This window comes from Methanohalophilus sp. DAL1, from assembly GCF_001683555.1.
In the GTDB taxonomy this organism is placed as follows: domain Archaea; phylum Halobacteriota; class Methanosarcinia; order Methanosarcinales; family Methanosarcinaceae; genus Methanohalophilus; species Methanohalophilus euhalobius.
Map to the genome: position 1 here is coordinate 1 of NZ_MAFX01000004.1, position 51,865 is coordinate 51,865.

Below are 51,865 nucleotides of genomic sequence, written 5' to 3' on the forward strand. Positions count from 1 at the left end.
GAATACGCTATCAATGTGTACTGCAATTAAGGGTACATCTTCCACACCCCCAAGGTCCTTTTCATAAACATAGGTATCACCGGAGGAAAGGATTGCATCATCTACCTCATCTCCATCTTTGGTCAGGCTCATCCATACGCTGTTCCCGTTTACGTCCACCTGCTGGATATTGAGGTTGTAACCTTCCTCAAGAGCCAGAGATGACCCGGAGTAGATGGATTCGTCATCATCTATATCCAGAAGAACCTTTGCTAAGATGCCGTCTGACATCAGGCTGAGGTCGCTATCTACAATAGATGCAGATGTATTTTTATAACCAGCAAAATATCGCTCTGCCATGAAGCCTATGATCTGGTAATTGTCCCAGCCAGTGTACTCAAATTCCTTGGATATAGGCTCGGTACTATACACAAGGTCATTTTCCTTTATCTCACGACCATCGACATCAATCTCAATTGTCATTGACTCGGAAGTGTCGCCTGTGTCAAGGTCATAGTAGAAACCGGAGAAACTGCGGCCATCCCAGGTGTAAGTGGTGGATTGGTCTGCTTCTTCATCCCAGATACGGTTGCCCCATTCGTAAGTGGCGGAATTAACTTCCCATATCCAAGTCTTTTGAACAGTTCCATTAACATTACTACCTTTAACAGTTACATTATAGGTACCCGGTATAGCAGAATCGTTCACATAGCTAGATTCAGAAACACCTGATTGTGTTTTTTCTTCAGTACCATTGATGTACCATACAACATCACAGTTCTGATTTGTGGAGATGTTGAATTCAATGGAATCTACTTCGCTGGAAACAGGATCAGAATCGGGATTTGATTCATCTATATTTAGAGATTCATTACTTACGGCCCAATCCCATGAGAAATCATCTGAACCATTATCATTGTTGACTTGAACAGTCAGATTGAATACACCTTCTTGTGCTGAAGAATTTTCATAAAATGAGGTGTCTACATCGGTCTTATTTTTCACTTCAGAGCCATTCAGCAACCAAGAAACATTTGCAAATTGACTTATTTCAATAGAAAATGTAGCAGAATCTCCGGTATTATTAGTCACACTTGTACCAGAAGGGATTGGATTTTTAATTTGGGGTTCAGGAGGTTCAGAAACTTCCCAATTCCATGAGAACTCATCTGAACCGTTAGCATTTTCTGCAATTGCTTTTACTGTATAGTTGCCAACAGGTGCAGAAGAATTTGTATATGAAGCAGATGTGACACTTTCATTGGTTGTAAGATTGACATCATCAATTTGCCAAGTCACGTTCACATTCTGATCAATTTCAATAGAAAATGTTTTAGGAACACCAGTATAGCTGGAAGTTGGAGAAGTAGGGTCGTTAGAGGTTATTTGGGGTTCTGGAGGTTCTGGATAATATACTTCCCAAATCCACTCATAAGAAGATGTTTCTCCATTTGCCACACTTTCTGCCATAACCGTTACATTGTAAATGCCTACTTCTGCAGAACTGTTAGAATAAGTGTCACTAGTAACATTTGTTGCAGAATCAACTGAAGAGCCATTAATGTACCAGCTGACATTTGAACTTTCATTCAGGTTGACAGCAAATTCTTGGGAAATGCCGTACTCACTTTCTGCACTATTACCAGACGGGTCTTCGTCTATCATAGGTGCACCAAGGGCAACCCCTGATAGTATCCCTATGCACATCAATCCTATCAATAAAATCTTAAATCCGGTTTTCATACCATAATCTCCTTTGTATAATCATATCCGATCTGATGTTCCTATATGTAAATAGCCTTTTCGAGTAATAGCAAAGTTTGTCTTATCTTTGCCGATTAAGTTAATATCCGCATCAATGTCAACAGTTTCTCCTACAACAGTTAAATATGATTCGGTCTGTAATGCCTTGAAACTCTTCCTTGGAATCGTTACCAATAACTCGAAATCCCCGCCTGAATACAGCGCCAGTTCCAGGGCTTCTTGCTTGCTTGAAGCAATTTCAAACACACGCCTGTCTACTGGCAGCAATTCTTTCCTCAGGACAAACCCCACCTCGTTGACCGAAGCAAGATCATACAGCGACAGTGCCAGCCCGTCACTGGTATCCATGGCAGAGGTCACAGCACCGCTTTTTGCAAGCATCCTGCCCTCGGCAATCCGGGGTACGGGTTCCAGAAGGGGTTTCATGAAATCGCTGTCAATATCCATATTTTTCAGATAGGCTTTCAGGGCTGCCCCGGCTGCCCCAAGGGTGCCGGTAACACAAACCAGATCTCCCGGTTTTGCCCCTTTACGGGTGAGAAGTTCTTCTTTGGAAACCCTGCCCAGAGCAGTTCCCGTGATGGTAAGTTCCTCATGGGAATCCACATCTCCTCCGATTACCGAAGTTTCGCAGAATTCTGCACAATCCCGCATTCCCCGGGCAATTTCCCTGGAGTCTTCCAGAGACATGTTTGGGGGATAGCCCACCGCTGCAAGCAAACCCAGAGGCTGGCCGCCCATTGCAGCAATATCACTGAAATTCACCGCAGCAGCCATCCAGCCGATCTGCCAGGGAGTCATTGTATCGGGAAAATCGGTCCTCTGGTGCAACATGTCCGTAGTAACTACAAGGTACTCCCCGCCAAATTCAAGGACCGCACAGTCATCATCCCCGGCAGGCACCTTTAATTCATCTTTTCCCCTGCCAAAAACTGAAGCCAGCTGTGCGATAAATGCGCGTTCATCAATATCCTTTATCATTGATACCATCGAAACCTCCGGAAATATCCAGTGCCTGCTTTCGCATGATAGCAGCAATACGCATGTTGCGGTTTACGAAATCAGAAGGCATCGGAAAAAGCCAGAAAGCACACCTGCAGATCAAGTACCGCCAGGACAGGCAATGATTCAGCAGATACGCTTCTCACAACTATATCTTATAAAGGTACTGCCGACACATATAAAGAGGTTACTTAAACTGCAGACTGATCTGAAGTTATTTTTTCAGTGCCATTTTTGCCTGTACGTATACAGACATTATTCAGGAAAGAAGTTGCAGCATAACCCAGAGATAAAAGTTCATCCCGGCTCAGGGGAGACAGATCCCTCAGGTTCCTGTCCATTGAATGTTCCGTTTCACCCTGCTGGATAAAATAGGCAACATCTCTGCCAGCACATTTAGCAATAGAAGAAGCAATCGATTCAATATCCCCGGGACTATCCATAAAACCCGGCAGCACTGTTGTCCTTAATTCCTGCAAGAGTCCATTTTCCATAGCCAATTTTATGGAACGTTGCACATTATTCACAGCATCTGCCGGTGAAATTGTCACAGAAGGATAGGAACCATAACCAATCATCCTGCCATAATCCTCGGCATTTTCAAGAGAGGCTTTGACATCGATGAAAACACCATCAACCAATTCCTTTTCGAGAAGGTCTTCTAAAACATCAGCGTATACACCATTGGTATGTATCCCGACCAGAAGTCCCATATCCCGGGCCATTTGAGCGATTCCGGAAACTGCCTGCTCCTGTTGCAGGGGTTCTCCACCGGAAATTACTACAGAACTCACAAAGGGACGGGAAGTTTCCATTAACTGTTTTATCTGGGAACTTTCGACCAGCTCATAACCATTCAAAATAGAATAATTCTGGCAGTAGGGACACCTGAAAGGACAATCCCTTAAAAAGAAAACTACGGAAGCCTTGCCCGGCCAATCGAGGGTAGAAAGGGGGACATAGTCCCCGAAATTTACCTCGAAATCTTCAACGCATGTCTGCTGAGCCATATCTCATCCTGTCCGCAAGTTCTTGTTTCTTGGCAGCATTCCATCCGCCTACAGACTGGATATAACCGGTAACCCTGGAAAGGTGCTCCACATTATCTGAATCACAATTCTCACAACTGTCCTGCAATCCGGACATCATATGGAAATCATTCATACAGACAGTCATATCCTTTGTAAAAGCAAAGTAACCGGTCTGGGTGTTGCGTGCAAGATGCATGGTAAAGTCTTTCAGTCCCTTTGCATCGGGAGAGCCTTCACCAAGCCAGATGTGCATGATATTACCCCCATCAACAATAGGGAAGAATACATGCTCCACATTGATCCGCTCCATCAGGGACAGGTCTGCGCCCGGTGGTGCATGTGTACCATTGGTGTAATACACAGGCAGGTCATGTGTCTCCCTTAGACTGGAAAGTGAGGATCCCACATCTCCCTTGAGAACCGAAGCAGCCATTTCCCTGTACTCATCATGAAGCAGGTCTGAAACAGCGAATCTCTGACAGGTAGTTTCAGCAGGCGTCCGTGCAAGAGCTATCTCAATTCCGTGTTCCTCTGAAATCTTGCGGGCATGCATTTCCATTTCTGTCATTGCCCTGACTGCAATCTTGAAAGCCTCTTTTGACTCATGCATCTGGGAGCCTGTATGGTACTGGACCATCTCATTGATACCCACCACACCGATGGTAAACACAAGACTATCCATATCAACAGCAACAGCACCTTTCTTACCGGTAACCGGATCCTTGGGTTGTTGTGTGGCAAAAGGCATCCTGCCGGATTCAATGATCGGGGTCATCCATTTGAGTTTGGTCTGGAATACCTCAATTGCCCTGTCCATCAAACCCTTAAGTCTTGAGAATAGTTCCTCATCATTACCCTGTGCCTTGTAGGCAGCCCTTGGGCAGTTCAGGGAAACAACCTGCCAGGAACCCATGGAAAAGTGTTTTCCGTCCGTGAAGTTGAGCTTTTCATCAAATTCATCATCATCTTCTGCATTTGCCGAAAACTGATAGGCACAGCACTGGTAACAGGAGATTCCTTCACCTGCACCCCTGTAAGGAGGAAGCTGGTTATCAAAGTAAGGAGTGCCAAACTTGGCGGTCAGTTCGAATGTCAGGTTATAAAGATCATCATAGGTCGCAAGTTCTGGATGGGCACGATTGAACATCTCATCCTCTTCCATGAAATCAGGCTCAATGGAAATCTCCGGTTTGGGGAAATTAAAGGGTTTACCCCAGTAATCACCTTCAAGCATGACATTCATAAGTGCCTGGAAGCCAAGGCGGACCTCTCTTTCATACTCACCATAAACCCTTACGTCACTACCATCCGAACCATCCCAGACACGTCCACGATAGACTACAGGTTTATCTCTCCAGAGTTTTGGGACCCCGGGAGAAAGCTGTACGGAGGAAAAAACAAGCTGTCCTCCCCGGGCTACCATCATCTGAGTCATCTCATAAACGAACATCTGCATCAGCTGTTCGATCTCCTTGTAGGACTTACCCTCTAAAAAGGGCGCAAGGAACGTAAGGAAATTATAGAATCCCTGACCTCCGGCAAAATTCGTCTGGGCACTACCCAGGGCTTTTACCGCATGAAGAACTGCAACTTCAGCTTTCATTGCAGGACCGGCAACACTGGCCTTGGCACCGGAACCATCCGGCATGAGTCCATAATAGAAGAAATATCTCAAATCCCAGTCCTGACAGAAAGCCCGGGTTCCCATGTATTCCAGATCATGGATATGCAGATCACCATTCAGGTGAAGATCGGAAAGTTTGGGTGGCAGAAGTAGAAGATACTGTTCCTTGGAGATTTTGTCGGCCTTTTTCTTGTGGGAGGTTTCCGCATTCTCCTGGAGATTGGCATTTTCCTTGGCTTCAAAGCCGGTACCCATATCGATCTCGCAGGCATCATAAACAGGAGTACCTACCCTGGTGGAAATATTACGCCATTCCACATCATTGCGCTCAATCAGGACCATATTAACAACTTCCCTGATTAGCGGGCCGGAGAGGAATCTGAGATTCATACTACGAATTCTTTTTTCCGTTTCCTTTGCTATACCAAGGGCCTCATCCCGGGTGATAGCCGGGATCCCATGGAAACGTTCACTGAGAGAGGTTTCTTTTAGCAGCTGGTTTACAACGATATTGCGATCCCATTCAACCATGTGTCCGTCAGTGGTCCTGACTTTAGGCATTATTGAAACAAAACTACCGTCAAGAGTCTGCTGTCTTGGAGATGATTCGGAAGTAGTTTCAACAATATTGGACGAAGGGATGGTGTCCTCAGGGACACCGCTTATATCGGTATTTTTTACTTTCTTTTCAATTTCTTCTGCCATAGAATCCATATTAAGCCCCCATTTAATTTAGCAAATCCTGAAGGACATCCATATCCACATCACTGCCTTTGAATATACTGTCAGATGTAAGGAAATCATCCCCTATCTGCAATACAGGTGCTTCACTTGTAAAGACACCATTTATGCGCAGTTCGGTAAGTGCTTCCGCAGAAGTCATATCTGCTTCTTCAAACTGTACATTATTCTCTTTTAGCGTCGCTTTCAGACGGGCACATTTCGGGCAGACATCGGTGGTATAGATAATAATTTCAGACATGATACTCCATCCTTGTAACAATAAACACCATCAGGAGAGCCAAAGAAGATAGAAAGGAATCAACAATCATGAATCCGGTTTTGATTTCCCCTAAACGACTGGCTTCCCACAGTGAGTAGATACGAAATAGGATTCATTCATTTATAATGCTTTTTCAGCCTATGTCTGGATACACTAAAATGTGCCTGGTAACAAATGTGATATACAATAAAATAATCTAAATGTTCTGAATTTATTGCATTATCCGATCTGGTAACAAACAAATAAGAACGTTTCCAAAAGATGTATAACCTAAACACCGATAATAGCAGTAACTTGAACCAATTGAGGTGTACAATATAACCGACTTACTTACATCAGGGTGCAAGCCCATAGATGAACTGCTTGGAGGTGGGTTCGAAGCAGGAATTGTGACCCAGATATATGGAGAATCCGGAAGCGGAAAGACAAACCTCTGCCTCCAGCTTGCGGTCCATTGTGTAAAGAATGAGAAAAAAGCAATTCTTGTTGATACTGAGGCAATCTCCCCGGAACGATTCAGTCAGATAGCAGGTGAAAATGCCAGGGAAATCGCCCAGAACATAATCATCTACGAACCCCACAGTTTCGAGGAACAGTATTCTGCAATCCACGAGATAGAAAAAATAAGTGCCCAGAACATCGGACTTATAATTGTTGACTCAGCAACTGCTTATTACCGGTTTGGCCTTGAAGATGAAGAGAAAAGCATCCGCACCCGCAGAGAACTTGCCAATCAGATTGGCTATCTGCACGGCCTGGCCCGCAAGAGAGGAATTGTGGTCGTTATCACAAACCAGGTCTATTCAGACATAGGAACGGGCAAACTGAAACCTGTGGGTGGCAGTACGGTCGAACACATGTCAAAAACCATAATTCAGCTTGAGCGCACAGGTGAGAACAAAAGAAAAGCCAACCTGCTCAAACATCGCTCCCGTCCGGAAGGATTGAGCAGGGAATTCACAATAACCCAGGAAGGACTGAAGTAAAATAAGAAGATTTACTCCAGATACGGAGACTGGGCAAGCACCGACATCCCATTATCCGAAATATTAAGCACACGCACCTCATTAATCGTGCTTGAACCTCTCATTTTCATAACAAAGATGGTACGCTGGAGATTATTACCCACCCTGACACGTTCCAGTTTGATTACAGAATCCGCACCATATTCCACCATCTCATCAAGACCAAACATCTTGCCAACTGAAATCACAGAAGTTACATCGCGGCTGCGCAGGACACCAAACACATCATCTATGAGGGTTCTCAGTTTGTAATTTGAATCTATGGCAAGGAATAGGGCTTCAATTGAATCAATGAATACCCTCTGAGGCTGCACATCATCTATTTTGCTTTCAATTAGTTTTTTGAAACTCTTAATAAGCTCTGAGGGTGCGATTTCCACACTTTTCTGGAGACGAAGCCCCGGCTCGGTGATATCCACAAAAGAAAGTAAGCCATCATCCTCAAGTTTCTTAAAATCCCAGTCAAAGGATGCTTTCATTTCCCGAACAATGGATTTGGATTCTTCCGATGTGATTATACACATCACCTTCTCCCCGTTCTTTGCCCCTTCATAAATGAACTGAGACCCAAAAATTGTTTTACCGGTTCCTGATTTCCCGGAAACAACATTTGCAGTACCTTTAAAGTACCCACCTTTGAGCATCTCATCCAGTCCCTTAATACCAGTACTAACTCTTTCAGGAATTGTCGTCTCCTCCATTTGAAACACCTTGTGAACCACACCACACTTACGCATGATGCTTCCTGCTTCATACCTTTTCCCAACGAAAAACAAGTCCGCAGGCTCTACCCGTAGTTCCTACGGTGCTTTAAATATATTAAGCTTACTTGGTTATCGTAAACTTATGCATTACATTATGTAATTAATATTTTTATACTTTTGGTACGCATTCATCCCCGTAGCTTACGCAAAGGGGTATTCTGGGCTCTGTAGAAAACCCTTTCCTCTAATTTCCACTAATACATTATTATTATTATTATTATTATTATTATAAGAAAAGGTCCCCAATGTAATTCTGGATAGACAAAATACATTGGGGATGAATGTATTTTGTTCCAGATTTCCAATATGGAACTCTCATTAAATCTGTGATTTAATGGTATACCGTCGTAATATTACAGAAATATAGACAGGACATATTCTATTTCAGTAATTATTCAAATGAGGATTTCTACAGAGCCGGATTCCTGATATAAAAATTCATGTATCTTCCCTGGAATTTAACAAAAACCGCTTTCATCAGACGTATCCGGTTCTGCAACAACTTCAAGCAACACTTCACTGAAAAGTAATTTTTCCAGTGTGCGCGTAACATAACTGCGTTGTTGATGTTTACTTATATCCTCTCCAAGACGCAGATCTGAATCAACCTGTACCCTCCACAGTGCCAACCGGAAATTTTCAGGATCCTTTATGTCCATAGTATAGAACTTTTCAAGGAAAAAAGGAAGAATAAAAGGATTGTCCAAAACTTCACACAACAAGAGATGTTCTTCAGCGAAAGAATTTGTGACCTCCAGTTTCTGCGTACCCACAATAAGCCCTAATATATCCAGAGAATAATCCTTGCCCTTAATATTGACACAATTTGTCATAGAGAACCCCGAATTATTTATTCTGCCTTTTTTCCAGAATATCAGTGCAACGCTGCAGGTCCTCTGCAGTATTGACATTCAGGGCTACTTCAGGATCTTCCAGAAGATAATTATAATACTCCTGCTCCTCCCGGATTTTGCTTCCGTCAAGGATATTTATCCCAGTGGGGACTATGAGATTTCCACTCCAGTTGAAAACGGTATCCGGACGCAAACCTATCTTTTTACACAGGGAAAGGGGTATAAATACCGACATTGAAGGTTTTCCACACCTGTAATATTCCTCCACAATGGAATCGATAAGACCGGCTGTTATCAGGGGCAGGTCGGACATGATTACCATCAGGGGCTCTGCAACTTTAGCCTGCTCCACAGCATAAACCATATCTCCAACATAATTATCACCGGCAGTATCAATGGTTTTAACATTACCTCCATAACAATTTTGTACAACTCTTTCTGTGTGAGGGGTAAAAGGAGACACTGTCACATAAACATCACCAATACTCTCAGATTCCTCCAGGGCATCCACAACATAACATATCATGGGCTTACCCAGAAGATCTACACAGGGTTTCTCATCCATACCCAGACGTAAACCCTGTCCACCAGCCATTATAAAAGCATCCATGAAAGACCTCCGTAACCTGCATTGATGGCAAATAGCGCCATAGTAATGGCAATCAAAGAAGTAAGCCTGGCAATTTCATTGGCGGTTCCAATACAATCCCCGTTAACACCACCAAAATGCCTGTTGGAAACATTGAGAACCCCGAAAGCCCCCAATATGGCTGCCACAAAACCTATCAGACCAATTAAACCCAACCCGAGAACAGATACAATACCACCCATTATCAGGCCAGCCAGATATTTACCAACATCTGTTTTGTCGATCACCATGGAACCCAGGCCTTCATGGATCGATTTGCCAAAAGCTGCTATTGTAAGCATACCCTGTTTGGCACCGATCTCCGCCACAAGCAGGGACAGGGGCAAAAGTGCCCACTGAGGCAGCGATGATATGGCACCTGTCATGTATATCTGCTGCTGAAGAGAGGAAATACTGGCATAGAGCAAAATCAGGCCTATGACACAATATGCCACCCCCCCTATACCCAGTGACATATCCTTAAGGGCCTTGATCTTCTTTTCAAGGGAACCGTGAGCCGTACACCCGTCACCAAAATCAGACAGCCCGTCCAGATGATTGAGACCTGTTAGATAGTAAATAAAAACAATAACCAGGGCTGCGGAAATATTGGCGGGGAATACATACTCCACAATTCCTGTAAACATGCCAATCAAAAGACCCAGTATAATACCCGTAAAGACAAACAGGTAACTTCGTTTAACCAGTTCATCAAGGCCTTCCATGGTTATTCCCACGGGAATTGTCGATAAGAAACCAAAACCCGTCCTGGCTGCGAGTAGAAATCCGCTCATCCGGCTATCACACCACCGCCATGTTTTTCGTCATCATCTTTATTTTTAGAAGTGTCAATCTCTGCCATTCCCCTGGTATACATATTGGCAGAAACTCCTCCGATAAGTCCACCGATGACATCATCCATGAAAGGACCGAGTTCTGCAAGTATACCCGGTTTTTGTTTGTCGAACCTGACAAACTCAAACATTCCCTTGTCCCCACTGATATATTTGGAAATGCTCATACCCAGTACCTCATCAGCTATCAGGAAGGTCAGATCCCTTTCATAGGAATCACGACTTATGTTAGGCAGTGTCCCATTGCGACCCTCTCTTTCAAGCAGGATACCGGAATAGATCAGCATGCAAAGGTTGGGATCAGAAATCGCAAGACGAAGTTCCCTTATAAAAAGGGCTTCTGCCTTTTCACGAGTCTCGATTCCCGGATGAGGTGTGTAAAGTCCCATTGAGGCTTCCACAAGTGCCTCTTCAGTAATACCCTCTTCCTTCAGGATATCCATAATATCATAAATATAACCGGTATCAGCTTCTTCGGGCTGTTCTCCTTTTGTATTCCTGGATTCTACATCAGACAGTTTCATAGTATCACTTTGACCAGATTACATAAATTTCCATAAAAAGTTTGTAAAAACATAATTACAAGTGAAAAGCACGCTATAGATATAAGAGCGGCTCCTTCTACAAGCCGGTTTGCCCTTTTAATAGATTCCGCACCCGGGGATGCAAGTCCCTCTCCCAGTACATAAACTCCCGGTTTTTCCAGTTTGACACCTACAGCCCCTGCCACTGCTGCCATTGGATATCCTGAATTTGGAGAATCCGGAACCTTGCAATCTTTATTTGAACAGTAGTATGCGCCCGAAGGATCAAAAGACATATTTTTTGGCAGGATGTTCAGGAAAAATGCAGCTACCCAGATGAAAAACAGGGAGATCCGGGCAGGAATCCAATTAAGTACATCATCCAGTTTTGCCGAGAAGAACCCAACTTCCCTGTGTGCCTCATCCCGGTAGCCAACCATGGAATCAAGGGTACTTACAGCTTTAAAGGCATAAGCTGCTATCAGACCGAAGGGACCTGCTACAGAATAATAGAGCAGGGGAGAGAGAACAGAATCTACGTAATTCTCGGACACGGTTTCTATGGCAGCAGAAGATACATGGGAGTCACTAAGTTTGGAGGTGTCCCTGCTTACATACATAGAAAGTTGTTTTCTGGCTTCCTCCAGGGCCCCAACTTCCAGAGATGATGCAACTTCTTCTCCGGCAAATAACAATCTGCGAATTGAAAAAGTGCTTTTGAGGAAATAGGCTTCAATAACTATACCCACAAGTTCAGGAACCAGGGATTGATTCGACACTAAAAGTACAATATAGGCAATAAGGGATGCAAAAAGAATGCATGAAATACCCATGAAAACACCATAGGTTTTTCTTCCCGATGAAGGAATGTGCTTTTTAAAAATGCCAATCAGTGTCCCGATCCAGACCACCGGGTGCAGGCGAGCCGGAGGTTCCCCAACTGCAAGATCAATTAACACAGCAAATAAAAGCACATAAATCATATGCATATAACCGGCAAAAATAAAATCCATCATAATAGGGGCTCCATTACCTCATCCCAGCCCTTTTTGAGTTTGTCTTCCATCTCTCCTTCACCTTTGAGGACATCAAGCAGTTTCTGGACAGTTGGTTTTTGGTGAACCAAGCCACATTTTTCACAACTCCACACCTTACCTCCGCTTGAGCGACAGACCCACCTGCCTCCTGTGCGCTCATCCCCACAGGGATAAAAGGGACAGAAGCAGAAAGTGCAATCCTGCCCTTTGAAATGGCAGGGATAATAGGGACATGCCCTGTTCGCACCAAGAGGCTTTACAGGTTCTTCGTCCAGTATCTGGTTAAGATTCTCCATGGCACTATCCCGGGCACTGTCAACTACAACTGTCCCTATAGCCTCCACAAGCCTATCAGTATCCTCTTTTGGCCTCACCGAAACCCTGATAAAATTACAGTCCATGGAATAAAAGTCGGAACAATCCCTTACAAGAAGACCCTTTTCAGCGAGTCTGTGAGTCAATTCAACCGAATCCAGGCTTGCAGCACTTATATCCACAAGGACAAAGGATGTATTACTTTCATGCGTTTTGAACCTGCGCACCTTGCCCAGGCGCTCCATAAGGTAGCGGCGGTTTTCCCGGACAAATTGCCTTGAGGCAGTTAGATAATCATTCACAATATCAGAAGGCATATTCAATAAGGATATAGCGACTGCTTCATCCATTGGCCCTATATTGCAGCAATTGCGTACCCTATTCAGAATCATTGCAAACTTCTCATTAGTAATACTAAAAGCAATTCCTGCTCCGGGAAGCGAAAAGGTATCTTTCAGAGAGCGTATCACTAAAAGATTGTTAAAAGAAGGAACTTCATCTGCCAAAGTTGCAGATACGTCCGTTAGGTCTAACAGACTTTCATCAACCACCAGCAGGGTAGAATGGTCATTACAGCGTTGCAGAAGAGAAATTAAATCAGTTTTTGAATAAAGCTGGCCTGAAAGATTATCCGGGTTAGTGAGCATGATTATTTTTGCTTTGGTAAGCAAAGCTGAAGATATGTTTTTTAAGTCGTCCTCAAAAACATAGTTCACTTCCCCACCACTGATTATACAATGTTTTTCATCGGCCGGATTCTGAGACCTGTTCAGAAGAACGGTATCGCCGGTTTCAATTACCGAGGAAAATACCATGCGTATTACATCTTCAACTCCCAGAGCAGGAACAATATTATCAGCAGCAATATTATTTCCAAAATATTCGGCAGCACTTGACCTTAATTCTGAATATTCATTATCGGGGAATTGGGAATACATGGATTCCACACGGGAAAAAATATCCTCCAGGCAGAGTTTGCAATCCGGATAATCAATGGGACTGCCCAGAGGATTGGATGTTGAACTAAAATCAATTATAGCTGTTTCACTAATACCTTTTTCCAGAGCAATTCTGTGCCCATCTTCTAAAGGTTTCCTGATTGATTCAATTTCTTTTTTCCATAATCCCTTATCAGACACGTTAATCGAAATAAACTAATGAATAGAACCTATATTAAATTAATCAAATTGAGTTTCCTATGCTTCAGAATAATTAGTCCTGAAACATCATGAAAAATAAAAAAGATTAATCTACCCTTGATCATTTTCTGGCAAAGGTTAGATAACCGGTGTGGCCCACCCTTGATGGTGCGGGTCTTGTGCCTCTTTCGGATACAGATAACTCTCTTTCCAGACATTCAAGAGTATTTAAACTGTAAAATCCTGCCTTCACTGCTTCCAGGTATACGGCTTTTGCCTGTTCAATGAAAGGTGAATAAACAACAAGGAAACCTCCGGCAAGCAGGTTGGAGCAGGCATACCTGACAGATTCTGCCGAATCTTTAATATCAAGTACTATAACATCGAAAAAATCACTGCCCTGCTTCATCACATCCACAATATCCCCGCAGCGAACTTCCACATTGGAAAGGCCGGCCATGGACAAATTGGCCCGGGCATTCTTCACAAAATCCTCACGTATCTCATAGCTGATCACTTCCTTTGCTACAGAACCCAGATAAATTGCAAGCACACCGCTGCCCGTACCGGCTTCGAGAATCCTGTCAGAAGAATTGATACCTGCATGGGAAATAATCTGGCCCACATCCTTGGGCATGATAGGTGCCCCCGTGCGTTTTGCAAGTCTGAACATATCCGGAGCCCGGGGCCTGATGACAGAGAATTGCTGACCCATATGGGACACAATGGTGCCGCCGGGTTTTATATCCAGCAAGTCGGCCGTTTCAACAATACCAAATTCACAGTGGAACTGTTTGCCCGAAACTGTGGTCAGATATTCCCGGAATTTGTCTTTATGACGGGTGCGCAAAAGCACCGTTTCATTTTCTTTCATACATGCACCTCAGGGTTGTTGATAACGGCGGGCAGGAATCGTTACAATATCCCGGGGTATAGAGTGTTTATCCTGCCGGAGAATTTTTGTAAGCTCTCTGAATTCAGGGCCGTAGGCTTCTGAAAGTTGTTTCCCATATTTAACTCCGTGCATCGTCAGGACATACTCATAGCGCTGGTGGAACCTGTTATTCTTTTCATAATAACGCAGGTCTTCATCCACAATACCCATTGCCACGAGCAGCTGGATGTTCTCAAAAACCCTGTTGCTGTAAGGAAAACCATAGTCCCAATGGAATTCATAATCAAAGAGGTTACGAAGGCTGACATCTTCACTGAACCGCTGGACCATGCGATATATCCAGGTTATATTACGTAAACGGGGAATTGAGACAAAGCCATCTTCCTCTTTCCAGAAGATGGAATTAACGGTATAGAACAACAATATCAGCCCCTCTATCGGTAGGTAATTTTCCTGACGTATAAATCTCAGCAACTGAGGAGACAGGGTGTCAACAGTATGGCCTACAACATCCTTGAGCTGTGCAGCTTCTGGGCATCCTACACCATCAATCGGAGAAAAAACAACCAGTGACAGTTGCCTGGAAATCGCCCTGACCAGACCGTTTGCAAGGGCAGATTCATCGTAAAAGAAACTATCCTCACCGTTCACAACAACCCTTGTACTGCGAGGCACACCGCTGGCAACACTCAAATCTGCAAAAACGTCCCCAATTCTCTTTTCAAGCTGCTCCTCGAACATCTTCTTGGCCACACCATGCCGGGCTATTGTAGACAGGGCCATGCGGGTTGCCGGGTTGAGGGTTTTCTGGTTAAATCGCACAATAGGGTCACAGATATTTCCCGCAAGGACTGAACTGATAAGATGTTGTGCCTGATCGTTGCCATATGTTTTTATGAAATAAAGCAAGTCAGCATCATTATATTCAGTGAAAAACAAACCCACCTGTTTATTCACAGATTCTGCATCTTTCTTTTCCCCGAATATAGCCAGAGCATTTTCAAGAGATCGCAATAACATAATCCTGGCAGACTGGGTATGAGGATGATGCACTATAGCATTATAGTGATGTGCACGAGCTATGAGCATTGATTCAGCAACCGTCAATGTCATATCTTCATCATAACTGCAACCATCCTTTTTGCCCAGTACGATATTGCCATTGCGGATGCTCAGGTTCTGTATTATCTGGTCCACGTCTATTAAACCCAGGGATATACCGGTGTGATACGAATCACGAAGCAAAAAATCGATCCGGTCCGCATCTATGTCACCGGATATTAACTGTCCCAGATAGGGCTTTTCCAGAAAAGAGGATTTACCTGTTGCCATGAGGGCGATTTGATCGAAAAAATCAACAGAATCCTGACCCAGCTCTTCCTCAACTATTCTCGCAATATTACCGTTGTTTGCAAAACAATTTCTTATGACATATTCACTGAAAGCTTCGTGGTTTTCCCTAATTATACCACCATATTGTGGCTTAATATCAGGATTGCGTTTTAGGACATCTTCCACGGCATGAGAATATGCAGAGTGACCTACATCGTGCAAAAGACCTGCAACCTCTACTTTCATTTTATCCTCTTGCGGCAGAGACAGGGCATCGGCCATCAGGGATGCCATATGCATGGTACCCAGACTATGTTCAAACCTGCTGTGCTTCGCACCCGGATAAACGATATCAACAAGACCGAGCTGCTGTATGGAACGTAACCTCTGCACCTGAGGAGTTTCCACCAGTTCCTTTTGGAGAGGAGTCAACAGGATAGTTTTATGCACAGGATCATGAATCGCCCTTGAACTGACCATGGATGTGTATTTAGGTGGAAGATATATATAAAGGTGTAAAATATCTCAACCAGACTTAATTAATTATCACCAGAGAGAAAATAATGAGAACAATTCAATGGAATGCTGAGAATTCTACCGTGAGAATGATCGATCAAACCCTGTTGCCTGTCGAATACAGGGAGATCGAATGTGAAAATCTGGCCCAGCTGTGTGAAGCAATCAAATCATTGCGGGTCAGGGGAGCACCCGCATTGGCAGCAGCAGGTGCCTATGGTATTGCCCTTGCCAGCAAACTCAGCAGTGCAAATGACATGGAAAGCCTCCTGAAAGATCTCAAAAATGCCGCACGGATCATCCTGGCAACCCGACCCACAGCTATAAACCTGGGATGGGGAGTAAACCGGGTGGTCAAAGCAGTCTCTGAAGCCTACGACACTGAAGGCATACGGAACATAGCTCTCAACGAAGCACAGGCCATTGCAGATGAAGATGTGCAGATCAACAAAACTCTCGGCAAACATGGTGCTTCCCTGCTGGAAGATGGGGATACCGTAATGACCCACTGTAATGCCGGCAGACTGGCCTGTGTGGACTGGGGCACAGCCCTGGGAGTGGTACGCTCCGCTGTGGAACAGGGAAAAGACATCAATGTGATCGCATGTGAGACCCGGCCTTTGAACCAGGGAGGCCGGCTTACGACCTGGGAGTTGATGCAGGACAATATCCCGGTCAAACTAATCTCGGACTCCATGAGTGGTTATGTAATGCGCCACGAGCTTGTGGACAAAGTAGTCGTCGGGGCAGACCGTATTACAGAAGATGCTGTATTCAACAAGATCGGGACCTACAACCATGCGATAGTGGCCATGGAACACGAAATTCCTTTTTATGTAGCAGCTCCTGCCTCAACATTTGATTTCAAGGGATGGGAAGGTAGTGTGAAGATAGAAGAGCGAGATCCTGATGAATTGCGCTACATGCAGGGAGTACAGATAGCACCTGAAGATGTACCGGTAATCAATCCTGCTTTTGACAGCACACCGATGGAATATATTGAGGCGATAATTACAGAAAAAGGAATCTTCAGGCCACCGTTTTTGATAGATGAAGTAAGAACATGAGGGCGCAAGCTTTTAAAGTATAAAATACAATCAGGGTACAAGTAAACAAAAGGAAAGAGCTGGAAGAATATGGGAAAAAAGAAACAGAGTAACAACGGATTGATGTCTTCTGCCGGCCTTATGAGATATTATGAAGAGGACAAAAGGGCAATCCACCTGGACCCCAAAGCAGTTATGGTCTTTGGATTGCTTTGTGGATTTGCTGTTATTCTATTAAGCGCCAGTTATGGCACCTGGCCATAAAATGTAATCCATTATAAAGAAAAAGGGCATTCAGCCCTGTCTATCTTTTTTAATCGTTTTAGAGATCTGCCTTGCCGTGGTAGTTCTGGGTTCGTTCTTATCCACAAGGATGCGTCCACTTTTCTCCCACCAGGAACGCGGATAAGCTTTATCTTTTTGAACCTCTGGATTAAGATCCAGAGACGCAGCTGCCTTTTCCATTTCTTCCAGACTCGGCTCCTTTACTGAACTTTTGCGAGATATAATCCTTCCTTCATTCCTGCTTTTGGAACGATCTATGGAAGCCGGCCAGATTACAAGCCTGCCTTCATCTTTCATTAGCATGATCCATAGATTGGAATTCATTAAATATAATTCTTGGTGATAGACCACCTCAGATAAACCTAAAATAGTAAAGTGGCATCTAGTATAGCAAGTAGGAGAGTTTACAAATGGGCCTGTTCGGAACCAACGGAGTACGTGGAATAGCTAATGAATTCATCACACCTAAATTTGCAATCGACCTTTCCAGAAGTATGGGAACCCATCTTGGAGAAGGTAAAACCGTAGCTATCGGAAGAGATACGCGCATCTCAGGAGAGATGCTAAAAGCAGCTGCAATATCCGGTTTACTTTCAGCGGGCATAAGAGTAATCGACATTGGAACCTGCCCAACCCCGTCTGTCCAGTATTATGTGCGCGACCATGCAGATGCCGGGATTGTTATTACTGCATCCCACAACCCGCGGGAATACAATGGCATAAAACTTATAGACGCAGATGGCACCGAGTTTTCCAGGGAAGGGGAGAAAAAGATCGAAAATATCTACAATACCGGCGAATTCCACACTGCTAACTGGAACCTGACAGGCGAACTGAACAGGGATTATAATGCCAATGATTACTACATCAATGGAATAATTTCATCGGTCAATTCCACAGAGATCAGAGCAAAACGGTTCCGGGTGGCCATAGATACAGGATGTGGTGCAGGTTCTCTTACACTACCCCTCTTGTTGCGTAAACTGGGATGCGAGGTCATTACTATCAACGCCCAACCGGATGGTACTTTCCCCTGGAGAAATCCCGAGCCAACCCCCGATGTACTTGGAGAACTCAGGGATATTGTCAAAAACTACGATGCTGACCTGGGAGTTGCCCAGGACGGTGATGCAGACAGAGCAGTCTTCTTTGATGAAAATGGTACATTTATTGATGAAGAAATACTGCTTTCCATGATGGCAAAATATGTGATATCGGGTAAAAAAGGCCCACTCGTAACACCGGTAAGTTCATCCCGGCGCATGCTGGACATTGCAGAAAAAACAGGCGTGGAACTTCACTGGACAGCCGTAGGATCCATTAATGTAGCACGCAGAATGATGGAAATAGACGCTGTTTTTGGCGGAGAGGGGAATGGAGGGCTTATTTTCCCCGAACACCAGTATTGCAGGGATGGAGCCATGGCATGTGCCAAATTACTTGACATAATGGCAACGGGAGTAAAACCATCAGAGATGGCCGGAAATGTTCCGGAATACCACAATGCCAAAACAAAGGTGAAATGTGGTGATCTGAAAAAGACACTTGAAAATGTAACCAGTCGTGTACAGGGAGAAGGAATTGAGATTGATACCACTGATGGTTTCAAGATATGGTATGAAGACGGGTGGCTACTGATACGCCCTTCAGGCACCGAACCAATTGTCAGGATATTTGCCGAAGCCAAAACTGAGCAAAAGGCAAACGAACTGCTGGAAAGAGGGAATAAAATAGTACTGGATTCAATTCAGGAGTGAACATCAGGGTTTGCCGCAGGATTCCCCGCAAATAATACCTGTGGCAATGAGATGTGCAACCCTCAGGGGTTCAGGTATATTGCTATGGGTAGCACTTAACTGGACTATCCGGGTAGCGGAAATTTCATCAATGCCTGCACACTGGATATAAACCGGAGTATGGGAGTGAGAAGTTATCACCCGGGATATCCTGCCTGCTTTTTTTATTATCGCAAACCTTTCATCCGGGTATTCCAGATGATAGAGAGCATTTTTTATATTCTCAAAATCAGGCATCGAGCGCATCAGCACAATCACTCCCATTCCTGTAGATTCATTTAAGCGCACAATGTCAATCGGATTGAAACCCCCGTATGTGACTCCATCCAGCATTATCACACGTGCCTGATTCCTGTGTTTACTGGCTGATATCATCCTTATTAGTGAATCGGTAGCATCCATACCATCCCTGGTAATGTAGGTGGATAACACTCCATCAAGCCACATTCCCCCTCTGAAAAAAGTCCCTACCACAAGTATACGGTCACTTATCAGAGCTGAATCATCTATACCCAGAATCCTTATTTCCGGTTTTATATGAAAAAGAGAAAAGGGTATACCCCCTTTAAACAAACATAGAGCCTGGATGCTCATTATCTTGAGGTTGTCGGGGCTTTAGGACTTTATCGATGGCATCCATAAAGTCAGCCATTGTCACACTATCACGATCATTGCGCACAGCAAACATACCGGCCTCGGTAGTCAGTGCATGCAGATCCGCACCACTTGTATTTTCTGTAAGGGCGGCAAGTTTGTCAAAGTCCACATCCCGGGCAAGGGTAAGCTCTCTGGAATGAATTTTGAGGATCAAACTACGTGATTCTTTATCCGGCATCGGAACCTCGACCATCCTATCAAAGCGACCCGGACGGATTATGGCAGGATCCAGGATATCCACCCTGTTGGTGGCTGCAATTATGCGAATATCACCCCGGTTCTCAAATCCATCCATCTCCGCAAGAAGTTGCATGAGGGTGCGCTGCACTTCCCTGTCAGCACCGTTGGTATCACTCAGCCGGGCTGCTGCAATGGCATCGAGCTCATCTATGAAAATAATGCTGGGAGCCTTCTTTCTTGCCATATCGAAAACTTCTCTGACCAGCCGGGAACCTTCACCAATGTACTTTTGCACAAGTTCCGAGCCCACAACACGGATAAAAGTTGCGTCAGTACGATGGGCTACCGCTTTTGCCATCATCGTTTTACCGGTACCCGGGGGCCCGTGCAGGAGCACACCTTTAGGAGGTTCCACACCCACACGTTCAAAAGATTCGGGTTTAATGAGCGGTAGTTCGACACATTCGATAATATCCTGGATCTGATTATCCAATCCACCGATATCTTCATAACTTATATCCTGGGATTCCAGGACTTCCATTGCTGAAACTTCCGGTTCTTCTGTCGAGGGAAGAACATCCACTATGGAAAGGGTCTGCTGATTCAGGGCAACCCTGACACCGGCAACCAATTTGGATTCATCTATGTACTGGGAAACTCCCACCATGAACTGGGGGCCCGAACTGCTGCGTATCAATACTTTATTGGAATCAATGACATCAATGATATTTGCCACGATCAAAGGAACAGTCTTAAGCCTGTTAATCTCAGAGCGAAGTTTGCGAACTTCTCGCTCATACTTCACTTTCTGGGATTCAACATTCTTTTTTTCAGATTCAATCTGGTCGCACTGCTCTTTAAGTTTGCTGTTGCGGGATTCAAGTTGTTTCATCCTGTCCAGAAGGTACTTTGAAAAATCTTCGTCTCCTTCAGAACCCATATAATCATATTCTACATCGGACATATTTTTAAATCCGTAATTTCCCTGATTTACCGTATCATCGCTGGTTTCGTTCATATAGCTCCGAATAATATTTAAGTCCATAGGTATATAGCACTTTCGAAAAGAGGCATGGCAGCTTCCATGCAAGAGATGATTTTTTATGCAGTGTGAAATATGTGGTGCAGAGATAAAAGGGGAGCCTTTTAAGATAAATGTCGAGGGAAGCGAACTCAACGCCTGCAACCGATGTTCACAATACGGAACATCAGTAAGCACCCGGAAACCGGTATCCAGAAAAAACGCTCCTGTGCGGCAGGGGATTAAAAACAGTTCAAAACCCAAAAAGAACCCGGTAACTGCTCCTACAGAAGAACTCATAGACGAATACGAACAAACCATAAGAGAGGCCAGGGAAGCAAAGGGCCTTACCCAGGAAGAACTTGCTTCCAAGATAAAGGAAAAAGCATCCCTGATCAAAAAGATCGAAAAGGGAGACATCGTACCTGAAGATTCGGTACGTACAAAGCTTGAACATACCCTTGATATCGAACTCACCGAGAAAGTGGGAGAAGACGACTGGGATACAAATACCCTGAACAGGGGCACTACTCTTGGCGATATAGTAACCATCAAGAAAAAATGAAGTGATATGATGCACCTCGAAGACAAGAAAGTCGGCATAATAGGGACCGGCAAGATGGGGCAAAGCCTCCTTAGAGGCATAGTTCGTGCAGGAAAAGCAAAACCTGCAAATATCTATGCCAGCGATGTTTATGAACCTGCACTGCAGGCACTTAAAGGGGAACTTGGAATAAACGTATCAACAGATAACTTTGATACGGTGGATAATTCTGAAATCATCATCCTTGCGGTCAAACCCCAGATACTGCGCAATGTACTGAGAGGTTTTGCAGACCATATCAACGAAAACAAACTCATAATTTCAATTGCAGCAGGAGTTCCTGCAGCCACTATTGAAGAGGAATTGCATGAAGATACAAGAGTAATTCGGGTGATGCCAAACATTGCCGCAACCGTCGGTGAAGCGGCCTCTGCAGTCAGTACGGGGAAAAATGCATCCGCAGAAGATGCTGAAGTTGCAATGGAAATATTTTCAAGCATGGGTTCTGCCGCTCTTGTACCTGAACATCTCATGGATGCGGTTACAGGAGTTTCTGGCAGCGGACCCGCATATATATTCCCGGTAATCGAGGCTATGGCAGATGGCGGTGTGCTTGAAGGACTTGACAGGGAAAGTGCAATGAAACTGGCAGCCCAGACAGTACTGGGCGCAGCAAAGATGGTCCTTGAAACAAAAAAACATCCGGCAGAACTCAAGGACATGGTGACTTCTCCTGCAGGGACAACCATCCACGGTGTTCATGCACTTGAGAAAAACGGAGTAAGGGCGGCTTTCACAGATGCAGTGATGGCTTCTGCAAAACGCTCCCGCGAAATGGGGAAATAATTCCCCTACCTTTCCTGAAACAATACAAAAATTGATATAGTTTTATGATTTAATTAATTACAAAGCCTTCAATGGGGGGTTTGTATGAAATCCTTTGCGGTAATCAGGGGAGAAGACAAAAACAAAGTCAGGATTGCGCTGCATGATTTGCAGCAATACGGGAGCATGAAATTCAGTTCCTGTCCAAAACGTATCGAACCAAACTATGCAGACACTCTTCTTGTGAGGGTCGTGGGAGTACCCTTGCGTTCAAATTGTAAGTTTGCAGCACTTGTGGGACTGGAAAATAATGCCGGCTCTGCGATAAACAAACTGAGAAAAATACATCCACCAGCCCATATTGTAATAATAAGTCCCAGACATGATGCTTATGAAGAATTAATGGATAACTCTGAAATCTATCCTGAATTTGAAATAAACAATTAATATTTTTTAGAAACGTTGAATAATAAGTTTTTCTGCGAAAATTAAAGAAAATGGGGCCGGGACCGAGAATCGAACTCAGATCGTAGCCTCCACAGGGCTACAGGATAACCGCTACCCTACCCCGGCATGTTGAGAATTGCCCTACGCGAGGGCATCCTATACATGTATTTCTCTTAAATAAACTTTTCTCCATATCAGTCTTTCAGACGCGAAATTGCAAGCTGTGCCGCCTTTTCACCTGAGAGAAGCATCCCTCCAAAAACAGGACCCATCCGGGGAGAACCTGCAACGGCATTGGCAGCCATACCTGTAACTATCAGACCGGGATAAACTTCCCGGGTATTTTCCATTACAAGACGCTCACCGCTATCAGCCCACATTGGTTTTTCACCCACTACCTCCTTGCCGTCAAAAGCCCCGGGAATCTTGCGCTGCACAGTATTGCATACAGTAGCCTCATGACCGGTTCCGTCAAGTACCAGGCGAGAACGTATTGTGAGAGGGTCAACATGAAGCCGGCCTATTTCAACTGCTGTCCAGTTAATAACAAGTCCGCATACCTCATCATTATCCCGTATCATAACATCTTCAAAACTTACCAGATTGAATATTTCAACTCCGGCAGAAACCGCTGCGCTTATGAGTTTACCCACAGTACCAACCGAGTTTGCCACATAGTAGCCTTCTTCATATTCATGATATGGTACATCAAAATCATCAAGGATCCTGCGCGCTTCTTCCTGGACCACAATACGCGGGAACATCATGCCACCGCCCCACATACCTCCTCCCACAGAGAGTTTCTTCTCAAAAAGTACAGTCTTTAATCCTGCTTCTGCAAGATAACGTGCAGCAACAAGGTTTGCCGGACCTCCGCCTACCAGGGCCACGTCAACATCAGTATAGTCCAGAAAAACATTGGTAAATTCTTCAACTATCGCTCGGGTAATAATTCTCTCATCAAGTTCCATGAATCCTGCCTCAAATGCTGCTAATTTTTCTCATTTTATAAGCCACATCGATATTAAAACTATTGGAGAAAGGAAAAACAAAATACATGAAATGTATTGAATATCTCTGGCAAAACTGCCAGGCACATATTAAAAAGAAATTAGATATAGGAAATATACTGTGATGAATGCAGGAATGGAACCCTTGCACAAAGCCTTAATCCAAGATTGAAATCCCGCAATAGTTATTATCAATTGTCGACATAAGATGAGACGGTTTGTTGGAATTCATGTATATCGATTGGTTTGGATATATATCCTGCACATCCCGCATTAATGAATTTCGTATCATCGCCCCTCATTGCATGTGCTGTCAATGCAACTACAGGTGTATCTTTTGCATTTTCAATCTCTTTGAATTTTTCCAGAACTTCAAGCCCATCCATTTTGGGCAGCTGCATATCAAGTAAGATGAGATCAAAAGTATTTTTCTCTGCAACTTCAAGGGCCTGTGAACCGTCTTCTGCCTGCATTACCTCATATCCATAAGACTCAAGCAAATCCACTGTAAGTTCCATGTTCATTGGGTTGTCTTCAACTACCAGAATTGTGGCCATTCTTTAAACCTCCAAATATGATTTGATAATTATCGGTATAAGTTCTTTCCCGGAAAATACCTGACTGTTTTGGTCACAGCTTAAATTGCAAGGCTGTCTTATAGTATATTTTCACATATATATAGTAATAGCATACAACTTAGAATTAGGACCATTTATGCAAAAACAGGCATGTGAATGACCAAAATTAATTCATATAACCCACAAATAAAATTAATCATTGCTAGCAGAACCACCATGGTTTCTCCTGGAATCAAGATGTTTTATTATTTCAATCAGATGAGTGCGAGTAAAAGCGCCTTTCTGGAGAATTGAAACTACATTACCTTCAAAAACACCTTTATTTTCCATATCCCTGGCAGTATGGATAATTATAGGGATATCTGCAGTATTACTGTTTCCTCTCAAAGCTGCCATAACGTCAAATCCACTTGTAACTGGCATCATCAGGTCCAGGATAATAAGGTCTGGAGAATAGGAAAATGCTTTATCTTTATCGATAGCTTCCTGACCCCCATAGGCAGGTATCACATTATACCCCTCAATATCAAGGGAAGATTTGAGCATTTCTACTGCTGATGGATCATCGTCCACAACAAGTATTGAGGACGGAGAACCAGAGGAACTTCCCCAAACATCCCATCCATTCATTCCCGGCATCATGATATCAAGCAATATCGCGAAAGGTTTTACAACATCCACATAGCGGGATTCAAGATATCCACGAGAAAGGGGCAATACCCTGTAGCCGGCATTGACAACAGTTGAAACCAGCAAATTACGTGACGAATAGTCATCCTCAATCACCATTACAATAGGTTCATTATTGCTGGAATTCAGAGGTTTTTCCAAAAGAGGAAAAGGATCAATATCAGTGTTTTCAGGAGCCTGTGGGTTAGAATCAATAACATATTCGCCTTCCCTGGTTTCTTCAGGATTACCTTCACAGGAAACCTGACTTAAAGGAATCGTAAAGGTAAAGGTGCTGCCTTCTCCCTTTTTGCTTGTCACCCATACATCCCCGCCATGCATATTCACAAATTTTTTTACAAGAGACAAACCAAGACCTGTCCCTTCATAATTGCGTGAAGAAGATGTATCTTCCTGGGTAAAGGCATCGAATAAAGTATCCTGGGCCTTTTCAGAGATTCCTACCCCGGTATCTGATACCGAAACATGTAATACATCGTTTTCCACATGGGAAAGTAAACACACCTCCCCTTCTTCGGGTGTAAATTTTATTGCATTGCTGAGGAGATTGTAAAGTATCTGCTTGAATTTGCCCTTATCGGCACATATCTCTTCAGAGTAATTATGTTCAACTGAAAGAGAAAGAGATTTCTTATTTCCAAGAGGCATAACTAGTTCCATCACTTCTTTGGAAGCCTCAGTTAAAGAGAAAGCCTCACATTCAAGCTCCATCTTACCGGCTTCCACTTTTGACAGGTCAAGGATATCATTAATCAGATTTAGCAGGTGTTTCCCGCTTTTGGCAATATTGGACACATATTTCTTCTGTGGATCATTGAGATCCCCCCTTACTTCTTCCAGCAGGATATCTGAAAATCCAATCACCGAATTCAAAGGTGTTCTCAATTCATGACTCATATTTGCCAGAAATTCACTCTTGGACCGATTTGCCTGTTCTGCAGCTATTTTTGCATTGTTAAGAGCTTCCTCTATATGTTTTCGCTCTGTTATATTATAGATTACACCCACGATTACAAGATCCCCATTGGATTTTTCAAGCGGGAGAAGGGTTTCTTCGACCCGGTAGCCTTCTATAGTGAATTCAAAATTGCGAGTTTCCCCATCCAGAGCAGCATATAAATGAGGACGAAGGGTTTCAACCATATCTGCAGGCAATACATTTTCAGGCAACTTACCTACGAAATCATTTTTATCAAACTTGAATCTATCAATCATTTTCCCCCCTATTGAAATATATCTCAAATCACTGTCATGCAGGACAACTATTCCATTGGGAAAATTAGATATGATCAATTCAAGTTGTTTATCACGTTCCTGTTTTTCTTTTTCTGCACGATCCCTCTGGTAGATTTCCACCTGTAAATTATGGTTCTTAGTGTTAATAGCCTGACTGGCCCCACCAAGAGTAACTATTGTGATACCCATCAAAAGAAAGACATACCAATACTGATTAATCACATCGGAAAGAGCGACTTCACCATAGTTTTCATATGGCCCTAATTTTAATTCTTTCATAGAGTCATGGACCGGGCCATAATCCAGAGGAACAGTCCAGCCTGCATATCCACCTTTTATGGTAGCTTCCGAAAAACGAGGCAATTGAAGCAGGTTAGCAAGCATTTTTTCGGCTACATCCTCAGATACATGAGAACTGCGGGAAAATGCCCACTGTGGATATAGACGAGTGCTGTGCTTCTGTAAGAAAGAAGAATCAAAATTATCTCCCTCATGTAAACCAGGAGAATGATCCACGTTCAAGCACTTGATATCAACAAAAGAAATCTTGCCTTCCTTTTTCATCGATTCAAGGATCCCGGTACTAACGATCCCCACATCAACCTCCCCGGAAAGCACTGCTTCTACCACTTTGTCCTCTGTACCCCCATAAGTGACATCCATGGCATCTATATCCAATCCTGCATCATTAAATTCTCTCGCAGCCATCCACCAACCCCCAAAGGAATGTTCGTTAACTGCCATTACCGATAAACTTTCAACGTCATTAAGAGAATTCACATCGATCCTGTCGTTTTTAGTGAAGATGACTGAACCAAAGACAGTGTATGAGCGGCCTCCCCAGGATTCTTTCAAAGTTGCTATTCTCTGTACATTGTGATCGACTTCCAGCTCAACATATACCAAAGGATTTGTGATAAGGAAATCAATTTGTTCATTAGCTACTTCAGAAGTCATCTGTCCAAAATCCATGGGGACAAGCACTACATCTTTTTCCGGGAAACCGGCATCCAGATAATCTATAGTAGGACCCCACCTCTCCATTGCAGCTTCATCTCCCCTGTTTGCAAGCACTCCTATCCTGAGAGGGTCGCCGGAAGCAGAAACTACAATACTGCAAGTCAAAATAATAAATAATACAGCGATAGACATACATAGATACCGGGATATGGGTTTCATGGGTAAATATATAGAGAAATTATCTGTTATAAATATAACCAAATAAATTAGTATACGAAGACAGAGAATACATATAAGTTCACCCATCTAATCAATATAAAGCAGTAATAATACATCCGAAAGTAGCAGAAAGTTATTACTTTCTCCAACCGGCTATCTAAAATTTAATTTTACAGGAAAATCTTATGGATAAACTTTAATACTGCAACACGACCCATATGACCTAAAGGAGAAAATATGGCAAGATCCGCACAACGTCCCAGTCTGAAAAAAATACCCCAGGAAGCAATCGAGGCAAAAGAAGCTACTGCAGAAATTGTAATTTTGCAACCTATTGGTTATCCCCTCTGTGGAATTATTGAAGAATATCCACGCATCGAAGAACCCGAACTTTTCGAATGTTATGCGAGAATGCAATGGAATGGTTACATTGCCCGAAAAAACGATTTCCTCTTTGATCACCGAATGTTCCCTGATTTTGCGTACAGAATCCAGGAAGTAAGGCCCGAAGCTACAATAATAGGCCAATCCACAACAATTGTAGTAAATCAGGAAGAGAAAGAAAAAATGGATATTGAATATCCCGTGGAAATTGCATTTGATGATATCGTCGGACAGATTAAAGCAAAACGCAAATGCAAGCTTATCGAGAGATATCTGGAAGAGCCCGAAAGGTTTGGCAAATGGGCACCCCGCAACATCCTGTTCCATGGACCAGCAGGTACAGGAAAAACCATGGTCGCAAAAGCCCTTGCAAATAAAACTGATGTGGCATTCCTCCCGATCAAAGCCACACAACTTATAGGAGAATTTGTAGGAGAAGGCTCCCGGCAGATACATCAGTTGTATGAAAGAGCCGGTGAACTTGCACCCAGCATCATTTTCATAGATGAACTGGATGCCATTGCCCTTGACAGGCGATACCAGGAACTCAGGGGCGATGTAGCCGAGATCGTCAACGCCCTGCTCACCGAAATGGACGGAATCAGCCAGAGAGAAGGGGTATGCACCATCTGTGCCACAAACAGGACAGCAGTACTCGACGGGGCAGTAAGGAGCCGTTTTGAAGAGGAGATCGAGTTTGTACTTCCTGGCAAAGAGGAAAGAAAAGAAATAATCGAACTCAATCTACAGACATTCCCCATAGAAGCTGAAGTTAACCTGAGCGAACTTGCAAAACTGACCAACGGCCTTTCAGGAAGAGACATTGTGGAAAAAGTCCTCAAAAGTGCCCTTCACCATGCAATAATGGACGACATGGAAAAAGTTGAAGCACATTATTTTGAAAAAGCTGCGTCCGGGTTGCAGAAAAAAGAAACCAATACCCACCTTTACGCCTGAGAAGAGGTGACAAAATGACAGAAATAAAAGAATCAGACAGGTTCGAGTGCAAAGTTGTCAACATAATAAACAACCTGAAATGGAAAGGAGTAATGGTCAAAGAAATAAAAAGTGGAGGGAATGTTTATTTTGCCCGCACTGATCCAAAAAGGGATTTGAAACCTGGGGATACCCTCTACCTGGGAGTCAGAGAATTACCCAGCCAGATGGAAGAGATGCAGGCCGAAGTTACCCTTTACGACAAAAATGATGAGAAAATCGATTGGACCTTCATTTAAAGGCACATGAGTGCTCCCTTATTATTTCCCATAGGGAACTTCAAATTCCACTAGGTCCTCTGCCACACAGGTATTTTCGAAAACTTCTTTTGCCTCCTCCAGAAGCACTGAAGAATCGTCAGTATACCTCGAGCTGATATGGGTCAGGATAAGCCGCTGTACCTCTGCTTTTTGTGCCACATCTGCGGCCTCTTTTGCTGTAGAATGCAGTGATTCACGGGCCCAATCCACTTTTTCCTGTGCAAGTGTCCCATCATGAATTAATACATCAGCGTTTTTACTTGCTCTAATAATTGCCTCGCATGGACGGGTATCACCGGTATAGATGAGTTTACGCCCCCTGCGGCAGGGACCTATCACTTCATTAGGATGGACTAACCTGCCATTTACTTCCACCGATTCCCCTTTCTGGAGACAGGAATAAAGTGGGCCTACAGGCACACCCAGCTCTTCAGCACGACGGCGGTCAAATCTACCGGGGCGTTCATTTTCTACAAGAGCATAGGCAAGAGAAGGAACACTGTGCTCACTTGCAATTGCATTAATCACATAACCTTCCCGGTGGACAGTGTCCCCGGCTTCGAGAGGTACTGCTTTGATTTCAAAATTCAATCGGCAGTAGCCAAGTAGTGATACCAATTTTACAAATTGTTCCACCCAGGCAGGACCATATATAGTCAGTGGAGCATCCCTGTCGTGGAAAGAAAGAGTTTGCAAAAGGCCGGGAATTCCCAGCACATGATCTGCATGAAAATGTGTAATGAATATAGAAGAAAGGGACATCATGCCAGTCCTGGCACGCATCATTTGCTGCTGGGTACCCTCCCCGCAGTCAAAAAGGAGCAACTCCCCTTCCCTGTTGACCAGGATGGAAGAGGGATTTCTGTTCACAGTTGGGAGAGCTCCCCCGGTACCAAGGAACACTACACGAAGCATAATAAATATCATAAGTAAAAGCATTATTTATGATTATCCAAGCTCGTGAGTAGTCTATATTCGAAAGGTTCATATACAATATTACAATTAATGAGCTCTCCTAATAGCAAAGCTTAGTATTATACTTAAATCACAAAACAGAGGTTCCAATCATGATATCCCAGGGAAGATCAAAGAGAACGGCCACAGCTGCCAAGAGAAAAACAGCACGCGGAAAAAGGAAATACGAAATCGGCAGTGAACCTGCAGAAACACATGTCGCAGAAACCAGAAGAAAACCCGTAAAAACAAGGGGCGGCTCCCACAAAGTAAAACTCCTTCAGGAAAAAATTGCCAATGTCACCGATCCCTCTACCGGCAAGACAGCAGCAGTCACAATAGAGAATGTTACCGACAACGAAGCCAACGAGCACTACGTCAGGCGTAACATACTCACAAAAGGCAGCATCATCAAGACCGAACTTGGAGATGCCAGGATAACCAGTCGTCCGGGTCAGGATGGCGTTGTCAACGCAATTCTTACAAAATAAACAAAAAATACAGGTGGCTCAAAGAGCATGGACAGGAAAACAAGGGATATATTGGAGATTCTGGAAAATGATGCCAGGTCAAGCCTTGAGGACATTTCCGCCCTTGTTGACATGACTCCGGAAGAAGTCCAGAAGCGAATCCATCAGCTTGAAAAAGCAAAGATAATCCGCAAATATAAAACAGTGATTGACTGGGAACTTGCTGGAGAAGATTATGTCTATGCAATCATTGAACTGAAGGTAACACTGGAACGCAAACAGGGATACCAGCGTATCGCAGAAAGACTGTACCGTTTCCCCGAAGTGCGTTCTGTCAGACTGCTTTCAGGAGAACATGACATAACCCTTACGGTCCGTGGCAAATCCATGAAGCAGGTCGCTTTTTTTGTTGCAGAAAAGATAGCCACCCTGGAACAGGTGCATAATACTGCCACCCATTTCGTACTCAAGACATACAAAGAAGACGGGTTGATTATGGAAGAGCCCGAACATGTAAAACGTCTGCCGGTTTCCCCCTAAAGGAGGTATGAGAACTGACAGACACTTCACGCTTTGTAGCCAGTTATCTGGATAGAGTACCCCCTTCGGGGATCCGCCGATTTTTTGACATGGTCTCCAACAATGAGGATATAATATCCCTCGGAGTTGGAGAACCCGATTATATTACTCCCTGGCACATCCGGGAAGCCTGCATTCATTCACTGGAACAGGGAGAAACATCCTATACATCCAACTATGGACTTGTAGAACTCAGGGATGAAATATCCAGGACCTATACCCAGAAACACGGATTATACTATGACCTTACATCCGAAATACTGGTGACATCGGGAGTAAGTGAGGCACTGGACCTGGCGGTGCGTGCTATCACCGATCCGGGTGATGAGATTATAATTGTGGAGCCCTCTTACGTTGCCTATGCACCTGCAATCATTTTTGCAGGAGGAAACCCGGTTGCCGTACAAACATTCAGGGAAGACAAATTCAAACTTACCTCCGAAAACCTGAAAAAAGCGATCACTCCAAAAACCAAAGCTATCCTGCTCAATTATCCAAACAACCCCACCGGAGCAGTGATGGATAAAAAGGAACTGGAACCCATCGCAGATATTGTGGAAGAACACGATATAATGGTCATCTCGGATGAAGTCTATGAAAGGATGACCTATGACACACAGCATACATGTTTTGCCTCCCTGGATGGCATGAGGCAACGCACCATAGTCCTCAATGGCTTTTCCAAGGCATATTCGATGACCGGATTTAGAATGGCCTATGCACTTGCCCCTGCACCGGTGTTAGCAGCCATGATGCGCATACACCAGTATAGCATGCTTTGTGCCCCGATAACCGCACAGGTAGGAGCGATAGAGGCCCTCAAGAACGGTGAAGAAGAAGTGGAGAAAATGGTCAATGAATATAACCGGCGTCGCAGACTTATTGTCAAAGGGTTCAATAATATCGGCCTGGACTGCTTCAACCCGGGAGGAGCTTTTTACGCATTCCCATCTGTTGCATCCACAGGCCTGACATCGGAACAATTTGCCGAAAGACTGCTTGAACAGCAACAGGTTGTCACCATACCAGGAGATGTGTTCGGCAGGGCAGGAAATGGATATCTCAGATGTGCCTATGCGGCCTCCAGGGAAAACATCAAGGAAGCTCTTGAGAGAATCGAGACTTTCATATCAGACATCTAAAACCAATTCCGTAAAGCAATTGTAAAGGAAAATCACTTCCCATCGCTTTTCTTATCCTTCACGTAAATCAACCGGTTATTGCTGGAATTATCCGCCCGGACCTCATCGATATCAAAAAGGTCTATTGCCCGGAAAATGTCCCACATTTTTTTGTAACCATAATTACGAGGATCAAAATCCGGCTGTTTCTGCACAAGATTGCTGCCCACATTGCCCAGGAAGGCCCAGCCACTTTCTTCAGCTGAATCTTCTACAGCATCCCTTAGCATTTTAACTAGCTTGCTGTCACCTTTGAGGCGGTTGGTATCCCATTTTCCCTGGGCCTGCATTGGTGACTCAGAGACTGTGCCTACTACATCTTCCTCTTTACGCAGGTTTTCCGTATATATGAACTTGTCACAAGCCGCAATAAAGGGTTTTGGAGTCTTGATTTCTCCGAAACCGTAGACTTTGCGACCTGATTCCCTGATCCGGGATGAAAGGCGTGTGAAATCACTGTCACTAGAAACAATACAGAAACCATCCAGGGGCTCGGAATAAAGCAGATCCATCGCATCGATAATAAGGGAACTATCGGTAGCATTTTTCCCGTAAGTATAGCTGAATTGCTGTATCGGCTGGATGGAGTGTTCCAGGAGATTGTCCTTCCAGTTTTTAAGGTTGGGACGCGTCCAGTCACCATAAATCCTTTTTACACTTGCAATCCCGTATTTGGCTATTTCCGAAAAAAGTCCCTCCACTATGGAAGGTTGTGCATTGTCAGCATCGATAAGTACTGCCAGTTTCTTCTGTGCTGCATCGGTCTCCATTAATATTCCCCTAAAAGATAGTGCAAAATCCAGAGCACATCGATCTAGTGAACTACACCTGAGCTAAAGACTCAGGTGCTTCCTGCTTCATACTTTTTCCCAAAGGAAACAAGTCCACAGGCTCTCCCCGTAGTTCCTACGGTGCTTCAAATACCTATCAAATTCTGCTTAGGTTATGGCATTTCGTCCCCTACAAGTTCCTTGTCAATTTTATTGATAAGATGGCTGACTTTATCATACCACTGGTCTACACTTTCCTGAAGCATTCGCCTGACCTCTGCCGGATTTACGGCCACATATTCATAAAAATAGCCACCTACATCAATGGTATGGGTTTCCCTGTAAACAAGCCCACAGGAGATCAGGTTCTGGAGAGAACGATAAGCTGTACTGCGTTCACGGCCCAGATGCTTTCCGAGTTTTTCGGCTGTCAGAGGGCCATTGGAAAGCAGTATTTTGTAAGCCTTTAGATCCAAATCCTTTAAACCCAGAATACACTTGGCAACATCATCGCATTCACAATTAGCTTTGAGCATTTCCGAAATTGAACCCATCATTTTAAATTTCACCTGAAGCTCTATAAAAAAAGTTGTACAGATTGTACAAAACCATACTAATCAAATCGTTAATTATATATATAGTTTTTCAGCAACGGTAGTCCAGTGCCCACTATAATACCAGAAAATGAAAGGTCAGATGAACCGCTTGATACAGAGCGATTAATTTATCATCCGGACATGATACGTGCCAATGAGTGGGTCCTCAATGAATATGAGGCACCTACACGCAAATTCTGCATATTCGTCCCCTGTTCTATGAGGAAACCCTATCATACGAGTCCATCCCACAGGATGTATGACAGGATCATTTTTGACCTGCTAAAGCCCGAAGATGTCCATATAGTAGTTTTTGGAACCTGTGGCGTAACTCCACGGGAAATCGATAATGAATATCCTTTTACAGATTATAAATTCATGATGGGAAAATGCAATGTGGCAAAGATCAAGCGGGATTTTATAAGTATGGAAAGCAAAAGACTTGCAACATACCTCGAGAAGACCCGTGACAACTATAGCCACAGGATAGCCTATTGCACAGGTGACTTCAGGAAGGCGATGCTCAGGGGTCTTGAAAAAACAGATATTGAAGTAGAAATCGCCCCCCGACAAGAAACAATGGAGGAACACATCCGCCCCAACAAGAGATTCATTTATGGAAGCTTGAGCCAGAAAGGATATCTTCAGGACCTCTCCGATGCAATCACCGATAAATTGGGGATTGAAAGAAGGGTTGTGGGTATTGATCCCGAGTTTTCAGAAAACGATAATGACTGGTATCTTTTGTGAACAAGAGCAAACATGCAAAGTCAGTTGTTCCCTCACACCTATAAAATATACGCAAAGAGCAATCCACAGATGCCATAATATATACTACTCCTGATTTTACAATCAATTTTGTGAACCGAACTGCAGAAGAGATGTTCGGATGACCTTGCCTGAAATAAAAGGCAAATCAATAACGATCCTCCATGAGCAAGAGCTGACCTCGGAACAGAAAAAAGAAATGTTCTCAAACCTCTATTCAGGAAAGCCTCATGATATTGAAGATGCCAGTAAACGCAAGGATGGAAGCACGTTCTGTTGCCAGATTAAAATATCACCTCTTTTTACAGAAAAATCCAGAATATACGGACACCTGGGAATAATAAGGGACATCACTGAAGAAAAACAGAATGAAGACAGTTTGGTAAAAGAAATCGACCTTTTAACCGGCCTAATCGGCACTGCCAGAGTGATTGTGGCTGTTCTTGACAGGCAGGGAAAGATAGTATATTATAATCCCCATATGGAAAAACTTTCCGGCTACAAACTCAAGGAAGTAAAGGGAGAAGATTGGTTTTCCAGATTCATACCTGACAGAGAAAGGGGAAATATCAAATCCGTATTCAAAAAGGCGATTTGCAGTCACTCTACTGAAGGCAATATCAACCCTATTGTCACAAAAGAAGGCAATGAAATCATTGTCGATTGGTATGACACGACACTAAAAGATGATGAGGGAGAAGTAACCGGCCTTCTTGCCATCGGAAATGACATTACACAAAGAGTCGAAGTTGAAGAAAAGTTAAAGACAATATATGAAAACATGCCCGGCGGCATCCTGATGATAGGTCAGGATTACATTATAAAAGATGTAAACTACCGTACATGTGAGATTACAGGTTATAAAAAAGAAGAACTCGTCGGACAACTATGTGATATCGTTTGCCCCAAGGGATCCGCCTCAAAAAAATGCCCCATATGGGAGGAGGGGGAGGAAGGATTCAGAGGAATGGATACCGCAATAAAGTGCAAAAACGGAATAAAAAACCCATATTGAAAAATGCACAGGAAATTACCATAAAAGGGGATACATACATTCTGGAACTGTTTCAGGACATATCGGAACGCAAAAATGCCGAAGAAAATGCCATCGAAGCAAAAAAGGCTGCAGAAGAAGCGAACCAGGCCAAGAGTGAATTTCTGGCAAATATGAGTCATGAATTGAGAACACCTTTGAATTCGGTGATTGGATTTTCCGATATCCTGCTGGAAGAAGTAAAAGGTGAACTCAATGATCCCCAGAAGAAATATGTGTCCAACATTGCCAGAAGTGGCAAACATCTGCTAAGTCTGATTAATGATATTCTTGATCTTTCAAAGATAGAGGCAGGACAAAAACAACTTGAATACAGTAGTTTTGAGCTGCATGAAGCATTGGATGAGATCAGTAAATTAACCAAACCCCTAATCTCCAAAAAGAATATAGGCCTGCAAATGGAGTTACCTTCTGAAGATATCAGGGTTTATGCCGACAGGAAAAAGTTCAAACAGATTATGTACAACCTGCTGAGCAATGCAGCCAAGTTCACCCCGGATAAAGGAACAATTACAATTATTGCCAATCAAGAAAAGGACAAATTGAAAGTTGCAGTCTCGGACACCGGCATAGGCATACCCGAGAGCGAGCAGGCTACAATTTTTGAACCTTTCCAGCAGGTCAAATCCTCCAAATCCAGTGAACATAAGGGCACCGGACTGGGACTTTCCCTTGTCAGGGAACTGGTGGAAATGCACGGCGGACAGGTCAGACTGAAAAGTGAGGTTGGTAAGGGAAGTACATTTTCCTTCACTATCCCGGATAAACCGACTACGAATTGATAATTAAAGATTATATAAATTATAAGCTGATATCTATCACTTCATCCCAGGCTTTTTTGAGGCTGATCTCAGTACCACCATCCTCCATGAGAATGTTAAGCATCCTGTGTACAACATCCGAATTATGGACAAGTACACAATCTTCACAGCTCCAGACCCTGCTACCTGTAGTGCTATCTATCCATTTGCCCCCGGTGCGCGTATCTTCACACGGGTAGAAGGGGCAGAAACAGAAAGTACAGTCCTGGCCTTCGAAATGACAGGGATAGTATTCACAGGTATTGCGACTTGAAGAACAGCCGGATGAGACGCCTTTTATGGTTTCTTTCAGTTTTTCCTCAGCATAATCCTTACCGGATTCTGTAAGGACCTCTCCGATAGTATGGATCAGTATATCCGTTTCTTCAGGAGGCCGGACGGCAAGACGGATGAAATCGTTTTTCATCAGCGGGAAAGAACTGCAATCCCTTATAAGTACACCATGTCTTGCAAGCCTTTTCGTGAGTTCTACAGAATCCATAAGGAGCTCGGAGATATCCACAAGTATATAATTTACAGAACTTGAATGAGGATGGAAACCGTAGATATCACTCAGCCGATCTATAAGATAATCCCTGTATTCTGTTATCTTCTGGCGGGACACATTCAGGTATGCTGACTCCATACCGCCCTCCATCCCCATCAGGGAACATCCCACCTCTTCGGCAAGAGAGCCCATATTCCAAGGCAGACGGGCAGTATTCAATTTTTCAGCCATTGTCTCAGATGCAACACCAAATCCCATACGTATACCCGGTAGTGCAAATGATTTGGTAAGGGACCTCATTACGAAAACATGATCATTAGAGACGGCAACATCAACGACAGTACTTGATATATCGGATAGTTCAATAAAAGCTTCATCAACAAAAAGCAGGGTATCTGTTTCTGCACAAAGTCCTGCAAGGCGCAGGATATCTTCCCTTGCCAGCAACTTACCTGTAGGATTGTTGGGATTGCAAACAAAAAGGATACGTGCCGATTCCAGGGCATCCTCAGAGATGGAAAGCAGGGATTCTACCGGATAATACACAATTTTTGCCCCTGCCACCCTGCATTGCTGCTCATATTCAGCAAAGGTGGGCTGGGGAATCATTACCTCATCCCCTTCATTGAGAATACAACCGGCGACAAGCCTGATGATTTCCGACGAACCATTACCGGGGACAATGTTAACAGCATCTGCACCCCCTCCTACAAAAAAGGCAGCTGCAGCTCTGTATTCAAGATAGCGATTATCAGGATATTGGCCCATTTTTTCAAAGGAAGTGGCAAACAAATCCTGCAGGTCCATATCCCATTCAGGATTATCAAAAGGGCTGCCCAGAGGATTCAAACTGGCACTAAAATCCACTATATCGGAGAGGGGAATGGAATACTGCTGTGAGGTCTTCCGGATAAGTCCGCCATGGGTTGAAGGAATTAACTCAAGTATATTTTCTTTGAAGGGGAGCATATGTTTATCATCTGCCGGCTTTAATTGGTGTTTTTCAAGATGCATGAAGTTATATAAAGCAATTTTTAGCAGCGAACTTATTATTAATATAATTTATGATATGGGCACTGTTCAGTAAAAGCATCTTTCCCATTGATAATGGTATATGAATTTAGATTTTGATGATTTCTGATGTAATTATGATAAGCGATAAACATTTGTATTCAGTTATTAATATGCTGAACAAGTCCCTCTTTATGTGGGAAAGATTTATCGAACATCTTAATCCTCCTTTTAAATGATTTGAACCATCGCTCGATATAATTTCTGATACCCCCGGATATTACAGTTCTCTTAATCCCGAGTTTCTCTATAACAGTGTACCATGGCCCCCATCCACAACTGCCCTCTTTGGTATGCCGCGTATAAGAACCAGTACTGGCTTGCAAACTGTACTTTCAAACTACTATGGTATCTGGTAATTTACCAGCACAAGGCTGTACGCACCAGCCGAATTTCTGTACCCGGTAATGTACTCCCCTGTAACTTATCGATTCACCAGGATATGATAATAGTTCTGAGGTTTTTCTCAAACTTAAGTCCCTGCTGGTACACAAGTATGGATAATGCTATGGCTTTTAGATCCCTTCTTTTCCTTTGCACGTAAGATTTAATATCTACCGGCATTAAATCTAATAATGCATTCTGTTCCATTTTCATCCCCTTTAAATGGGGTATGAATCCCCCTATTTATTTCTTAACTGAACAATGCCCACACAAATGCCGAACAACTTTTTAAGTGAATAAGAACATGAATTGTATCCTAAAAGTCGTGATATACAATGGTTCAGGTAAAGGATCTCCACTGGAAAAAAGACATGAGGGTGTCAGAACTCGTTGATTCCTATGAGAATGTGGGTTTTCAGAGTGTAGAACTGCATCGGGCATCCGAAGTAATCGTCAAGATGAAAAAGGATTCAGCAAAGGTTTTCCTTACATTTACCTCTAACATGGTTACTTCCGGGCTGAGAGGATTTTTTGCCCAGCTCATTGAATTGGGAATTGCAGATGTGCTTGTTACAACAGTCGGGGGCCTTGAAGAAGATATAATGAAGGCTACCGGGGAAGTTTTCTCCATCGGCAACTTCAATACAGACGATGTGGAACTCCATGAGAGAGGAATAAACAGAGTCGGGAATCTCCTGATCCAGAATCAAAGTTACATGAATTTCGAGGATATGATCACAGATATTCTCAGGAAACTTTACGCTAAGCAAAACCGATGGTCTGTATCAGAGATGCTGCGGGAAATCGGCCTGCTTTTGGATGACCAAAACTCAATCCTTTACCAGGCAGCAAAGAATAATGTGCCTGTTTTCTGTCCCGCCATAACCGATGGTGCCTTCGGATTCCACCTGTTTCTTTTCCAGCAGGAAAACCCGGATTTCATAGTTGATGTCGTGAAAGATTTCGGCAACATCCTCCTTACCACCAGCTATGATGACAGGAAAGGAGTGATCGCCCTGGGTGGTTCAATATCCAAACACCATGCAATCCTGGCTACATTGCTCAACGGAGGGGCGGAATACGCTGTATACATGACCACGGCCCACCGCACTTCAGGGAGCATGTCCGGTGCCAATACAAATGAAGCAAAATCCTGGGGCAAAGTTAAGGACGAAAGTGATATTGCCACGGTTATCGGTGATGTAAGCATAACCTTCCCCATGGCAATGACAAGGGCACTGGATGAACTATACGAAGAAGGATTACTGAATATAGAAAATAAATAAAGAGATTTATAAAATGACTGTCCCTGATCCCAAATTCATTCTTTCAAAAAAAGTTATTATGCAGCAGTATAATCTGGTGGAGGATATAGCTGACATTGTCTCATACAGTTCCAAGACGAACCCCAAAGTCACCTCCGTACTTGAAGAGATGACGGATTGTCTTTTCAGCGTCCATATGGAAAACGAGCTGAAACATATACGAGACCTATCCAGGACGGTATTTCTGGCACAGGGGTGGAGCAGTGCCTAGGCAAAGGAACTCTATGACAGGGGTATTCGCAATTTCATTCTGGACAACGAGCACGACCTGGACGTCCTGCTTGCAACCCTTAAGAACACCAACCGCAAGGTCAACCTTATGCTCAGGCTCAAACTGCGGGAAAATTCCATCCGTACCGAACGCTATTTTGTCTTTGGTATGCCTTCTGCGACCATAAACCGACGTATTGGCGAACTGATGGATAACCCTAATATTGGTAAACTTGGCATCCATTTCCACAGGAAGACCCAGAACGTAAGCGAATGGAAACTGCAGCGTGATATTGAGGATGTAATCAGTCCTGAAACACTGGATGCCATCGATATTCTCAATATCGGAGGTGGCTTGCCTTCGGTTTATGCCAACAGTAATGTCGATGTCATCGGAGGTATTTTCAAAAGAATTACAGATTTCAGGAAATGGTTGCATGACAGGGACATATCCCTCATGATTGAACCCGGCAGGTATATCGCCGCACCTGCAGGCAAACTGGAAACCCGTGTGATGGCGGTTTATGAGGACAATGTCATCGTGAATGCTTCCGTATACAACAGTGATATGGATGCAATCCTGGTACCTGTAAAACTGCGTGTGGAGAATGAGGTCAGCAGTAATGAAGGAGAAGCCTATGTGATCAAGGGTTGTACACCCTGTTCAATGGATCTGTTCAGATACCGTGTTTATCTCGAAAAGAGGCCGCAAATTGGCGACCCGATTACCTTCATAAATGCCGGGGCCTATAATTTCAGGTCTGATTTCTGCGATCTGGAAGAAATCACCACAGAACTTACTGATTGAGTTACTCCACAAATACCATAGCAGCCACAACGGTTGTCCAGAGGCCGCTCCTGTCGCCTTTGGCAGTCTGGCAGATGTGGGAAGTATTGATAATATGACCGCTGGCCCTGTAGAGCTGTTCCCTTTCCTGCCAGGCAGAATCAGCATCGAATTCAATGCCCAGGGTGGTTGCGAGCATTGTGGCAGCAATATCCTCTGCGTACATCCCTGCGGTATTCTCATCTTCCCCGAAGGAATGATGTTCTGAAATGTATCCATAATTATTCTCATTCACAGGTACCGCCGTTCCTACTGCCGAAGCTATCAGACGATGAGCTTCATTGGTCTGGTTGCGAGCAAGTACCGAATAGACGATCTCCCCGGGACTGAGATATTCAAGACCCTCCTCCTTTGGAATTATCCTGCAACCCGGTGGAAGAATACTGGAAACACTCACAAGATTATATTTTTCAATACCCGCATCCCTTAACGCAAGTTCAAAGGAAGCCAGTTTATCCCGATGGACACCTGTTCCCTTTGTGAGGAACGCTCTGGAAGGAATCATGGCTGTCCGATAGAGCCTTATTGATAAATAAATTTCGATACCTATAGATATTGACTTAAAACATGACACCTTTAAAAAGCATATAATCATAGAATTTTTAAATAAAATCATTATCGGTGAACATAATGGCAGAAATCACACACTGGGCAGATGTTGTTGCTGAAGAAACCCTGGAAAGGGGAAACACACACCTCGTTGCCACCGGTATCACCCCCTCCGGTCACATCCATGTCGGAAACATGCGGGAGGTTGTGACAGCCGATGCTGCATATCGTGCATTACTGGATAAGGATGCAAACGCAGAACTGATCTACATTGCAGACACCTACGATCCTCTGAGAAAGGTCTATCCGTTTTTGGATGAAAGTTATGAGGAACATGTGGGTAAACCTCTCTCCGAGATTCCCTGTCCCTGTGGAGAATGCAAGAATTATGCAGATCATTTCCTGCAACCTTTCCTGAATTCCCTGCACCGGCTGGGAATCAAACCTGAAGTATACCTGGCAGATGAAATGTACAAATCAGGCAGGTATAACGAGGCTATAAAAACTGCCCTGAAAAAGAGGGATGAGATTGCAGCCATCCTGAAAGAGGTTTCAGGAAAGGAACCTACTGATGACTGGAATCCTTTCAACCCGATCTGCATGCAGTGTGGAAAGATCAATACCACAAAGGTTACGGGTTTCGATGAAAGGGAAGAAACAGTGGATTACACCTGTTCCTGCGGCCACCGCGGCACTGTACCCATCCAGGGCGGCGGAAAACTTACCTGGCGTGTGGATTGGCCTGCTCGCTGGCAGATCCTCGGCGTGACTGTGGAACCTTTCGGCAAGGACCACGCCTCGAGGGGCGGCTCCTATGACACCGGCAAACGTATCGCCCGGGATATCTTTGGCTGCGAACCCCCACATCCTATCGTCTATGAATGGATCATGCTGGGTAATGAAGGGGCGATGTCCTCATCCACCGGTGTGGTCGTATCCATTGCGGACATGCTCAAGGTCGTACCTCCTGAGGTCCTGAGATATCTGATCATCCGAACCAAGCCCGAAAAACACATCCGTTTTGACCCTGCACAGCCGCTGCTCACTCTTGTGGACCAGTATGAGAAACTCCATCATACAGGAGGCAACTCCGAATATGACAGGCGTGTAAAGGAACTTTCCCATGCAAGCAGCCTGTGCCATACTGACATCCCTTTCAAACACATGACTACCATCCACCAGGTAGCTCACGGAGATTTCAACAGAATATTGAAAATCGTAGAGCGAGCGGGTTACGATACCAAAAATACGGAATGCATAAAACAGCTCGCTGATAATGTGGGCAACTGGCTTGAGATGTACGCTCCTCCCTTCGCAAAATTCAGTGTTCAGGAAAAACTGCCCGAACTTGCAGCCACCCTTTCTGACAAACAACGAGCATTCCTGACAACCCTTGCCGATGCCCTGGAAGAAAGCGCAGAACTTGATGGATCTGATTATCACAATCTTGTCTATTCCGCAAAGGAAGAAGACGGCAGGCTGCACAGGGAGATGGAGAAAGTACTTGGTGAAGAATTTGCTATAGGCCCGAAGGATCTGTTCAAAGCCCTCTACATATCCCTGCTGGGCCAGGCTTCCGGTCCGAAAGCTGGATGGTTTTTGTCCTCACTGGAAAAGGAATTCCTGATCAGGCGATTCAGGGAAGCCGCCGCGTACAGGCCCTGATATGGCCTGCGAACACTTCAGCGCCTGGGATGAGGAGTTCCGTCATGTCCGGTGGGCGGGACCCCTGGATATAGCCTCCCTGCAGGAGGAACTTGAAGGGGGCGAACTTATTCTGGATGCCGGCTGCGGCCACGGCAGGTATGCCATCTCCCTCTCGCGTGAATATATAGTGGCGGGCTGTGATGTCTCCCAGCGTGGCCTTTTGAGATTGCGGGAAAAGGCAGAATTGCCGTTATGCAGGGCAAGCATTACAGACCTTCCTTTTCCACACTCTTTTTTTGATGTGGTACTGTGCCAGGGGGTACTCCAGCACCTGTTTGAGGCGGAAAGAAAACAGGCCGCAAACCAGATTATGCAAGTACTGAAACCGGGAGGAAAACTTATCTTCGAGGCTTTTGGCAGGGAGGATATGCGCTATGGAGGAGATGCCGTGGAGCAGCATACATTCCGGCGCAAAAACGGAATTATATACCACTATTTCATTATGGAAGAATTAGAGGATCTTTTTGATAAACTGGATATCAGTAAAAAAGAAAACAGGATGAAAAAAAAGATATTCAGAGGCGAAGAATACACCCGGCATTCGATTTTCCTGGTGGCCCGCAAACCTTCAGAAGAATATGCCGAGCTGGTTGAGCAGAATTACCAGTAAGGCCCCGATTGGTCCGCCAATAGCACATGTCAGAATTACCACAGCCGAGTAAGCTATACCCAATCCGAAAAGGATGTTTGCTCCCACGATTATGGCAAGGCCGAGAATGGTGTTTACTATGAGGCTTTTTACGGTCTTGAGAGTCTTATAGATCATAAGGGCTACAATAATAGCTACAAGAACGAGAATTATTTCTGATCCTACCATACACGAAACTATGCAGCATAATTATATATTTGTTTCCAATGCAGGGGATTGTCTTTCATCCACGCTGGACTGGAAGGTCATTCCACCTGATCTTCACCGCTCACAAAGTCCAAAAACGACCGGATGAGGGCTTCGAGATCTTTTTCTTCACGGTAGGCATCCAGGAGGATCAGGTGGTTGGTGTTTCCCAGCAGCATTGCAGAAACTGTTGAACCCTCGCGGTAAACACATTGTACCGGAATACCGAGGTTCAGGGCAGAGCATACCTCATATCCAACACCTGTGGAGGCAAGAGAAACCTCCGCAACCATGCAGTCACAGCCATCAAGCAGATGCATATCCCTTTCAAAAATTTCGGATTCAGACATGCCTGCTTCGTTTTCTTCAACATGTGGATCAGCCACGTGCAGACTGGCCACATCGTGTCCTTCGTTTTCTATAATCTGTACCATTTGCTGATAAATCGGGAGGTTTTGCCTGCCTCCCCTGATAGAACCTGATAGGAATACTTTCATAGTACACCCCGATAGAAGTGACCAGTGGTATATTTTTTGCCTGCACGCATTTTCTTTGTAGTCGCCCTGCCATCCAGAACCTGCCTGTACAGGCCAACCAGACTGCCGATATCACCCGGTGATTCCCAGCGGGCTTCAATACGTATAGCAGAAACCCCTGTGGCAATCACGTCCTCCAGGTAATCAAGCATGCTCAATCCCCGGGAGTTAAGCAGGTGCATCCGGCAGTGTTCATCCGTTTTCAGGGGAAATGAATAGCCTTTCCTGTCGACCAGGACACTTTCCACCTTGTGACAGGAATCCGAACATCTAGAAGTGTGTGAAAGGGGGCAATATTCTGAGACCATTACCTCGAAGTTGCCTTCCGCGATGCATTCCAGACTGCTGCAACCGTCAGCTACCTGACCGAGTTCATCCAGAGTCAGTTCCACAGATGCAGTGACCCTTCGGGCCCCGAGGTTTTTCAGGATACTACAGGAATGATGGTTGAAAACATTAAGCGGGGTGTCGATAACAAAAGGAATTTTCTTATCCGATGCCAGCCCGATCATCCCCATGTTGGCCACAAGCAGCCCACTGCATTCCCGTGCCTCTTCCAGCAGCCAGAAAAGATCTTTCATTTCCCCGTTTTTAATGATTCGCGGGGTGGAAAGATAAAGAGATGTTCCGTAACTCTGGCATTGTTCCTTAACTATAGCAATTTCATCAACCGAAGGCATGGGCAGTCCTGCGAAATATATCACATCTGCACCGGCAGCCACAGCAGCTTTTGCATCTTCAACCGAAGATACAGCCACACAGAGCAAGGGGGTTGTATTGGATGCAGCACTACTATCCACCGACTCAAGGGAAGGTTTGCTGCATTCCCGATGATATTGTTCAGTTCGTTTTTTTCGCAGAAGGTCCACAGCATCAGTGCGCAGCTCATTCAGTACACCGACAGGAACGAAAATCCCTTCATCCATTTCTATAGATATAGAGGAGGGAACAAAAGCCGTATTACCCAGTTTTGCCAGCTGTTTGCGCAACTGTTTTTCAGAGGCTGCTTTTCCTTTGGCCGCCTCGACCACATAGTCAGAATGCAGGGATATGGAATTGTAATCCCTATCCTTCACTGACAGACTTAGAGGATGACCAAAACGTGCTTCCAGATGCATAACGACCGGAATTTTACGTTGTGGTGCAGGAGAGGTATAGGTCTGTTGCAACTGTTTTATCTGGCGGCTGTCCAGAGTACGGTAAAGGATATCCCCTTCCTCCAGGCGTCCGGAGAAAGGGATCTCTATTGTATCCCCGGCCGAGGCACTTTTTTTCTGCCTGCCTGCCCGATAGATCACACCTATCTTTTCACCGTCACCTGCTTTTGAAACAATCCCGTCGCCTACAGCCAGGTCTTCCTCAAGGAAAACTACAGCACGATCCATGTACCTGCCCATTTCCACAATTGTCCCAATGGGAATGCCTCGATTACCTGGTGAGACGGCACCCATCATGTCCCGGGTACTTCCTTCAAGATAGGCTGAGGTGAACCCCCGATTGAAAAGTTGTTCAAGATAACGTATCTCTGATTCGGCCACATGGAACTTTGTGGGGTCTGCAAAATAACGGTCGATAAGCTTGCGATAGATGGAAACCACACCCCCTACATATTCGGGTCTTTTCATCCTGCCCTCTATTTTGAAAGAATACACACCCGCTGCTACCAGCTCCGGAATCAGACGGGCTGCACACAGGTCTTTGGGACTTAGCAGGTAGCCTGCTGTAACAATTTCATCATCACAACTAAGCGAATACTGCCTGCGACAGGGCTGGGCGCAGTAGCCTCTATTGCCGCTCCTTCCCCCAATCATGCTACTCATAAGACACTGCCCGGAATACGAGATACAGAGAGCTCCGTGCACGAAAACCTCGAGTTCCATATCCGTGTTATCATTCAGGGCAGCAATCTCTTCCAGACTCATCTCGCGGGAAAGGACCACACGTTTTATCCCGTATTGTTCCAGCAATTTCACTGACTCAGTGTTGTGTACTGTCATCTGGGTACTGGCATGAACGGGTAGTTGGGGGAGGTGGCTACGGCAGGCGGCAAGCAGGCCGACATCCTGTACGATGACAGCATCCACGCCCATATTGCATAATTCAGTCAAAAAATCAATTGCCTGCGAAAATTCACTGTCCTTTATCAGGGTATTTACGGTCACATAGACCCTGACCCCGTAAAGATGGGTATAATCAATCGCTTCTTCGAGATTGTTAGCCGGGAAATTATCTGCATAACCACGTGCACTGAAGGCCGAACCTCCGAAATAGACTGCATCAGCCCCGTTCTGAACCGCAGCCACCAGAGAATTGTAGTCGCCTGCAGGAGCAAGAAGTTCTGGTTTTTTATTCATTGTCTGATGTGCATATGAACGGGCGATATATAAAAGCTGCCGGGTAAAAAAGAAAAGAGGGAAAGCAGTTCAATCCTGCTTCCTGACAATATAGTGTATTACAATGTACAGGGCTACTAAAAGAACAACGAGGTTATAAGCGGCCCTGAATATCGGCACATACTGGTATTCAAACCATGTACGGATAATATTTTCCAGGGCAAAATATAGCCTGAATACCGATAGCAGAATCAAAAGCATCAGTATTGCAAAACTCGCCTGTCTGAAATAGTACACCAGGTCTTTCCTGTTATCAGTAATTTCCTCACTCATCCTTATTCCTCCTTGCCACGAAATACACCATACAAAGCATCATCAAAGCACCAAATATTTCAAAACCAGGTGTACCTGGCTCCTCAGTCGGATATTCTGATGCTGATTCTTCTTCCACGGGAGCCTCACCGAATCCCTCCACAACGAAATCCCCGGAATCGATATTCTTTGTCTGCAACCGCTTGTCCTTATCGATTTCCTTCTCAGGATTCAGCTGGACATAATCCACTCCCTGCCTGACAATGGTGTCATCTTCCCAGAGAATTACCTCCACTGCGTAATTGTAATTGTCAGGGACACTAAGATTGACCGAGCGGATCACAGTTTCATCCGGTTCAAACGTACCAGTATCAGTCCACGCCTTATCAGCAATCAGGCTGGCATCCATTTCCCTGGCTTTGACCAGCATCCGGTAATTTTCATTTTCACCAACCCCCTCGTTTGTGAGATAGATATCATTCTGGATTAGCACTTTTTTCTCAGCAACTTCCCTTATCATGAAATCCATTTCACTGATTTCAACACCCGGAGTTTCCAGACTTCCCTGCAAATCCTCAATATTATTCAGAGTGATCTGTCTGCCTGTTTTCCGGGAGCCATCCTCAAAAACCAGTGCAACCACACGGTAACCATCCTTTTTAGGAAGGTTTACGGGTACAGTGACCTTCCGTGTGGATTCAGCAGGAATATTGCCAATGGGATTTTCTTTTTCTATTTCAAGCAGCCCGGTACGGATATTATAAGCCTTCAGGACCAGGGTCGTATTATTATTGCTGGCAGTCTCCCCATAATTTTCAACATACATCGTGACATTGAGATCGACAAAAGCACTCCTGACATCCTTTGCCATGACGTCAATATTGATTATTTGCAACTGGCTTTCCTCTTCAAAAGAGCGAAGACAGCCACTTGTTGATACAAGGGATATCATCACCAGCAACAAACAGAACAACTTCGCTGCACTCTTTATATTTTTCACAATGATGCACCCAAGAGTAAATAGGTTCACGACTATATAATATTTATTAGAGATTGTTTTAAAAGCAGGATGTATCGAGATGTCAACAAATTTCCAACATCGTTCCAGTAAGAAGAAAATAAGGGCAAAGGGGTATGGAATCAATAAAAAGGAATCATATTAAACATATAAACACTTGCCAAGTATGTCAAACACTCTATGCTATACAAATGATATATTCTACAAAGCCACTTTTTATTAGTGCAAATCATACAGTTGGAGAATATGGTCACAATAGTTATATAGAGTGACAAACAATTTTCCAAAGTCCCATTATCATAATGTGAAAAGGGGTCCAAACTGAATTTGCAGAGTCGGCTTGGACCCCAAAACGCCCTGAGGCAAGATTATTGTTAGCTTTGATACAGTTTAAGGTTTGCGGGTCTTGCCTCAGGAGTAATTTGAAGTGAGGTAAAGAAAGAAATGAACAAAACAATAAATCGAACAATGGTAGTATCACTGGTTATCATGTTGATGATACTATTTGCAGGGGTGGGAAGTGCAAACTCAGATTCTGCCTCTATAACAGAGAAAGAAAGACTTGAACTTGCAAATAAATTGTGGGGTACAGATATTACATATGGAGAGTATATTGAACAGTTGTTCCCTGAAGCTTATGATTAAATCTCCAGATGCAACAACAGAGTCATATTATGACATGGAAGTATCTTGGATAAATCCTGCTGCAGAAGGGCCTGATTCTAAACAAACATTCACAGCTACCACTGGACTAACACGAAGTGTTTACTTCGGGGTCGTAAATTCTGAGTTGGACCATGATGGTTCAGAAATTACGTACAAAACCTGGCAACGAATGGTGTTACCTACCCCATATACAAGGATACCAAGTATGTCTGTTCTCACATATTTATGGCGTGGTGATGGGGAAGAAGAGATCGTTGGTATTGAATTTGAGTCCGAAAACAATGTTTACGAACTTGAAGCAGAGGATACTTATGATTATTCATCTTCAGCATATTATCGTGTAATTGGTCAGTATTCTGGAGTTTATCCATCAGGCGTTACACAACCAAGTTACAATGGAATATGTTCCACTGACTGGGAATACGTAAGTTGAAAATAATTTCTGAGGTAGATGACTCCTTCTTTTTAATTCTGCAATCAAGAGTCATCCAAATACTAAAAATCAGAGCTTATACCAGGTTTACTTATAAATATTTTTATTGAATTCTCTGAAATACTGCTGCTGTTAACATGTATATATTAATTGAGCATAGTTCCCATATGAAAATCTTCAATATAATATTTTTAGGCTTATTTTTAATTTGTATTACAGGCACAGTAGCAGCCGAATATTCCAATTCTGCAGCAGAGGACCACGAAGCCCTGATAATTGAAATTGCACAGGAGCTTGAAACCACCATGGATAATGGAGGGGTATGGTATGAGGGAGCCGATGATAGGTTGGGGCTTATGTATGCCAGTGATAACCGTCATGCTATCGAAGGCGAAATGCAATCTCTGGATTACTGGTCTGTGGATGAAAGAGTTGTGATAGGGGAATTCCCCAACCAGGTAGTATCAAGTACAGCTGAAATCAAAGCTCCAGGACCGGATGGAAAGCTCATCTACATAACAGTTGACGGCTACAACCTGCCTGCAGAAGAAATACGTCCTGTGTCGGAATGGGTATTCAATGAACTTGTGAGACTTTCTGTGGAAAGTGGAGCTATTGGAGAAGGTGCAGGAACATCAAGCAATATGCCATCTGTAGATGATAGTGAAAGTGCACTTGTGGAATCCTCTGAACAGATCGATGAAGAAGAAATAATTGACAATTCACCTTCAACAGGAGATGAAGAGCCGGCAGCAGTTGAATCTGTGGAAATTGCTATTGAGCAGATCGAAGATTACATGGATATCCTTGAAGAAGAAAATGTAGTCGATGTCAAAGGTACCGTCTCAATTGAGGACATCTCCAGAGAGGATGTGTTGCAGTATCAGCAGATTATGGGTACTTACCTGCTGGACGATAATTTCATGGCAGAAATGGAGACTTATTCAATAGGTATCAATGCATTAAGAAATGGCTTTGAATATGCAGGTGAAATACCGGCCCAGGAAATAGATGTATCTTCTAAGCAGGATACTGTTCTGAATGATGAACTCATTAAAGATACCTTTGATGATGATTTCACGATTAGCAGCGACGGAGAAGTATCCCTGCAACGTGAAGAGAGATATGAAGGTGAAGAAAAAATGGCGGCAAAGGTGCAGGAGGTCCTGCAAAAGGACGAACTTTCAAAAGATGACAAGGACTTGATTAAAAATATCAAATCCGGCCAGCAGGCTGCATCTTATTTTTCTGAAGATTTCAGGAGTTCAAACTTTGCCAAACTTATAGATGATGTAGATAAACTGAACATGGTCAAAGAAAAAGTTGAAGAAATCAATCAGGTAGCTGATGATACAAAGAAATTGAGCCAGCTTAAAGGTTCAGCTGGTACGACCACAAAAGCTCTTTATGGGCTTGCCAAAGCTGGCCAAAAGTTAGGAGGCGACATTCCTGTAGTTGGCAAATTTGTCGAAAAAGGTTCAGAAGTAGTTGAAAAGACAGTAATGGTCATGCCTGCCATAGATGATGCTGTTTCGAACAGTGGTTTCAGGCAGGGCCAGATTACCAGCGGTGCTATTGGTACAAAGACCCCGAATGCATTCCTGGATAGGTATGGAGAAAGAATTGAAACTGACGATGGACCTGTTTACAATTTCAAATACAAGGACGACAAAGGGGATGAAAAAACTCTTTCACCGGATTACTGGGTAAAATCCTCCATAAAGGGTCAGACCTATTACATACCGACAGATTTTGAAGGCAATCCTGTAAGCGATGTGGCTATAATGGATAAAGCTTCCTGGAAGCCCTGGACCTGGGACAACTGCCAGGTTGTGAAGTATTCCAATCCTTCCGTTGTTTATAATGACGGGGAGGTGTATGACTTATGATAAAAAAGATCATTGCAGGCATATTTGTCCTTTTCATCCTGCTCTTGTTTATGGGCGGAGATGATGGTAGTGAATCGTCACCTGGTATAGATATCGATGATTGGAAACCTGTTGACGATAGTACTTCTTCTGAATACAGGGCCCAGAGTATGAAGATCTACGAGACCCTTGCTTTCAGCGGTTTTGAAAAAGCCAGTGTGAAAGTTACCGATGATTATGTGTTCATGGCTTATGATCAACCTCCGGTTCGTTCACAGGTCGATTCACTTCTTTCCTGGTTTTATATGATGGGTACAGCTGCAGAACTGGCTCCCCATACAGAAAAGATTTTGATTCAGATGTATTCGGATGAGGAGCCTCTCTATGAGGTGGAGGCATATACTACCGACGTACAATCTCTGCTTAATTATGAGATAGATATGGATGAGTTGCGCTCAAAAGTGGTTGTTAAATCAATTGTATGAGGGATTGTATGGGATTGTTAGACAGGGTTTTGGACATTGTTACAGTTGGTCTTGACAAAATAAATCATTGACGATAAGGCTGTCAATCACAGGAGAGTAATAGAACAGGGTCTTGAAATTAAAGGGAATTGGCAAACCGGGGAAATATTCCTTATGGCAAATCCCCTTACCCCTGAAGTACTGGAA

General features: G+C 44.0%; 55 protein-coding genes and 1 tRNA gene. 24 read left to right on the top strand and 32 right to left on the bottom strand.

Annotated elements, in window-relative coordinates; genetic code table 11:
- The 5 genes from A9957_RS01005 to A9957_RS01025 form a co-directional block, all read right to left on the bottom strand.
- The coding region (locus tag A9957_RS01005; protein ID WP_292342859.1) for an S-layer protein domain-containing protein at positions 1-1,722 on the bottom strand (1,722 nt) is incomplete at its 3' end.
- A 21-nt stretch (positions 1,723-1,743) separates the two neighbouring features.
- Positions 1,744-2,733: a thiamine-phosphate kinase gene (gene thiL, locus A9957_RS01010; protein ID WP_292342861.1), complete on the bottom strand. Its 990-nt coding sequence runs from the start codon at positions 2,731-2,733 to the stop codon at positions 1,744-1,746.
- A gap of 203 nt (positions 2,734-2,936) precedes the next feature.
- Entirely contained in the window at positions 2,937-3,755 is an 819-nt protein-coding gene (locus A9957_RS01015) for an anaerobic ribonucleoside-triphosphate reductase activating protein (RefSeq protein ID WP_096712745.1), read from the bottom strand.
- The gene (nrdD, locus tag A9957_RS01020) at positions 3,733-5,961 is read right to left on the bottom strand and encodes an anaerobic ribonucleoside-triphosphate reductase (RefSeq protein ID WP_292342914.1); all 2,229 of its coding nucleotides are present in this window, start codon (positions 5,959-5,961) and stop codon (positions 3,733-3,735) included. Before nrdD ends, A9957_RS01015 begins: the two co-directional genes overlap by 23 nt.
- Positions 5,962-6,127: 166 nt before the next feature.
- Complete coding sequence (locus A9957_RS01025; RefSeq protein ID WP_072358872.1) at positions 6,128-6,382, bottom strand: glutaredoxin; 255 nt, start codon at positions 6,380-6,382, stop codon at positions 6,128-6,130.
- A gap of 329 nt (positions 6,383-6,711) precedes the next feature.
- On the opposite strand from A9957_RS01025, the gene radB reads away from it, so the two are divergent.
- Positions 6,712-7,389, top strand: coding sequence for a DNA repair and recombination protein RadB (radB, locus tag A9957_RS01030; protein ID WP_096712748.1), 678 nt, complete (start codon positions 6,712-6,714; stop codon positions 7,387-7,389).
- An 11-nt stretch (positions 7,390-7,400) separates the two neighbouring features.
- On the opposite strand, the gene A9957_RS01035 is transcribed toward radB, so the two are convergent.
- The 9 genes from A9957_RS01035 to A9957_RS01075 form a co-directional block, all read right to left on the bottom strand.
- Positions 7,401-8,129 (bottom strand): ATPase domain-containing protein, encoded by a 729-nt coding sequence (locus tag A9957_RS01035; protein WP_292342863.1) that lies wholly within the window; start codon positions 8,127-8,129, stop codon positions 7,401-7,403.
- A 521-nt stretch (positions 8,130-8,650) separates the two neighbouring features.
- Positions 8,651-9,025: a hypothetical protein gene (locus tag A9957_RS01040; RefSeq protein ID WP_292342865.1), complete on the bottom strand. Its 375-nt coding sequence runs from the start codon at positions 9,023-9,025 to the stop codon at positions 8,651-8,653.
- A 13-nt stretch (positions 9,026-9,038) separates the two neighbouring features.
- On the bottom strand, positions 9,039-9,656 hold the full coding sequence (locus tag A9957_RS01045) for an NTP transferase domain-containing protein (RefSeq protein ID WP_292342866.1): 618 nt from the start codon (positions 9,654-9,656) through the stop codon (positions 9,039-9,041).
- Positions 9,641-10,468, bottom strand: a complete 828-nt coding sequence (gene cobS / locus A9957_RS01050) for an adenosylcobinamide-GDP ribazoletransferase (RefSeq protein WP_292342868.1) — start codon at positions 10,466-10,468, stop codon at positions 9,641-9,643. The genes A9957_RS01045 and cobS overlap by 16 nt, the downstream gene beginning before the upstream one ends.
- Positions 10,465-11,052 carry an alpha-ribazole phosphatase CobZ gene (gene cobZ / locus A9957_RS01055; RefSeq protein ID WP_096712753.1) on the bottom strand — a complete coding sequence of 196 codons (588 nt, stop codon included), beginning with the start codon at positions 11,050-11,052 and terminating at the stop codon, positions 10,465-10,467. Before cobZ ends, cobS begins: the two co-directional genes overlap by 4 nt.
- Positions 11,049-12,068, bottom strand: coding sequence for a cobalamin biosynthesis protein (locus tag A9957_RS01060; RefSeq protein WP_292342870.1), 1,020 nt, complete (start codon positions 12,066-12,068; stop codon positions 11,049-11,051). Before A9957_RS01060 ends, cobZ begins: the two co-directional genes overlap by 4 nt.
- Positions 12,065-13,543: an aminotransferase class I/II-fold pyridoxal phosphate-dependent enzyme gene (locus A9957_RS01065; RefSeq protein ID WP_128754350.1), complete on the bottom strand. Its 1,479-nt coding sequence runs from the start codon at positions 13,541-13,543 to the stop codon at positions 12,065-12,067. Before A9957_RS01065 ends, A9957_RS01060 begins: the two co-directional genes overlap by 4 nt.
- A 121-nt stretch (positions 13,544-13,664) precedes the next feature.
- Positions 13,665-14,417, bottom strand: a complete 753-nt coding sequence (locus A9957_RS01070) for a tRNA (adenine-N1)-methyltransferase (RefSeq protein ID WP_096712755.1) — start codon at positions 14,415-14,417, stop codon at positions 13,665-13,667.
- 9 nt (positions 14,418-14,426) lie between these two features.
- Positions 14,427-16,250, bottom strand: coding sequence for an HD domain-containing protein (locus A9957_RS01075; RefSeq protein WP_292342872.1), 1,824 nt, complete (start codon positions 16,248-16,250; stop codon positions 14,427-14,429).
- 83 nt (positions 16,251-16,333) lie between these two features.
- On the opposite strand from A9957_RS01075, the gene A9957_RS01080 reads away from it, so the two are divergent.
- Complete coding sequence (locus tag A9957_RS01080; RefSeq protein ID WP_096712757.1) at positions 16,334-17,353, top strand: S-methyl-5-thioribose-1-phosphate isomerase; 1,020 nt, start codon at positions 16,334-16,336, stop codon at positions 17,351-17,353.
- 69 nt (positions 17,354-17,422) lie between these two features.
- The gene (locus A9957_RS01085) at positions 17,423-17,596 is read left to right on the top strand and encodes a preprotein translocase subunit Sec61beta (protein ID WP_096712758.1); all 174 of its coding nucleotides are present in this window, start codon (positions 17,423-17,425) and stop codon (positions 17,594-17,596) included.
- Positions 17,597-17,626: 30 nt separating this feature from the next.
- On the opposite strand, the gene A9957_RS01090 is transcribed toward A9957_RS01085, so the two are convergent.
- Entirely contained in the window at positions 17,627-17,914 is a 288-nt protein-coding gene (locus tag A9957_RS01090) for a signal recognition particle protein Srp19 (RefSeq protein WP_096712759.1), read from the bottom strand.
- A gap of 113 nt (positions 17,915-18,027) precedes the next feature.
- Between A9957_RS01090 and glmM the strand changes: the two genes are divergently transcribed.
- Entirely contained in the window at positions 18,028-19,374 is a 1,347-nt protein-coding gene (gene glmM, locus A9957_RS01095) for a phosphoglucosamine mutase (protein ID WP_096712760.1), read from the top strand.
- A gap of 3 nt (positions 19,375-19,377) precedes the next feature.
- On the opposite strand, the gene A9957_RS01100 is transcribed toward glmM, so the two are convergent.
- Together A9957_RS01100 and A9957_RS01105 are read right to left on the bottom strand one after the other, a co-directional pair.
- Positions 19,378-19,986, bottom strand: coding sequence for a DUF99 family protein (locus A9957_RS01100; RefSeq protein WP_367121608.1), 609 nt, complete (start codon positions 19,984-19,986; stop codon positions 19,378-19,380).
- On the bottom strand, positions 19,979-21,268 hold the full coding sequence (locus tag A9957_RS01105; RefSeq protein ID WP_105460835.1) for a proteasome-activating nucleotidase: 1,290 nt from the start codon (positions 21,266-21,268) through the stop codon (positions 19,979-19,981). The genes A9957_RS01100 and A9957_RS01105 overlap by 8 nt, the downstream gene beginning before the upstream one ends.
- An 85-nt stretch (positions 21,269-21,353) precedes the next feature.
- Between A9957_RS01105 and A9957_RS01110 the strand changes: the two genes are divergently transcribed.
- From A9957_RS01110 to A9957_RS01120, 3 genes are all read left to right on the top strand, one after another.
- On the top strand, positions 21,354-21,836 hold the full coding sequence (locus A9957_RS01110) for a multiprotein bridging factor aMBF1 (RefSeq protein WP_292342876.1): 483 nt from the start codon (positions 21,354-21,356) through the stop codon (positions 21,834-21,836).
- A gap of 9 nt (positions 21,837-21,845) precedes the next feature.
- Positions 21,846-22,661, top strand: a complete 816-nt coding sequence (gene proC / locus A9957_RS01115; RefSeq protein WP_292342916.1) for a pyrroline-5-carboxylate reductase — start codon at positions 21,846-21,848, stop codon at positions 22,659-22,661.
- Between the two features lie 84 nt (positions 22,662-22,745).
- Positions 22,746-23,087, top strand: coding sequence for a DUF356 domain-containing protein (locus A9957_RS01120; protein ID WP_096712765.1), 342 nt, complete (start codon positions 22,746-22,748; stop codon positions 23,085-23,087).
- 51 nt (positions 23,088-23,138) lie between these two features.
- Here the strand turns inward: A9957_RS01120 and A9957_RS01125 are convergent.
- The 4 genes from A9957_RS01125 to A9957_RS01140 all read right to left on the bottom strand — a co-directional run bounded on the left by A9957_RS01125 (position 23,139) and on the right by A9957_RS01140 (position 27,726).
- A tRNA-His gene (locus tag A9957_RS01125) sits at positions 23,139-23,213 on the bottom strand.
- 68 nt (positions 23,214-23,281) lie between these two features.
- The gene (locus tag A9957_RS01130) at positions 23,282-24,058 is read right to left on the bottom strand and encodes a sulfide-dependent adenosine diphosphate thiazole synthase (protein WP_292342879.1); all 777 of its coding nucleotides are present in this window, start codon (positions 24,056-24,058) and stop codon (positions 23,282-23,284) included.
- 230 nt (positions 24,059-24,288) lie between these two features.
- A complete protein-coding gene (locus tag A9957_RS01135; protein ID WP_292342881.1) occupies positions 24,289-24,654 on the bottom strand; it encodes a response regulator in 366 nt (121 codons plus the stop codon).
- A gap of 213 nt (positions 24,655-24,867) precedes the next feature.
- Positions 24,868-27,726: a PhnD/SsuA/transferrin family substrate-binding protein gene (locus A9957_RS01140; protein ID WP_292342883.1), complete on the bottom strand. Its 2,859-nt coding sequence runs from the start codon at positions 27,724-27,726 to the stop codon at positions 24,868-24,870.
- 291 nt (positions 27,727-28,017) lie between these two features.
- Here A9957_RS01140 and A9957_RS01145 point away from each other — a divergent pair, with 291 nt between their 5' ends.
- Both A9957_RS01145 and A9957_RS01150 read left to right on the top strand, forming a co-directional pair.
- On the top strand, positions 28,018-29,121 hold the full coding sequence (locus A9957_RS01145; RefSeq protein WP_292342885.1) for an AAA family ATPase: 1,104 nt from the start codon (positions 28,018-28,020) through the stop codon (positions 29,119-29,121).
- 14 nt (positions 29,122-29,135) lie between these two features.
- A complete protein-coding gene (locus A9957_RS01150) occupies positions 29,136-29,399 on the top strand; it encodes a hypothetical protein (protein ID WP_096712770.1) in 264 nt (87 codons plus the stop codon).
- Positions 29,400-29,420: 21 nt separating this feature from the next.
- On the opposite strand, the gene rnz is transcribed toward A9957_RS01150, so the two are convergent.
- Positions 29,421-30,335: a ribonuclease Z gene (gene rnz, locus A9957_RS01155; RefSeq protein ID WP_096712789.1), complete on the bottom strand. Its 915-nt coding sequence runs from the start codon at positions 30,333-30,335 to the stop codon at positions 29,421-29,423.
- A gap of 152 nt (positions 30,336-30,487) precedes the next feature.
- Between rnz and A9957_RS01160 the strand changes: the two genes are divergently transcribed.
- The 3 genes from A9957_RS01160 (at position 30,488) to A9957_RS01170 (ending at position 32,565) form a co-directional block, all read left to right on the top strand.
- On the top strand, positions 30,488-30,865 hold the full coding sequence (locus A9957_RS01160; RefSeq protein WP_096712771.1) for a 30S ribosomal protein S8e: 378 nt from the start codon (positions 30,488-30,490) through the stop codon (positions 30,863-30,865).
- A gap of 27 nt (positions 30,866-30,892) precedes the next feature.
- The gene (locus A9957_RS01165) at positions 30,893-31,384 is read left to right on the top strand and encodes an Lrp/AsnC family transcriptional regulator (RefSeq protein ID WP_096712772.1); all 492 of its coding nucleotides are present in this window, start codon (positions 30,893-30,895) and stop codon (positions 31,382-31,384) included.
- An 89-nt stretch (positions 31,385-31,473) separates the two neighbouring features.
- Positions 31,474-32,565, top strand: coding sequence for an aminotransferase class I/II-fold pyridoxal phosphate-dependent enzyme (locus A9957_RS01170; RefSeq protein WP_241645928.1), 1,092 nt, complete (start codon positions 31,474-31,476; stop codon positions 32,563-32,565).
- A gap of 32 nt (positions 32,566-32,597) precedes the next feature.
- Here A9957_RS01170 and A9957_RS01175 read toward each other — a convergent pair whose 3' ends face one another.
- Together A9957_RS01175 and A9957_RS01180 are read right to left on the bottom strand one after the other, a co-directional pair.
- Positions 32,598-33,374 (bottom strand): NYN domain-containing protein, encoded by a 777-nt coding sequence (locus tag A9957_RS01175; RefSeq protein ID WP_096712774.1) that lies wholly within the window; start codon positions 33,372-33,374, stop codon positions 32,598-32,600.
- A gap of 173 nt (positions 33,375-33,547) precedes the next feature.
- Positions 33,548-33,931, bottom strand: coding sequence for a helix-turn-helix domain-containing protein (locus A9957_RS01180; RefSeq protein WP_096712775.1), 384 nt, complete (start codon positions 33,929-33,931; stop codon positions 33,548-33,550).
- 105 nt (positions 33,932-34,036) lie between these two features.
- On the opposite strand from A9957_RS01180, the gene A9957_RS01185 reads away from it, so the two are divergent.
- From A9957_RS01185 to A9957_RS01195, 3 genes are all read left to right on the top strand, one after another.
- Entirely contained in the window at positions 34,037-34,720 is a 684-nt protein-coding gene (locus tag A9957_RS01185; RefSeq protein WP_096712776.1) for a DUF5591 domain-containing protein, read from the top strand.
- Between the two features lie 139 nt (positions 34,721-34,859).
- A complete protein-coding gene (locus A9957_RS01190; protein ID WP_292342886.1) occupies positions 34,860-35,753 on the top strand; it encodes a PAS domain S-box protein in 894 nt (297 codons plus the stop codon).
- Complete coding sequence (locus A9957_RS01195; RefSeq protein WP_292342889.1) at positions 35,750-36,574, top strand: HAMP domain-containing sensor histidine kinase; 825 nt, start codon at positions 35,750-35,752, stop codon at positions 36,572-36,574. Before A9957_RS01190 ends, A9957_RS01195 begins: the two co-directional genes overlap by 4 nt.
- Before the next feature lie 19 nt (positions 36,575-36,593).
- Here A9957_RS01195 and A9957_RS01200 read toward each other — a convergent pair whose 3' ends face one another.
- Positions 36,594-38,114, bottom strand: coding sequence for an aminotransferase class I/II-fold pyridoxal phosphate-dependent enzyme (locus tag A9957_RS01200; RefSeq protein WP_292342891.1), 1,521 nt, complete (start codon positions 38,112-38,114; stop codon positions 36,594-36,596).
- Positions 38,115-38,603: 489 nt separating this feature from the next.
- A complete protein-coding gene (locus tag A9957_RS01205) occupies positions 38,604-38,762 on the bottom strand; it encodes a hypothetical protein (RefSeq protein ID WP_292342893.1) in 159 nt (52 codons plus the stop codon).
- Between the two features lie 128 nt (positions 38,763-38,890).
- Here A9957_RS01205 and A9957_RS01210 point away from each other — a divergent pair, with 128 nt between their 5' ends.
- Genes A9957_RS01210 through A9957_RS01220 form a run of 3 tightly spaced genes read left to right on the top strand, consistent with a single transcriptional unit; the run spans position 38,891 to position 40,898 of the window.
- Positions 38,891-39,841, top strand: a complete 951-nt coding sequence (locus tag A9957_RS01210) for a deoxyhypusine synthase family protein (protein WP_292342895.1) — start codon at positions 38,891-38,893, stop codon at positions 39,839-39,841.
- A 13-nt stretch (positions 39,842-39,854) separates the two neighbouring features.
- Entirely contained in the window at positions 39,855-40,091 is a 237-nt protein-coding gene (locus A9957_RS01215) for a hypothetical protein (RefSeq protein WP_243641493.1), read from the top strand.
- A 24-nt stretch (positions 40,092-40,115) separates the two neighbouring features.
- Positions 40,116-40,898 (top strand): decarboxylase, encoded by a 783-nt coding sequence (locus A9957_RS01220; protein ID WP_258082613.1) that lies wholly within the window; start codon positions 40,116-40,118, stop codon positions 40,896-40,898.
- A gap of 1 nt (position 40,899) precedes the next feature.
- Here the strand turns inward: A9957_RS01220 and A9957_RS01225 are convergent, their stop codons facing one another.
- Positions 40,900-41,442 carry a pyruvoyl-dependent arginine decarboxylase gene (locus tag A9957_RS01225; RefSeq protein WP_292342898.1) on the bottom strand — a complete coding sequence of 181 codons (543 nt, stop codon included), beginning with the start codon at positions 41,440-41,442 and terminating at the stop codon, positions 40,900-40,902.
- A 125-nt stretch (positions 41,443-41,567) separates the two neighbouring features.
- Here A9957_RS01225 and lysS point away from each other — a divergent pair, with 125 nt between their 5' ends.
- Together lysS and A9957_RS01235 are read left to right on the top strand one after the other, a co-directional pair.
- On the top strand, positions 41,568-43,151 hold the full coding sequence (gene lysS, locus A9957_RS01230) for a lysine--tRNA ligase (protein ID WP_292342900.1): 1,584 nt from the start codon (positions 41,568-41,570) through the stop codon (positions 43,149-43,151).
- Between the two features lies 1 nt (position 43,152).
- Entirely contained in the window at positions 43,153-43,803 is a 651-nt protein-coding gene (locus A9957_RS01235; RefSeq protein WP_128754367.1) for a class I SAM-dependent methyltransferase, read from the top strand.
- Here A9957_RS01235 and A9957_RS01240 read toward each other — a convergent pair.
- The 5 genes from A9957_RS01240 to A9957_RS01260 all read right to left on the bottom strand — a co-directional run bounded on the left by A9957_RS01240 (position 43,762) and on the right by A9957_RS01260 (position 48,209).
- Positions 43,762-44,010: a pro-sigmaK processing inhibitor BofA family protein gene (locus A9957_RS01240; protein ID WP_096712783.1), complete on the bottom strand. Its 249-nt coding sequence runs from the start codon at positions 44,008-44,010 to the stop codon at positions 43,762-43,764. The genes A9957_RS01235 and A9957_RS01240 overlap by 42 nt on opposite strands.
- A gap of 77 nt (positions 44,011-44,087) precedes the next feature.
- Complete coding sequence (locus tag A9957_RS01245; protein WP_096712784.1) at positions 44,088-44,525, bottom strand: nucleoside 2-deoxyribosyltransferase; 438 nt, start codon at positions 44,523-44,525, stop codon at positions 44,088-44,090.
- Positions 44,522-46,918, bottom strand: coding sequence for a DUF3656 domain-containing protein (locus tag A9957_RS01250; protein WP_292342902.1), 2,397 nt, complete (start codon positions 46,916-46,918; stop codon positions 44,522-44,524). Before A9957_RS01250 ends, A9957_RS01245 begins: the two co-directional genes overlap by 4 nt.
- Positions 46,919-46,987: 69 nt before the next feature.
- A complete protein-coding gene (locus A9957_RS01255) occupies positions 46,988-47,230 on the bottom strand; it encodes a hypothetical protein (protein ID WP_096712786.1) in 243 nt (80 codons plus the stop codon).
- Positions 47,223-48,209, bottom strand: a complete 987-nt coding sequence (locus A9957_RS01260; RefSeq protein ID WP_292342904.1) for a hypothetical protein — start codon at positions 48,207-48,209, stop codon at positions 47,223-47,225. The genes A9957_RS01255 and A9957_RS01260 overlap by 8 nt, the downstream gene beginning before the upstream one ends.
- A 486-nt stretch (positions 48,210-48,695) precedes the next feature.
- On the opposite strand from A9957_RS01260, the gene A9957_RS01265 reads away from it, so the two are divergent.
- The 4 genes from A9957_RS01265 (at position 48,696) to A9957_RS01280 (ending at position 51,679) form a co-directional block, all read left to right on the top strand.
- Positions 48,696-48,872, top strand: a complete 177-nt coding sequence (locus A9957_RS01265; RefSeq protein WP_292342905.1) for a hypothetical protein — start codon at positions 48,696-48,698, stop codon at positions 48,870-48,872.
- Complete coding sequence (locus tag A9957_RS01270; RefSeq protein WP_292342908.1) at positions 48,841-49,326, top strand: hypothetical protein; 486 nt, start codon at positions 48,841-48,843, stop codon at positions 49,324-49,326. Before A9957_RS01265 ends, A9957_RS01270 begins: the two co-directional genes overlap by 32 nt.
- A 167-nt stretch (positions 49,327-49,493) precedes the next feature.
- Positions 49,494-51,215 (top strand): hypothetical protein, encoded by a 1,722-nt coding sequence (locus A9957_RS01275; RefSeq protein WP_292342910.1) that lies wholly within the window; start codon positions 49,494-49,496, stop codon positions 51,213-51,215.
- A complete protein-coding gene (locus A9957_RS01280) occupies positions 51,212-51,679 on the top strand; it encodes a hypothetical protein (RefSeq protein ID WP_292342912.1) in 468 nt (155 codons plus the stop codon). Before A9957_RS01275 ends, A9957_RS01280 begins: the two co-directional genes overlap by 4 nt.
- The last annotated feature ends 186 nt before the right edge of the window (positions 51,680-51,865 follow it).

What these genes read in the sequence shown, in the direction of transcription:
- thiL (WP_292342861.1), bottom strand. Translation starts at nt 2,733, where the DNA reads ATGGTATCAATGATAAAGGATATTGATGAACGCGCATTTATCGCACAG.
- A9957_RS01015 (WP_096712745.1), bottom strand. Translation starts at nt 3,755, where the DNA reads ATGGCTCAGCAGACATGCGTTGAAGATTTCGAGGTAAATTTCGGGGAC.
- nrdD (WP_292342914.1), bottom strand. Translation starts at nt 5,961, where the DNA reads ATGCCTAAAGTCAGGACCACTGACGGACACATGGTTGAATGGGATCGC.
- A9957_RS01025 (WP_072358872.1), bottom strand. Translation starts at nt 6,382, where the DNA reads ATGTCTGAAATTATTATCTATACCACCGATGTCTGCCCGAAATGTGCC.
- A9957_RS01035 (WP_292342863.1), bottom strand. Translation starts at nt 8,129, where the DNA reads ATGGAGGAGACGACAATTCCTGAAAGAGTTAGTACTGGTATTAAGGGA.
- A9957_RS01040 (WP_292342865.1), bottom strand. Translation starts at nt 9,025, where the DNA reads ATGACAAATTGTGTCAATATTAAGGGCAAGGATTATTCTCTGGATATA.
- A9957_RS01045 (WP_292342866.1), bottom strand. Translation starts at nt 9,656, where the DNA reads ATGGATGCTTTTATAATGGCTGGTGGACAGGGTTTACGTCTGGGTATG.
- cobS (WP_292342868.1), bottom strand. Translation starts at nt 10,468, where the DNA reads ATGAGCGGATTTCTACTCGCAGCCAGGACGGGTTTTGGTTTCTTATCG.
- cobZ (WP_096712753.1), bottom strand. Translation starts at nt 11,052, where the DNA reads ATGAAACTGTCTGATGTAGAATCCAGGAATACAAAAGGAGAACAGCCC.
- A9957_RS01060 (WP_292342870.1), bottom strand. Translation starts at nt 12,068, where the DNA reads ATGATGGATTTTATTTTTGCCGGTTATATGCATATGATTTATGTGCTT.
- A9957_RS01070 (WP_096712755.1), bottom strand. Translation starts at nt 14,417, where the DNA reads ATGAAAGAAAATGAAACGGTGCTTTTGCGCACCCGTCATAAAGACAAA.
- A9957_RS01075 (WP_292342872.1), bottom strand. Translation starts at nt 16,250, where the DNA reads ATGGTCAGTTCAAGGGCGATTCATGATCCTGTGCATAAAACTATCCTG.
- A9957_RS01080 (WP_096712757.1), top strand. Translation starts at nt 16,334, where the DNA reads ATGAGAACAATTCAATGGAATGCTGAGAATTCTACCGTGAGAATGATC.
- A9957_RS01085 (WP_096712758.1), top strand. Translation starts at nt 17,423, where the DNA reads ATGGGAAAAAAGAAACAGAGTAACAACGGATTGATGTCTTCTGCCGGC.
- A9957_RS01090 (WP_096712759.1), bottom strand. Translation starts at nt 17,914, where the DNA reads ATGAAAGATGAAGGCAGGCTTGTAATCTGGCCGGCTTCCATAGATCGT.
- glmM (WP_096712760.1), top strand. Translation starts at nt 18,028, where the DNA reads ATGGGCCTGTTCGGAACCAACGGAGTACGTGGAATAGCTAATGAATTC.
- A9957_RS01105 (WP_105460835.1), bottom strand. Translation starts at nt 21,268, where the DNA reads ATGAACGAAACCAGCGATGATACGGTAAATCAGGGAAATTACGGATTT.
- A9957_RS01110 (WP_292342876.1), top strand. Translation starts at nt 21,354, where the DNA reads ATGCAGTGTGAAATATGTGGTGCAGAGATAAAAGGGGAGCCTTTTAAG.
- proC (WP_292342916.1), top strand. Translation starts at nt 21,846, where the DNA reads ATGCACCTCGAAGACAAGAAAGTCGGCATAATAGGGACCGGCAAGATG.
- A9957_RS01120 (WP_096712765.1), top strand. Translation starts at nt 22,746, where the DNA reads ATGAAATCCTTTGCGGTAATCAGGGGAGAAGACAAAAACAAAGTCAGG.
- A9957_RS01130 (WP_292342879.1), bottom strand. Translation starts at nt 24,058, where the DNA reads ATGGAACTTGATGAGAGAATTATTACCCGAGCGATAGTTGAAGAATTT.
- A9957_RS01135 (WP_292342881.1), bottom strand. Translation starts at nt 24,654, where the DNA reads ATGGCCACAATTCTGGTAGTTGAAGACAACCCAATGAACATGGAACTT.
- A9957_RS01145 (WP_292342885.1), top strand. Translation starts at nt 28,018, where the DNA reads ATGGCAAGATCCGCACAACGTCCCAGTCTGAAAAAAATACCCCAGGAA.
- A9957_RS01150 (WP_096712770.1), top strand. Translation starts at nt 29,136, where the DNA reads ATGACAGAAATAAAAGAATCAGACAGGTTCGAGTGCAAAGTTGTCAAC.
- rnz (WP_096712789.1), bottom strand. Translation starts at nt 30,335, where the DNA reads ATGCTTCGTGTAGTGTTCCTTGGTACCGGGGGAGCTCTCCCAACTGTG.
- A9957_RS01160 (WP_096712771.1), top strand. Translation starts at nt 30,488, where the DNA reads ATGATATCCCAGGGAAGATCAAAGAGAACGGCCACAGCTGCCAAGAGA.
- A9957_RS01165 (WP_096712772.1), top strand. Translation starts at nt 30,893, where the DNA reads ATGGACAGGAAAACAAGGGATATATTGGAGATTCTGGAAAATGATGCC.
- A9957_RS01170 (WP_241645928.1), top strand. Translation starts at nt 31,474, where the DNA reads ATGGTCTCCAACAATGAGGATATAATATCCCTCGGAGTTGGAGAACCC.
- A9957_RS01175 (WP_096712774.1), bottom strand. Translation starts at nt 33,374, where the DNA reads ATGGAGACCGATGCAGCACAGAAGAAACTGGCAGTACTTATCGATGCT.
- A9957_RS01180 (WP_096712775.1), bottom strand. Translation starts at nt 33,931, where the DNA reads ATGATGGGTTCAATTTCGGAAATGCTCAAAGCTAATTGTGAATGCGAT.
- A9957_RS01190 (WP_292342886.1), top strand. Translation starts at nt 34,860, where the DNA reads ATGACCTTGCCTGAAATAAAAGGCAAATCAATAACGATCCTCCATGAG.
- A9957_RS01200 (WP_292342891.1), bottom strand. Translation starts at nt 38,114, where the DNA reads ATGCATCTTGAAAAACACCAATTAAAGCCGGCAGATGATAAACATATG.
- A9957_RS01205 (WP_292342893.1), bottom strand. Translation starts at nt 38,762, where the DNA reads ATGGAACAGAATGCATTATTAGATTTAATGCCGGTAGATATTAAATCT.
- A9957_RS01210 (WP_292342895.1), top strand. Translation starts at nt 38,891, where the DNA reads ATGGTTCAGGTAAAGGATCTCCACTGGAAAAAAGACATGAGGGTGTCA.
- A9957_RS01215 (WP_243641493.1), top strand. Translation starts at nt 39,855, where the DNA reads ATGACTGTCCCTGATCCCAAATTCATTCTTTCAAAAAAAGTTATTATG.
- A9957_RS01225 (WP_292342898.1), bottom strand. Translation starts at nt 41,442, where the DNA reads ATGATTCCTTCCAGAGCGTTCCTCACAAAGGGAACAGGTGTCCATCGG.
- lysS (WP_292342900.1), top strand. Translation starts at nt 41,568, where the DNA reads ATGGCAGAAATCACACACTGGGCAGATGTTGTTGCTGAAGAAACCCTG.
- A9957_RS01235 (WP_128754367.1), top strand. Translation starts at nt 43,153, where the DNA reads ATGGCCTGCGAACACTTCAGCGCCTGGGATGAGGAGTTCCGTCATGTC.
- A9957_RS01240 (WP_096712783.1), bottom strand. Translation starts at nt 44,010, where the DNA reads ATGGTAGGATCAGAAATAATTCTCGTTCTTGTAGCTATTATTGTAGCC.
- A9957_RS01245 (WP_096712784.1), bottom strand. Translation starts at nt 44,525, where the DNA reads ATGAAAGTATTCCTATCAGGTTCTATCAGGGGAGGCAGGCAAAACCTC.
- A9957_RS01250 (WP_292342902.1), bottom strand. Translation starts at nt 46,918, where the DNA reads ATGAATAAAAAACCAGAACTTCTTGCTCCTGCAGGCGACTACAATTCT.
- A9957_RS01255 (WP_096712786.1), bottom strand. Translation starts at nt 47,230, where the DNA reads ATGAGTGAGGAAATTACTGATAACAGGAAAGACCTGGTGTACTATTTC.
- A9957_RS01265 (WP_292342905.1), top strand. Translation starts at nt 48,696, where the DNA reads ATGGTAGTATCACTGGTTATCATGTTGATGATACTATTTGCAGGGGTG.
- A9957_RS01275 (WP_292342910.1), top strand. Translation starts at nt 49,494, where the DNA reads ATGAAAATCTTCAATATAATATTTTTAGGCTTATTTTTAATTTGTATT.
- A9957_RS01280 (WP_292342912.1), top strand. Translation starts at nt 51,212, where the DNA reads ATGATAAAAAAGATCATTGCAGGCATATTTGTCCTTTTCATCCTGCTC.